Source organism: Geotoga petraea (assembly GCF_900102615.1).
Lineage (GTDB): Bacteria > Thermotogota > Thermotogae > Petrotogales > Petrotogaceae > Geotoga > Geotoga petraea.
In genome coordinates, this window is sequence record NZ_FMYV01000010.1 from 1 (window position 1) to 48,803 (window position 48,803).

Below are 48,803 nucleotides of genomic sequence, written 5' to 3' on the forward strand. Positions count from 1 at the left end.
CATTTCTCCGAGAGTTCCTTTCACTTTTTTACTTGTATATCCATTTCGGTAGTTATCTTTTTCTTCTGTTCTATCGTATTTTTCGTATCCTAGTTCTTCATCTAATTCAGCTTCTAACATTTCTTCTAATATCGTTCCTGATATCTCTTTTAGAAATCTGGTTACATCTGGTATTGTTTTTAATCCTTCTTTTTTGATCAATTCTTTGAAAAATGCTCTTTTTTCTCTTCTTTTCCTTGTTTCTTCTTTCATTTTAAAAAACACCTCCTTTGGTTTTATTTTACTACCAAATTCGGTGTTTTTTTATTTTACACAAAATTTCTTATACTCTCGTTGGAAATAACCCGAGACATTAAAAAAAGAAGAGCTTTAGCTCTTCTTTTTTTTATATTTCTTCAAGACTTTTATCATAATCTTCTACTACCCTATCTTTCCAATTACCAAATTTTATGAACAAGAATGATAAGAGCATCGCTGAAATATTACTAATAATCATAGCATAAAATACGCCTCTGAATCCCCAAGTCTCTGACATAATCAATATCAAAGGAACTCTTATTCCCCAAAGCCTAACCATATCTACGATAGTTGATTGTATAGTATGACCTGTGCCTCTCAATGTACCCATAAATATATCCATCAAAGAAAAAAACGGTAGTGAAAACGAAACCAATTTAAAGAATGTGACTCCAACCTCTATTACTTCTGGATCATTTATAAAGAATTGAGTTATGTATTGCCCATAGAAAAATAGCAATACTGAAATGCCCAAAATTGTGCTAAAAGTTATTATTCCTGCTTTTCTAACTGTTTCTACAGCTTTCTCTTTGTGATCAGCACCAACGAACTGTGCCACCATCGCACCAGTTGCCAAAGACATACCCGTAGCAAACATAACAACCATTGAGTTTATTCTATTTCCAACTCCATAACCACTAATTACAACTGGCCCAAATTGAGAAATAACACTTGTGATAATGGTAAAGCCAAAAGCCGTAACAGCTTGCCCTAAAGAAGCAGGAAGTCCAATAGATAATACTTTTTTTATAAATCTGAAATCTGGTTTAAAATCTTTCAAATGAACTTTGAACCCCAACTTTCCAGAAAATAAAATATAAGCAAAAACACCCGCAAAAGTTCCTCTTGAGATAATTGTAGCTGCCGCAGCACCAATTACCCCCCAATCTATAACAAATATAAAAATAGGGTCTAAAATAATGTTGGTAACAACGGCAAAAAACATCAATTGAAGAGCTATTACAGAATTTCCCCATCCTCTAAATATACCTGCTATTAGTTCCATAGAAAATAAAAACGGCAAACCGAGGAGGATAACTCTTAAGTAAAATACCGCCAATTCATGTATATCTGGTTCTACTTGCATTATTGAAACCATAGAATCAGATAATATCAAACCAACAACCATTATAATTGCAGAAATAAAAAACACAGTTATAATAGTTTGAGCTGCTGATTTTTCGGCATTATGTTTTTCTCCCATGCCAGTATATTGTGCAACCATAGATGAACCAGCATGCGAAAAGCCTGAAGCAAGAGAAATGAAGACAAAAACTATTGGAAAAACTATAGTGGGAACCGAAAATTCCTTTGGCCCTAATTTTCCCAAAAAATATGCATCGGTTATGTTGTATATAGTTTGTAGCAAATTTGTTAATATAATCGGCCAAGCTAACATGAATAGTCCCTTTGTAATAGGGACTTCGAAAACATTGACTTTCTCAGAAATTCTTCTTTCTTTAGGCATTTAATCACCTCTTTTTTGATTAGTTTCCCTAACTATTATAACATAAGATTTTATTTTGTAAATATGGCTAATTAAAATTTAATTACTTTTAATACCTAACTAAATTTGTTATAATTAAAATGATAATCAATTGGAGGTGTTTTATGAAATTACTATTTGATCACATGAAAACAGAATACTGGGATAAAAAATTGAAAGAAATAAAAGATGAAAACGAGGATTTAGAAATACTATTTTTTGATAGTGATGAAGATAAAAGAAAAAAACTAAAAGAAGCAGATGGTTTAATTGGAGGATTCTTAACAGAAGAAGAAATAGACATAGCAAAAAATTTAAAAATCATCTTCGTACCTTTCTCTGGGGTAAACACTCTACCTTCTGAAAAGCTTTTGGAAAGAGATATTATAGTTGCAAATTCAAAAGGGAATGGAAAAGTTGTAGCAGAAAGAGCCGTTAGTCTGACCATGTCATTACTTGGAAAAATCCCACATTTTCACAATGATATGAAAAAAGGAGTTTGGCACGGTTTTTCTGTTGGGGAGAAACCTCATCAATCTTGGGAAAGTATTATAGACAAGAAAGTGACAATACTTGGAACAGGCAGTATTGGAAAAAGTCTTGCTAAATACCTAAAAGCTTTTGATTGTGAAATAACAGGTTATAAAAATAGTTATAATGGCGAAAAAATTGAAAATTTTGATATTTTAACAACGGATTTTGAAAAAGCAATTGAAAAAGCTGAAATTGTATATATAGCCTTACCTTTAACAAATAATACAAGAGACACAATTAATAAAGACAATATTAATTTATTTAAAAACAAATATATAGTAAATGTTGGCAGGGGACCAATTGTTAATGAAGAAGCTTTGTTCATAGGCATAAGAGATAATATATTAAAAGGTGCTGCAATAGATGTTTGGTACGATTATCCAACTAAAGATGCAATGTACAAATTACCTTCCAAATATCCTATACATCTTTATGAAAATGTTATCCTTTCCCCACACGTTGCTGGATTTAACGAAAAAGCGATTCAATACAGTGTTGATTGGTGCATTGATAATGTTAGAAATTATATTCAAAATGGAGAACCAAAAAACAGGGTAAATATGAAATTGAAATATTAAAAAAGAAATCGCAGATTTCTGTTGTTAGATACTGGTTGTTAGTTGTTGGTAAAAACAAAGGCCTTTTAGTTGAAATTCTAATATAGTAAATTAACAATGTAGAAAAAAAGGAAAGCTTTCGCTTTCCTTTTTATAATATCGCAAATATCAAAGCTGCAATTAAAATCAAAAGTTTTAAAATTTCTTTTATATGAAAATATATAGTCTTTCCATCATTTTTGTTTATTTCAAAAGTTGTAATTTCCTCTTGAAAAGGAGCTATTGCTTTTACAACTCTACCGTACTTATCAACATGCCCCGTAAAGCCAGTATTAGATACCTGTACAAAATCTCTTCTGTTTTCAACTGCTCTAAAAATACCTTGGGTAAAATGCTGAGTTAATCCAGTTTTTGTCCCAAACCATCCATCATTAGTAATCGAAATCAACGCTTCAGCACCATTTTTTACCTGACTATTTGATATTTCTGAAAAATATGTTTCAAAACATATTTGAACTCCCAATTTATCTCCATTAACGTCAAAAACTCCTGGTTCGCTTCCTCTTTCATAAAATCTCAGAAGTTTAAAAGAAGCAAAATTATCAAATATAAACTCATAAGGCAAAAATTCTGCAAAAGGGGTTAAACCTATTTTGTTATAGCTGTCCACCAAATTAGCTTGTTCATCAAAATACCATGCAGTATTGTAATATTCTCCAGCTTCGCTTTTTGGAAACCCAAGTATTACATCCTTACCAATATCTTTTACATTTATTTTAAAGGCATCATATACTTCATTTTTTGTTATATCTTCCATAAAAGTAGATTCAGAAAATATCACAAGATCCGAATTTGTTTTTTCTGCTTGCCTTAATTTATCGGAAAAATCAACATAACTCTTCCATGAATTTATGTTGTATTTAATTTCCTGACTTTCATTTGTTTGTACAGCGGTTATTTTTAAGGGGTCTTTTTCTATATTCTCTATTGGAATAAATCTTTCTATGCTAAAATTCAAAATAAACAAAACTGATAAAACTATTGGCAGTTTATAAAACCAGTATTTTGATTTGTCAAATGCCAAAAAACTGTTTACAAAAACAATTAAAAAAGTTAAACCTAAATATCCAAATATGCTTGCAAGCTGAATCAAACCAACATGATCCCAAATAGCATAACCAAGCGATCCTCCAGAAAAAGCAAGATCACCAAAATCTTTTAATATTTCAGCAGAAGTATAGGCAAACGAATAAAATAACACCTTGTTCCAGAAACTCGTTTCCCTAAATTTTCTGTTAAAAATCTCGGTTAACAACCATATCAACAAATAAGGTAAACTAAGTAACAAAATTTCACCTATAAACCCTAAAACACCCATAAAACTTGAATAAGAGCCCAATATATCTGGGATATTTTTGGAAAGCACAGGCAATTGCCACCACAATGTTGTAAAAAGCATACTGAAGGCAAATATAAAGGTGTGCAAAAACCTATCCAAAGTTCTCTTGGAATTGTCCAAATTTTTCAAAAAGAAAATCAATGACCCCCATATCAAAAAAGAGAATAAATTACCTGGCATGGCCAAACCGGTTAACACACCAGACAATAAAGTTAATAAATAAATCAAAGTACGTCCCCCTTAGTCTTCTACACGCATTGATTCTGCTGCCTGAATTTTTGTTGTATTATACAAAGGAATGATTATTGAGGCAATTGAAACTGCATACAAACCTATAGCTATATAAATCAAATTCATCCAAGGTATTATAAAAGGCATAGCCTCACCTATAAACACTGTATATATATTGTACGAACCTATTATTCCAGATAAAAGTCCGGATAATATCGCCAAGAAAATCATTATTGAATATTCAATAAAGAAGCTTTCAAAAACCATTTTATTATTAAAACCAATAGCCTTCAACATCCCTATTGCACTGGTTCTTAAATCTATAGATTTTATAAATGTTATAGCAAGGCCAACAACTCCAACAATTAAACCAAAATACAAGAAAGAATTTATTATAGAAAAAACTCCTTCAGTAGCATTGAGCCCAAAGTTAACAAGATCATCAACTAATACAAAAAAGTATTTGTTTTGTTTAAAAACATTTTCCAATTCTTTTCTAACATAATTTTCTTGCAACGTGAATATTTGACCGTTAAAAGATCCTTGTATAAATTGACTATATCCTTCAAAATTATCTGAAACTATTGGCCCCATTGTTATGGTGTTTATTACCTCTGGAATAATTGCTGCAACAGTGAAAGGTATTTTCATTTCAACGTTTTCTGATAATTCTGGCCTTTCTGTCATACTAAAAGTAGCATTTAATTTGCCTATTTCTATTTCTTGCCCTACTTTTACTTTTTCTTTCAATGAATTGTTTATCGATTCGGGAAAGGCTATATAGTTTGGATTGTTTTTAATCTCTTGCCAAACTTCCCGATCTGACATGTTTTTCATATAATCCATTTTTTCTTTCACTTTTATGTTGTTAACATCAAAGAACTCGTCAGAACCTATCATCAAAGGAAAATATTCATTATCTGCATTGACCAATGTCGAAGGAACATAATAAAAATTAGCAGCTTCCTCAACGTATTTTATTTCTTTTATTTGAGACTTATCAGATTTTGTGGATAATAAAGGAACGGGAATATTAATTACTGCTCCATCAAATCCAGCAAAAAGCTCGTCTCTTGATCTATTCATCTGTGTTCTTTGAATATTCGGGATTATTGTGGAAATAACTATTAAAAACAGAACTATTGAATATAAAATTATTATTAAGGATACATCGCCCTTCTTTTTTGATGGATAAGATGTGGATATATTTACTATCGCTTTATTTATCTTGAAAATATTTAGAAGTTTTTTTATTCCAAGTATTATGAAATCAAAATCGTACAAAAATATCACAACACTGGATATTATCATAACAAAACTTTTCGCTCCTATGAATATATAATCTTCAGATGGAATCAAAATTGTAGATAAAAAAACTGCAAAATAAGCTATGTTAATAAAAATCTTTTTGTCCATCAATTTTTTAAAGATCAAAGGAAGTAAAAGAGCGAATGTGCTAATCAAAAAATATATAACTGAATAATTGAAATTCAAAAGCCAGGAAACCAATAAAGAAATAATCAAATATCCTGCCAGATATGTCTTTGTTCTTGATTTTGATTCTTGTTTTATACCTTTTATTGCATTTACAATATTCATATTTGAAACATTATAAGAGTAAAAATATATAAATATTGTCGGTATTAAAAAGCCGGCTATTCCAGATATTATGAAAGACTCTGGCCTCACAAAAAATTCGTTAATCTGAGGAAAATAAGAGAACAATTCAAAATTAGATAGTGATTCACTAAAACCACTTATCTGTTCAAAGGTAAATCTGGATAACAGATAACCAGATATCAACCCCAATGGAACTGAGAAAAGATTATAAAAAACTCCCTCAAAAAAGATCATTCTTCTTATCTTATCTTTTTTAAAACCAATAGCCCTCAACACACCCATTTCTTTTTTTCTTTGGTTCATTAGCATGGAATAAATACTTATCATGAGAATTCCACCTGCTAAAAAAGAAAATGATGATAGGGCCAAAAATATAGCAGAAATTTCTCCAGAAGATAGCATCTCTCTCTGCCTTTTTTTTGGAAAAACTACACTTAATCCATCTATAGATTCTTCTAAGCTTTCTATCTCGGCAAAAATTTGCTCTTGATTTTCAAAATCATCTAAATTTATCAAATATTGATTTGGCTTTGAACCAGTAGCCCTTAAAAGATTGGCAGCCTTTCTTTCGTTTAAAATGACTGCACCTCGCTGTGATTCTGAATTTCTACCTCTATAGTTCAACAGTCCTTTTGAATTGATTATATCCCTTATCTCGTATTTGTTGGGGAACAATATCGTGGCAACATTTGCTGAATCAAGAATTTGTATAACGTCACCAACTTTAACCTCTAAATTATCCGCCAAATCTTGTGTGATGATTGCCTGATTTGGGCCAAGAGGTTCTGAATATATTTCGTTGTAAAATTCACTATTTTTATATTTTTCGAAAGGGAACCCAAACACTGCTACATTTGTAATATCAGAAAAATTAAGTTGTTGAATTTGTCCTTCTTTTAAAACAGGGTACATCTTATAATAAACAGGCAAGATATTTTCATCATCGACATCTTGCTTTATTTTAGATAAAGCCTCATCTACCTTATCTTGCTCTATCCCATCTACATTTACAACGGCATCTATTTTATAATAAAATTTTTCTATATTTGTGTTGACAAAGTTGTTGTATGTGTCGTTGATACCCATTGCTCCAATTATAAAAGACGTACCAATCATAGTTCCAAGTAAAATAAGAAATGTTTGTGTTTTTTTTCTAAAAATATTTTTAAAGGATATTTTGGTAATGAGCCTGTCTTTCAACAAGAAGAGGAATATCAACAAAACTAAGAATATAAATATATAAGCAACCATTATTGTTTCCTCAACTTTCCGCTTTCCATTAGATATATGGAATTAGAGAACTTAGTCACTTTTGGGTCATGTGTAACTATGATAAAAGACGTTCCCTTTGTTTCATTCAAATTTTTTATCAATTCCAAGATCTCATTACCTGTTTTTTTATCCAAAGCACCTGTTGGCTCATCGGCCCATACTATTTTAGGCTCGTTAATCAGTGCTCTTGCAATGGATACCCTTTGGGCTTCTCCACCACTTAAAGTCGATACATCAACATTCATTTTATCCTCGAGTCCAACTTTGATCAACAATTCTTTAGCTTTTTCTTCGGCCAATTTCTCTTTTTGTTCGTTTATAAGCATTGGTAATTTCACGTTCTCAATTACATTTAACACAGGTATAAGGTTGAAAAATTGGAAAATAAAACCCATATTTTTAGCCCTAAACTCAGTTACTTCATTATCTGATTTGTTGGTAATCTCGTAATCATCTATAAATATTTTCCCATGTGTGGGCCTATCAATACCCGATAAACAGTTTAAAAATGTTGACTTTCCAGAACCAGAAGGGCCAAGTATTGAAATAATTTCACCTTCATTCATTTCTACATTAACATTGTCTAAAGCTCTGACTTCTTTCGCCCTTTCTGTGTATATTTTAGATAAATCTTCAACTTTAATCATATCAATTCACCTCTACTTATATATTGTCTATATACTTTATTACCCCGTTGACACATGCGCCTATCATGCTTGCTGGCACGTAATTAAACTCCGTAACCCTTATATCTACATTATCGTTATTTACATAAGTATATTTCTGAATTCTTTTTTTTAATTCCCTAAATGTAACTGCTGGATAGTTTATTATTTTCCCACCTATTATAACCTTTTCAAGGTTAAGTAGGTTTATAGCATAAGAAATGTTTAACGCAATTGTATCTATTGTTTTTTCATAGTTTCTTTCAAAATCTATAAAGTGTTCGAATTTTACCTTTTCTCCAAAAATGTAATTGTGACCGATTTCCCCTGCAGAAAACGAAAAGCCCCTGTATATCTCGTCATTCAAAAGCAGACCTGAACCAATCCCTTCTTTAATCAAAATAAATATAGCGTTTTTTTTATCTTTCATATCCTCTGATCTTATTTTTTCGGCTAAAATGGATAAGTTCGAGTCATTATCCAATATGATGTCATCATTCTTAATAAGAGAATTGTAGCTAAAATCTTTCCATTTTAAATTTGGAGTGTCTTTTATTCTTTTGCTTCCTATGTCCACAATTCCTGGTATAGAATACGAAATATAAAAAAAGTCTTTATTCAACGATGAAATATAGCTTTTTACTATACTGTTTAATTCGTCAAAAGAATCAGGAGTTGGAATGGTTTTTAACAGATCAACTGTTCCATCAAAATAACCTTCTCCAAACATAGTGGTGTTTACGTCAATATCTACGACAAAAATTCTTAGCTTATTTTTGTTCACCATGAGCATTTCACTTTTTCTTCCATATTTGGACTCATTTATCTTGTTTGATTTAAGAATGAAATCATTAGCCATTAAATAATTTATAACACGCGTAATTGAAGAATTGCTTAAATTAGTATATTCAGATATCTCCTTTCTGGTAGTCTTATTGTTCAAAAAGATAAATTTTAGAGATTTTTTTATATTTTCTATTTTTGTATTTCTAACCTTATCCATTTATACATAGCCCCTTATTCAATAATGTCTTACAAAACTATTTTACCATAAGTTATTTACCCAATTTTTTTAGCCTATCTGGATTCATGTGGTTTAAACAACATCCAGTCTCAAAAAGCCTTATTTCTGAGCCTAATTTTTCTTCATATTCAACTATTTCATCGTGTTTTGAACATTTGTTGTCTTCTGTAAGATATTCACATCGATTCTTCTCATAATTCCATTGACCATAATAACAGGGGTTTTGCTTACAACAATATCCACATTGTAAACATTCAGGGCAAATTTCTTCTTCATTCATTTTTTTCATCAATTCGTCAATATCTTCTATGTTATCTAAATCTTCAAAATACATTTTTTTCACCTCGTAATTATATTAATAAAATTGTATCACTTTTAAATTATAATATTATTTATATTAAAAATAAATTAATATCTATGTATCAATTAATTAAGAAATAAAAATTTTTAGTATGTTAGAATCAAAGTGTAATGAAAAAATTTAATAAGTAACCCTTTCCTATATAACTTCGGAAATATGGTCCGAGAGTCTCTACCAAACAACCGTAAATTGTTTGACTATAGGAAGGGGGTGCGGGTTATTAAAGCAGTCTAAACGACTGTTATAATTTGATTTTTTACAATGGCTATGTAAATAATGATTATAATTACCCCACCTCTCTTCCTATCGAGAGGTGGGGTTAATTCTATTTTTAGGAGGTTTTTACATGGCCAAAGTACTTGTTGTTGCTGGTAGTAAATCCGACGAAACTTTTGTAAAACAAGCACTGGATCTTTTCGATGAATGGAATATCGATTATAACTTTGAAGTTATGAGTGCACACAGAGACCTTGAAAAATTAACAGTTTACATCAAAAATTTAGATGATGATTACAAAGTAATAATAGCTGTTGCGGGTTTGGCCGCCGCCTTACCTGGAGTTATCGCTTCTCTTTCTTCTCTCCCGGTTATTGGTGTCCCAAACGATGTCGGCCCTTTAAAAGGCGTAGATGCACTTCTTTCAATGGTTCAAATGCCCAAAGGAGTCCCCGTTGCTACTATGGGAATTGGAAACCACGGAATGAAAAACGCTGCATACTTCACAAAGAGACTTTTGAAGGAGGGGAAATAATGAATTTATCAGATTTAAAATTCATGTACGAAGGAAAAGCTAAAAAATTATACGAATATGATGAAGATAAAACGCTAATATACTACAAAGACGACGTAACTGCTAATAATGGAGAAATGAAAGACAACATGAAGGGAAAAGGTAATATAAACAAGAAATTTTCAGTTTACTTTTTTAAAATGCTCGAAGAAAAAGGCATAGAAACTCATTTTGTTGAGGATGTTGATGAAAATTCATTTATAGCAGAAAAAGTAGACATAATTCCTTTAGAAGTTATAGTTAGAAACTATGCCGCAGGGAGCTTTTGTAGAAGATACGGTGTTGAAAAAGGTATGAAACTTGAATTTCCTTTAGTTGAATTTTCTTTAAAAGATGACACTCTTGGCGATCCAATGATTTCAAAAGATGCAGCTTTGGCAATAAAGCTAACTGATGAAAAAACCATTAATTATCTTAAAGATCAAGCCCTCAAAATTAACAAAATTTTGAATAATTATTTTTTAGAAAAAAACATAATTTTAGTCGACTATAAATTGGAATTTGGTATTAAGAATGGAAAAATAATTCTCGCTGATGAAATATCCCCGGACACATGTAGATTTTGGGATTCTAAAACAAAAGAATCTTTAGATAAAGATGTATATAGAGAATCAAAAGGCAACTTGGTAGACACTTACAGCTCTCTAACAAGGAGGCTGGGTCTATGAATAAATTCGACTTTGAGGTGAAAATATCTTTAAAAAAAGGTATTTTGGATACACAAGGGATGGCTACAGAAAAAGTTTTAAAAAGAATGGGGTATAACATAAATTCGATAAATTTTGGAAAAGATATAAAATTTAGTCTTGAATCAAAAGATGAAAATAGTGCAAGAAAAATTGCTGAACAAATAGCACACGGGGTTCTTACAAACCCTGTGTTAGAAACTTACGAGTTAAATATAATCAAACCAGAAGGTGAAAATTAATGCCTAAAATAAAAGCTGGTGTAATTGTTTTCCCAGGGTCTAATTGCGATAGAGACGCGGGATTTGCACTTGAAAAAATAGGTTTTGATTACGATTATATTTGGCATGATTTTGAAAAGGTTTTAGATTATGATTTTTTATTTTTGCCTGGTGGGTTTTCTTATGGAGATTATTTAAGAGCTGGGGCATTGGCAAAGTTTTCTCCAGTTATGAAAAATGTTGAAAAATTCATTGAAAACGAAAGAGGTCTTGTGCTTGGTGTTTGTAATGGATTTCAGATACTTACAGAATCAGGAATATTAAAAGGTGCTCTTTCGCAAAATGAAAAGATGAAATTCATTTGTGATGATGTTGATGTTGAAATAAAAAATAGAAAATCTCCATTCACAAAGTATATAGAAAAAGAAACTTTGGAAATACCAATTGCCCATATGGACGGAAATTTCAAAATAGAAGAAAAAGATTACAAAGAACTTAAAAATAATGATCAAATTGTATTTGAATACAAAGATAATCCAAACGGTTCATATAAAAATATTGCTGGAATAATGAACGATAAGAAAAATGTCCTCGGTATGATGCCTCATCCAGAGAGAAATGCTGTCAAACTTCTGGGAAATGGAGATGGAGCTTCTATCTTACTTTCTATTAGGAGGTTTTTAGAAAATGAATAAGACAATAGGCACAACAGAACTGGCTATTGCATTAGGATTATCCGAAGAAGAATTCAATTTGATCAAAGATAAATTAGGCAGAGAACCAAATGAGTTCGAAACATATCTTTTTTCAGCACAATGGTCTGAACACTGTGGTTATAAACATTCAAAGAGTTTACTAAAAAAATTACCAGTTAATATAGAAGATGAAAACGCTGGATATATAAAAATCGATGAAAACGCAATCGTTTTTAAAGTCGAAAGCCATAATCACCCAAGTGCAGTAGAACCTTATCAAGGGGCTGCAACGGGGATTGGTGGTATAGTTAGAGATGTTCTGGCTATGGGGGCAAGGCCTATAGCTCTTTTAGATTCTTTGAGATTTGGTGATCTCAAAGACCCAATATCTAAAAATATTTTCGAAGGTGTTGTCCACGGGATTAGTGGATATGGAAACTCTATAGGTGTTCCAACGGTAGCTGGAGAAACTTACTTCAACAAAACATATTCCACAAATCCTCTGGTTAACGTAATGTGTGTAGGAATAGCTAAAGAATCAGAATTAACTTACTCAAAAGCAAAAGAACACAACAAATACTTTGTTTATTTTGGTGCTAAAACTGGAAGAGACGGAATCCACGGTGCTTCTTTTGCATCAAAAGAATTATCCGGGAAAGATGACAGGCCATCTGTACAGGTTGGGGATCCATTTTCTGAAAAAAATCTAATTGAAGCAACATTAGAAGTTTTAAAAATACCAGGTGTTTTGGCAAGCCAAGATATGGGGGCAGCAGGATTATTAAGTTCTTCATCAGAAATGGCTTACAAAGGTAACCTTGGTTTTGAATTATATTTAGACCAGGTCCCAATTAGAGAAGAAAATATGAAACCCTGGGAAATGATGCTTTCTGAATCACAAGAAAGGATGCTTTTTCTTATAGAACCTGGAACTGAAAAACAGATTAAAAAAATTGCAGATAAATATTTTTTAGAAATGTCCGTAATCGGAAAAACTACTTATGAAAGAAACATGAAAGCATATTTTAATCGAGAAGAACTCTGTAATTTGTCTCTTGAACATTTGGTAAACGCTCCAAATTTAGTCATAAAAGCAGAAACCCCTAACTATTTCTATGTTCACAGAGCAAGAAAAAATCCAAATATAACCAAACACCCTAAAATGATATTCTCAGAACTTTTAAAACATCCAAACATAGCTTCAAAAGAATGGGTTTACAAACAATATGATTACAAAGTTGGAAATAGCACCGTTATAACTCCAGGGAATGCAGACGCTTCTGTAATATGGATTAAAGGTAGCGATAAAGGAATAGCCATGACCATAGATGGAAATGGCCCTATGACGTTCTTAAACCCCTACGAAGGTAGTAGAAATATTGTTTTTGAAGCCGCAAGAAACCTTGTATCTGTTGGAGCTACCCCGAAAGGGGTCACAGATAACATGAATTTTGGAAATCCAGAACAATTAGAAGTGGTTTGGCAATTTGAACAGTCTATAAAAGGTATATCTTCTGCTTGTAGAGAACTGGAAACTCCAGTAACTGGAGGGAATGTTAGTTTTTACAATGAATCAGGAGATTCTGCGATTTACCCCACACCTGTCATTGGTATGGTTGGGGAAGTAAAAAATATAAACAATATAATGACTATGGATTTCAAATTTCCATCAGATTTAGTTTACCTCGTTGGAAAAACAACTATAAACAGAGATTACTTAGGTGGAAGTTTGTACCAAGAAATAGCTGGAGATTTTATCGGTGGAGAAGTAGACAAAGTTAGAACTCTTTTCGAACTCGGGCTTCATAAATCAATATTGAAAATAATAGAAGAAAACATTGCTAATGCCGTACATGATGTTTCAAAAGGTGGAATAGCAATTGCCCTTGCTGAAATGGCTATAAAAGGTCAAAAAGGGTTTAAAGGTTTAGTTGGTGAAAACAACGAAGAATTCTTTGGCGAGAATCAATCGAGATTTATAGTCACAGTTCCAAGTGAAAATAAAGAAGTATTTTTGCAAACTATGTCAAAAATGAAAATGGAATACAAAAAAATTGGTAGAGTTCTTCCAGAAGAATATGGTTTTGATTGTGGTTTTGGAAAAGTGGATATGGAAGAGATGAAAAAATATTATTATGATTCTATTCCAAATGCTATGGAGGATTAACTATGTTGATGGAGGAATGTGGAGTTTTTGGAACTTATTTAAAAGAAGGTAATATAGCTCCTTCATACGTTGTTGAAGGGCTTATGGCTTTGCAACACAGAGGTCAAGAAGCAGCAGGAGTTTCTTATACAAAAGGCGAAAAAATAGAGAGCTTTAAAGAACTTGGAACAGTTGGAGCTATTTTCAATAAAAAAACCCTTTCAAATATGAAAGGGAAAATATCTATAGGGCATGTAAGGTATTCTACAAAAGGTACTCCCGATATCACTGGTGCACAACCATTTACAGCAAATTACGCTAATTCATCTTTCTCAATAGCCCATAACGGTCAGATAGAAAATTCAGAAAAACTGAAAAACGAACTGGAGAAAAAAGGGATCATTTTTTTGACGGACTCCGATACAGAAATTGTTTTGCACTTGTTGGTTTCTAAATTAAGAAAATCTCCAGATAAGTGGACGTTAGAAGAAATTTCAAAAATAATATTCGAAAATATTGGCCCATCATACTCACTAATCATAATGTTTAAAAACAGAATGATAGCAATAAGAGATAAAAAAGGATACAGACCTCTTTCTTTTTATGAAGACGAACACGGATATTATTTTTCTTCAGAAGATTGTGGTTTAAGATTTTTATCTCCAAACATGAAAAAGATAAGAGACGTAAAACCTGGAGAAGCAATCGAAATTACTGAAAAAGGTGTTAAAAATGTACAGTATGAAACGCAAAAATACAGTCATTGTTTTTTCGAACATGTGTATTTTTCAAGACCTGATTCAAATGTTTTCGGAAGAAATGCTCACCAAATGAGAGAAAGAATGGGAGAACAATGTGCGATAGAAAATCCTGTTGATGCAGACATTGTAGTTCCTGTTATGGAATCTGGACTTTCTGCAGCTATGGGATATTCAAAAATGTCTGGAATCCCTGTTGAAATGGGGTTGATCAGGAACAGATATATTGGGAGAACTTTCATACACCCAGAACAAACAGAAAGAAAAATAGGCGTAAAAAGAAAGCTAACCCCAATATACGAAGTGATAAAAAACAAAAGGATAATTTTGGTGGATGACTCAATAGTTAGGGGAACTACAATGACAGAAATAGTAGATTTGCTAAGGCAGTATAGAGCCAGAGAAGTTCATGTTAGAATATCTTCTCCTGCAGTAGTCTCAACATGTAGTTGGGGAGTAAATATTCCAGATAAAAAAGAATTAATAGCCAGTCAAAAGAATGTCAAACAAATTGAAAAACACATAAACGCTGATTCTTTGGGATATCTATCTTTAAAAGGCGTAAGAAAAATACTGAACTTTGATCATGAAAATTATTGTTTACATTGTTTTATAAAAAATAATTTGGAGGAATAAGCATGAATTATTCTGAAAGTGGCGTAAATATAAAAGAAGCAGATGAAATGGTTAATGAAATCAAATCATATATAGGACAAAATATAGGATTATACGGGGGACTATTCCCAATATACAAATATTTAAAAGATTATGAAAAACCTGTTCTTGTTTCTTCGACCGATGGCGTTGGGACTAAAATGATTCTTTTAGAAAAAGAAAATCGAATGGATATCGCAGCACAAGATCTAATAGCTATGAATGTCAACGATTTAGTTTGCATGGGAGCAAAACCTTTGTTTTTTATGGACTACTACGCTACTGGAAAACTAAAAAAAGAGCAGGCGAATATTTTTATAAAATCTTTATCAAAAATCTTAGAAGATATTGATTGCGAGTTACTCGGAGGGGAAACCGCCGAACTACCTGGATTATTCAACAAATCTTCTGTAGATGTTGGTGGATTTGTGGTTGGAATAGTTGAAGAAAATAAAATTTTAAAATTCCAAAATGTAGAAGAAAACGACATTGCCATAGGAATATCTTCTTCCGGAATTCACAGCAATGGTTATTCGTTGGTTAGAAAATTATTGGATGAAGGATTAATAGAGTACAATCCAAAAATAATAGAACCAACAAAATTATACGTAAAACAAACTCTGAAAATAACAGATTATATCCACGGAGCTGCTCATATAACTGGTGGCGGAATAGAAGGGAACTTGTCGAGAATTATTCCTAAAGGATTAGGAACAGAAATAGATTTCAACTGGGAAATGCCAAAAATTTTTGAAGATATTGCAAACTCTGGAGTAAAAATAAAAGAAATGTTCAATACTTTTAACATGGGGATAGGTATGGTCTATATTTTACCAGAGAAAAATTTTAAAAAAGTAGAAGAAATTTTAAACGAATTTGATGAAAAAGTTATGTTTAAATCTAAAATTACAAAATCAGATAAAAAAGTGATGATCAAATATTGAAAAAAATAGTAATTATGGCTTCTGGCAACGGAAGCAATTTTGAAAATATAGTAAAAAAATTGGGAAATCAAGTTGATATAGAACTTTTTAGTGAAAATAAAAATGCTTATGTAATTAAAAGAGCAGAAAAATTAAAGGTGAAAACCCATATTATAGATTTCAAATCTTATTATAGGGATGAATATGATGAAAAATTGTATAACCTTCTAAAAAAACAAACCCCTGAATTGATTGTTTTAGCTGGTTATATGAAATTACTATCTCCCAAAATAGTAGATAAATTTAAAATCATTAATATTCATCCCTCTCTTTTACCCGCTTTTCCAGGTGTCAATTCAATTAAAAAAGCATATAATTATGGAGTAAAAATAACTGGTGTGACAGTTCATTGGGTTGATAATGGAATTGACACTGGGAAAATAATAGAACAAAAATCTTTAAAAATCGATAAAGGTATTTCATTAGAAAAACTCGAGGAAAAAATCCATGAAATAGAACATGAAATTTACCCCTGTGTATTAAAAAAGCTGCTTGGCCTGTAACTCAGCATTTTACGCCTAACGCCTGTTGGAGTGAATGATAAAATCAATTGAGCACACTTGAAAAATCAAGTGTGCTTTTTATTTTGAAAAAATATATAAACAATAGTAGAATATGAATATGTAAAAATTGTTTCACAATTTTTGTTATTGGATGTTGGTTGTTAGTTGTTAAAATCTCCTCTGAATATATCAGAGGAGTGGACCACTTTATTGGTGGGGAGTTTAGGTACTTGGATAAAGACAATGAAGAAATATAAAAACTCCAATACTTTTCTTTTTTATATTTCTTCATTGTTTAATACATTGTTGAAAACTTTTGTGTATGTCATGTCTACTAAACGAAGTGCATGGAGACAACCCATCAATCAATTTTCGAAGAAAATTAGATCCCCTCTAAAATGGTTGTTAGAGGGGACGTGCGCAGCACAGGGGTGTTTTAGAGTTTTTAAAAATGCACTTAACCAACAACCTCCAACCAACAACAATATAAAGGAGTGATTCTTAGTGAAATACCCAAAGGCAAAAAAGGTTGACCAAGTAGATGATTATTTTGGTTATGAAGTTGAAGATCCTTATAGGTGGATGGAAAATGAGGATTCCGAAGACTTAAAAAAATGGATTGAAGAAGAGAATAAATTGACTTTTGATTACCTGAAAAAAATTCCATTTAGAAATAAAATAAAAAAAAGACTAAAAGAGCTAAATTCAGCGACTACTTACGGAGATAGTTTTTTAGCTGGAGATTACCTATTTTTCTATAAAAACGAAGCTGGAGAAAATCAACCAAAAATATATTTTCAAAAAGGCTTAGAAGGTAATGAAGAATTGTTTTTTGATCCAAATGAATTATCAGATGATGGAACAGTTTCTGTAACTATAAGTAGTTTTTCAAAGGATAATAAATACATTACTTTTAATATCTCAGAATCAGGTTCAGATTGGCAAAAGATTAAAGTTATGGATATTGAAAACAAAAAAATGTTGGATGATGAATTGAAAAAAATAAAGATGACGAATGTTTCTTGGTTTAAGAATGGATTTTTTTATTCTGGATTTGATCACAGCGCAGAAACTTTGTCTGAAAAAAATAAAAATTTGAAAGTTTATTACCATATTCTTGGTACGAAACAAGAAGAAGATATGATGATTTATGAAGATGAAATAAATCCAGAAAGATTTGTTTTTGGCAATGTAACTCATAACGAAAAATACATGTTCATCGAAACAACAGAAGGTACTTCTGGAAAAGAAGTTTTCATAAAAGATTTAAAAGAAAATTCTGAAGTTAAATTACTTTTCAAAGGTTTTGATTTTGAATACGATTATATTGGAGATATAGGGGATAGAGTCTTGTTCATGACAAATGAAGAAGCCCCCATGAACAAAATAATTCAAGTCGACCCAAAAACCATGGAAAAAAGTGATTTGATTCAAGAAACCATAAAATTTGATGAAGCCAGAGTTATTAAAAATCATATAGTCGTTAAATATATTGAAGATGTTAAATCAAAAGTTGTTATTTTTGACTACAACGGTGAAAAAGTTGAAGAAGTAATTCTTCCTGACAAAGGGCTGGCCTATCACCTTCAAGGAGATGAAGAATCCGAAGAACTCACTTTTCATTTCACCTCTTTCACTTATCCAGTTTCAATATTCAGTTTTGACACCAAAAACAAAAAACTGAAAAAATTAAAACAATCTGAATCACAAATAAATCCAGAAGACTTTTCAACAGAACAAATTTTCTATAAAAGTAAAGATGGAACAGAAATCCCAATGTTCATAATAAAGAAAAAAGGATTAAAATTAAACGGCGATAACCCAACTCTTTTATACGCTTATGGTGGGTTCAATATATCTTTGCCTCCTTTTTTTGATCCATTCAAAATATGGCTATTAGAAAACAACGGAATATTTGCAATGGCTAATATCCGTGGTGGTGGAGAGTATGGAGAAAAATGGCATAGAGGCGGAATGATGGACAACAAGCAAAATGTTTTCGATGACTTTATCTCAGCCGCAGAATATCTAATAGATAAAGGCTATACTTCAAAAGAAAAGCTTGCAATAGAGGGGAGGTCAAATGGAGGATTGTTGATTGGTGCTGTCATGAATCAAAGACCTGATCTTTTCAAAGTAGCTTTTCCAAGTGTCGGTGTTATGGATATGCTTAGATTCCAACATTTCACAATAGGTTGGGCCTGGAAAGTAGAGTATGGTAGCAGTGATAACAACAAAGAAGAATTTGAAAACTTGTATAGATACTCGCCTCTACACAACATAAGTGAAGAAAAAGATTACCCATCTACCATGGTTATAACAGCAGATCATGATGATAGAGTGGTTCCAGCACATTCTTTTAAATACACAGCTACTTTGCAAGAAAAATATAAAGGAAGTAATCCAATACTTATTAGAATAAACACAAAATCTGGACACGGTGCAGGAAGATCACTCGAAAAAACTATTGAAGAAAAAACAGATTTGTATTCTTTTATGTTTTTTGAAATGGGAGAAGAAATATGATATTTTCAAAAAGGGCGATTAATTAATCGTCCTTTTTTTAATGGTATAATTGAATAAACAACTATTATAGGAGTGACTTAGATGATATTTTTTCTTTTTACTGATTGGAGTGCAATTTGGTATCTACTATATATAGTTTTTTCGACATCTATTCTCATAATGGAAAGAAAAAGGCCTGAAAAAACTATGATTTGGATAGTTATTTTTATAGTTTTTCCACTTGTGGGTTTAACGTTGTACCTTCTTTTTGGGAGAAACTGGAAAAGAGAGAAGAATAGGTTGAACATTCAAACTGACGACTTAACAAAAGAATTATTCAACATATACAACACAAACTTGGAACTTGATAAATATAAACCTCTAACAAGTCTTTTTTCAAACAACAGTTATTCTCCTTTATACGGAAAAAATGAAATTAAAATCTACTATAAAGGTAAACAACTATTTGAAAATATTTTGAAAGATATAGATAAAGCAAAAAATCATATTCATCTTGAATACTATATTTTTAGAGACGATGTCATAGGCGAAAAAATAATAAACAAACTAATAGAAAAATCAAAACAGGGAATAGACGTTAAAATAATCGCTGATAAAATGGGTTCGGTTGAATTGAAAAGAAAAACGATCAAAAAAATGAGAAAAAATGGAATAGATTTCGTTTTTTACAGCTACGTATTTGCACCAATTTTAAGAGTGATAAACACGATGATTAACTACAGAAATCACAGAAAAATAATAGTTATAGATGGAGAGATTGGCTATACTGGTGGTTTCAATATAGGTGATGAGTATATTGAATCAAAAGAATTTGGGGAATGGCAAGACACTCACCTTCGCATTACAGGTGACTTTGTTTACGGACTTCAAGCGACTTTTTTGGATGATTTTAACAGAATTAAAGAAATCATGAAAGATAAATTTTTTGAATTACAGAATCTACAAAGATATTTTCCCGAACATTTGGAAAACTTGCAAGATTTAAAAATGCAGCTTATAAAAAGCGGTCCAGATTCAGATAACCCGGCAATAATGGAAGGTATTATGAAAATGATCAGCATAGCCAAAAAAAATGTATACATCACAACGCCCTATTTTATTCCGACTGATCAAATTTTATCTGCCTTGAAAATAGCGATTTTTTCAGGTGTCGATGTTTCGATTCTAATGCCAAAAAAAATAGACCATAAAGTAGTCAGATGGGCTTCTATGACATATTTAGAAGAAATAATAGATGTGGGTGGAAAAGTTTACTTATACGATGAAAATGTTTTTCTACATTCAAAATCTATAACAATTGATGGTGAAATATGTTCAGTAGGCTCCGCAAACATGGATGTAAGAAGTTATCTATTGAATTACGAATTAAACGCCGTAATATACGACGAAAAGATCACCCAAAATATTGAAAATGACTTTATCAAAAAAGTTGAGAAAAGCGAAATCCTAACAAAGTATTATTTTGAAAGAAGAAGTCTCTTCACAAAATACAAAGAATCCTTGGCAAGAATTTTCTCTAACATAATGTGATTGGGGGATATACAATGTATGATGTTTTAATAATAGGAGCAGGTATAATTGGCGCTTCAATAGCAAGAGAATTGAGCAAGTACAATTTAAAAATAGCATTATTGGAAAAAACAAAAGATGTGAGCAACGGTGCTTCAAAAGCAAATAGTGGGATTGTTCACGGTAAATATGCTGCAAAACATGGAACACTAAAAGCAAAAATGTGTTCTGAAGGTAGAGAATACTTTCCTAAACTGGAAAAAGAACTGAACTTTGGGTATAGAAAAACTGGTGCTTTGGTCCTTGGATTTGAAAAAGAAGATTTAGAGCCCATAAAAGAGTTAAGAAATAATGGAATAAAAAATGGTTCTGACCCTGATTCTTTGAAAATATTAAAAGGTGAAGAAATTCAAAAAATAGAACCAAAAATAAATCCAGAAACAAAATACGCACTATATGATCCCGAAGTGGGGGTATGCTCTCCTTATGAATTGACGATAGCCCTCGCTGAAAATGCAATAAAAAATGGAGTCGAATTATTTTTAGAAAACGATGTTCAAAATATAAAAAAAGACGGAGATTTTTTTATCGTCGAAACCGACAAAGATTCTTTTCAATCAAAAATAGTTGTTAACTGTGCTGGGGTGAATTCAGATAAAATTGCTAAAATGGTTAATGCAGACAACTTCAAAATACAGCCAAGAAAAGGGCAATATATAATATTTGAAAAAAATTCTGGTAAAAAGGTTAAAAACGTGGTTTTTCAGTTGCCAACAAAAAAAGGAAAAGGCGTTTTGGTAACTTCAACATACCACGGAAACTTGATGATTGGCCCAGATTCACAAGAAATCTTCAGTAGAGAAGACAAAGGAACAGACATTGAATCGTTGAAATACATTGTGGATACCGCTAAAAAATCTGTCCCAGATATTTTAGATAACAAGATGATTAGGTCTTTTTCTGGATTAAGGGCAACTCCTGATACCGGTGATTTTATAATAGAAGAAAGCAACGTGGAGAATTTTATAAATGTTGGGGGAATTGAATCTCCAGGCCTGACTTCTTCACCAGCAATTGCAAAAAAAGTTAAGGACCTAATCAAAAATAAAATAAAATTGACTAAAAATAAAAACTTTGACCCCCAGAGAAAGCCAATAATCATAAAAAAGAATTTGAGTAATGACGAAGTAAAAAAAAGACTCTTTATTGACTCATCTCCAGAAAAGATAATATGCAGATGTGAGCAAGTTACAGAAGGGGAAATTGTAGACGCTTTAAACAGAAATATCTTCATATCAACTTTAGATGGAGTAAAAAGAAGAACAAGAGCCGGAATGGGTTATTGTCAAGGGAATTTTTGTGGACCAAGAGTAAAAGAATTAATTGCCAGAGAGAACAACATTCCAAAAGATAAGATAACAAAAAGCGATGGTTCTGCTGGCGATTTTGAAAGGTTCAAAAAGTTCCACGAATTAAAATAAATTGGGGTGAAAAAAGTGGCAAAATATTATGCAGTGAGAAAGGGTAGAAATCCTGGAATATATAACAATTGGTCTGATTGTGAGAAACAAGTTAAAGGATTCAAAGAGGCAGAATACAAGAGTTTTAAAACTAAAAAAGAAGCAGAAAATTACCTCAATAATATAAAAAATGAGAAAAACATCTCATTAAAAGATGGTTTAACAGCCTATATTGACGGTTCCTATAACCACGAAAACAAAGAATACGGTTCTGGAATATACTTTGTAAAAAATGACCAAGAATATTTCTATTATTTCAAGGGGAATGATGAAAGATTCATCAAAAGCAGAAATGTCGCCGGCGAACTCATGGCAGCTATCTGGATAATGAAATATTGCATAGATAAAAATATTAAAAAATTGAACTTATTCTATGATTATGCTGGAATAGAAAAATGGGCAATTGGTGAGTGGAAAACCAACAAAGAACTAACAAAACTATACAAACAACTTTATGATTCTATAAAAGATAAATTAGAAATAGATTTTTTTAAAGTTGAGGCTCATTCTGGAGATGAAAAAAACGACATAGCAGATAACCTCGCCAAAAAATCTCTACAAGAAAATAAAATTGAAAATCTCGCAATTGATACTATTAAGCTATGACAGAAAATATAAATAATTCAAACAAAGGGATGATAAAAATGATATTATTGAAAGAAATAAACGAAGAAAACTTTTCCAAAATAGTCAAAATGCAAAAACAAGAATATGTTTCACCAAATGTTCTTTCTATTGCACAAGCTTATTTATTTCCAAAAGCAAAACCAAGAGCAATATATAACGAAAAAAATGAACTGGTTGGTTTTGTTATGTACGGCCCTGAACCAGACCAAAACAATCAAATATGGATTTGGAGATTATCTATCGATATCCCGTTTCAAGGAAAAGGATATGGAAGAGCTACTGTTAAAAAAGTCATAGAAAATGTTTTAGAAGAATATCCAGAAGAAAAACAACTTTGGCTTAGTACAAATCCAAATAACGAAAGAGCTATTAACCTATATACCAGTTTAGGATTTAAAGATACTGGAAAAATAGTTTACGACAATGAAAGTGTTTTCTTATATAACTTGAAATAGCCGAGTTTAAAAACTCAGCTATTTTTTTCTTCGTGTCTCACTCCCATGCTTATTGTAAATAAACCTATTAAAAATATTAAAGTTTCTCCATATCCCCCTAAATTACTATTATCATCAACCAATATAAAACCCCCTATTAAAATTATTCCCAATCCCAACAAACATAATTTTATTCCTTTCATGATCTCACCTCCGTATAAATTATAACTTAAACATAAAGTTAAATACCATACTAAAGTAATGTTTTTAACAATAAAGTTTAACTAATTATTATCTGCGATTGATAAAGATATTTATATATAATCCCTTTTTATTGTAAGCATAACTAATCAGCTACATATATCGACATTTTCAACAACAAAATCTTTTTGGTATAATAGTTGTCCTAAGCTAAACCTTTTCTTAAGGTTTAATAAAAAATAAAGGGGGAAAAATTATGTTCAGAAAGAAACTTTTGACTGTTTTTATCGGTATTCTTCTGATAACAAGTTTAGTTTTTGCTGCAAATATTTCAAATCACAAACTTGCTATTTTTGGAACTACTGATTTACATCAGTACATTATGCCATATGACTATATGGGGGATCAACCAGATGAAGAAATTGGAATATCAAAACTTTATACATTGATAGAAGATGCAAGAAAAACCTACAATAACTCTTTATTATTGAGTACAGGGGATATAATCCAAGGAAGTTTGGTTGGAGACTTTGAAGCAGAAGTGGAGCCTTTAAAAGGATTTGAATTTCAATCTGTAATCAAAGCTTTAAACGAAATGGATTTTGATGCAATTACAATTGGTAACCATGAAACAACAGACTTCGGAATAGAATTTTTTGAAAGAGCTAAAAACAATTCTACATTCCCATGGATTTCAGCAAATATAAAAAAGGTTTATGCTCCAAAAGAATATTTTGTTGAACCATATGTTATCGTTGAAAAATCTATTGATGGAATACCAATTAAAATAGCTATTATAGGTTTTACTCCACCACAGATAACTTCTTGGGGAAGAAGACATCTTGAAGGAGTTTTATATACAGAAGAAATAGTAGAACAAGCCAAAGCTTTTATTCCTTATCTTGAAGACAAAGTAGATCTTATAATAGCAAACGCCCATACAGGGATATCAACAGAATCTATCGATTCTTATGACGCAAGAGAGAATGCTGCTTATTATTTATCTCAAATAGATGGTATTGATGCTATGGTATTGGGCCATCAACATGAGGTATTCCCCGGTGGATTTGAAGGTATTGAAGGTATAGACAATGAAAAGGGGACTATTAATGGAGTTCCAGCTGTAATGCCAGGTTCATGGGGATCTCATTTAGGTACAATTGAACTTGATTTATCTTACAATTGGGACACAGGAGAATGGAAAGTGGAAAATAGCAAATCCATGCTAACTGCTGTTGATGAATCAGTGGAATCACATCCATTAATAGAAAAAATAGTAAAAGATAAACACGAAAAAACAATAGAATATGTCAGAACTCCAATTGGTGAAACAAAAATTGAAATAAACTCTTATCTTTCAAGAGTTATGGACAACCCTGTTACTCAAATAATAAATAACGCACAAATTTGGTGGGCAGAAAGAGAGTTCAAAGGTACAGAATATGAAGACTTACCAATATTAAGTGCTGCTGCTCCATTTATAGCTGGTAGAGAAGGACCTGGATACTTCACCTCAGTTAAAAAAGATATAACTATAGGTTCTGTAACAGATATATACATTTATCCTAATACTATATATGTTGGTAAATTAAATGGAGAACAAATCATTGATTGGTTAGAAAATGCTGGAAAAAATTTCAATCAAATTGACCTCAACACTAACCAAGTTCAACATATAGTGAACTACGATTTCAGAGCATATAACTTCGATGTTATTGAAGGTATTGAATATGTTTATGACATTTCAAAACCTGTTGGCGAAAGAGTAGTAGAAGCTACTTATAATGGAAAACCATTAACAAAAGATATGGAATTCATAATCGTTACTAATAATTATAGAGGAAGCGGTGGTGGAGGATTCCCTCATATCGCTGAAAATATAATTCTTGAAACTACAGAAATAAATAGAGAAGTTATCATAGAATATATTCAAAAGCAAGGAGTCGTTAACCCAGTTCCTACATACAACTGGTATTTAAAACCTCTAAATACAAGAGGAAATTTAATCTTCAGAACTTCTCCTGACGCAAAAGAATATTTATCAGAAAAGGATATAGACGGATTAGATTTTGATATGATTAATTCTGATGGTTGGGGAATTATAGAAGTTGAATTAGACGATTTAGAAGATTACTCATTAGAAAACCAAATGGAAGCTGTAAAATAAAACATAAATAATCAAAGGGGCCTATAAGGGTCCCTTTTTCTCTATTTTATTATTGTTCTATATTTTTGTTTTGGACTACTTGGTTTATTTGAAATCGTTCTTTATTTGTATAAACTCTTGAATCTCTTTTAACAATAGTTCCGTTTATATCAAAAAATACTGCTACATTTTTCAATTTCTTCACCTCCAAAATCATTTATTTTATTATAACATTAAAAAACGTCTGGTTCCCCAGACGTTTAAATATTTAATTTTTGTTTTGATTCATTTCTTCTTCAAATTTTTTGATTTGTTCTATAGAAATTCCCATGGCTTTCGAAATTGTTTTTTTCTGCTTTTACCAACAACGATTTTTCTGAAAGAAAAATCTTAACAACTATCAACAAACAACAGAAATAGCATCAGCTATTTCTAATTTCAATTCCCTTTTTAATCAACTCTTTTTTTAATCCTTTTGGTGTGAACTTCCCATAATGAAAAATTGACGCTGCCAGTGCTGCATCTGCTCCAGCTTCAAAAGCATCAACAAAATGCTGAACTTCACCTGCTCCCCCAGAAGCTATAACAGGAATATTGACAACAGAAGAAATAATTCTTATAAGTTCTAAGTCATACCCAGTTTGAACGCCGTCTGTATTCATCGAAGTTAAAAGAATCTCTCCAGCACCAAGATCTTCACATTTTTTTGCCCAATCAACTGCTTTCAAATCTGTCTTTATTTTTCCGCCGTCTATAAAAACAAAATAATCACCATCAATTTTCTTTGCGTCTATAGCTATAACAAGATTAGCACTCCCCAACAAATCGGAAGCTTCTTTAATAACATTTGGATTGTTTACCGCAGCTGAATTGAGAAACACTTTATCCGCACCTGATTTTATTATTTCAACAATATCTTTTGTCGACTTGATGCCGCCTCCCACTGTAAAAGGTATAAAAATATTCTCTCCTATCTCTTTTGCAAGTTCTTTTAAAGTAGCCCTCTTTTCATTAGTCGCAGTTATATCCAAAAAGACAATCTCATCTATTCCATTTTTCTCGTATTCTCTCGCCTTTTCTATGGGGTCTCCAGCATCTTTTAAGTTTTTGAAATTTACACCTTTTACAACTCTATTATCCTTAATATCCAGTGCAGCGATTATTCTTTTAGATAGCATCAAAATCACTTCCAAAAAGCTCTTTTGAATTTTCATAAAGGGCTTTCCCAGTTACAGCCCCATAAACCCCCCATTCACTCAAAAGGTCTAAATCCCTTTTATCTTTTATCCCACCAGCATAAATAACTCTTTCATCACCCCAAAATCTATCTATCTTTTCTATCCCAGAAAGAGTTCCATCTTTAGAAGTATCAGTAATAATGAATCTGTCTGTAAATTCTTTAAATTTATCAAAAGACTCTTTCAGTGTGTATTCTGATTTTTCGAGCCAACCTTTAGTCATAATGTTTTTACCAGAAAAATCAAGACTAATAGTTATTCCATCAAAATCATTGGTAACTCTTTTCAAAAAGTCTATGTCATAAGCAGCAGTGGAAATAATCACGTTATCAACACCAATCTCATAAGCTTTTTTAACGCTATCATAATCTCTGTAACCACCGCCAGTTTGAATTTTAATCCCCACATTTTTTTTGATATCTTTCAAAACATCCAAAATCTGAGGTGAACCCTCAAATGCCCCGTCAAGGTCTATAACATGCAGATAATCAAAATGTTTTGACAACTTTTTTGCTATATCAACTGGTTCTCCGTATATCTTGTAATCATCTTTTTTACCCTTTAAAAGTCTGACAACCTTTCCATTCATAATATCTATAGCGGGAAATATTTTCATATCACAACCTCCTAAAATTATCTAATAACTTTAAACCATTTTTCGAAGATTTTTCTGGATGAAATTGAACCCCAAAAACATTGTCTTTTTGAACAGCAGAGACAAAATCATATTCTCCATAATTTGTTTTTGAAATGGCGTAATTCGATTTATTCAAAAAATAAGAATGAACAAAATAAAAATATGATTCATCTTCTATTCCTTTAAAAAGCCTATTATCCCTTTCAACAAAAACCTTGTTCCACCCCATATGAGGTGTTTTTATATTTTCGAATCTCTCTATTTTCTCTTTTATAACAGACAACCCTTCTTCTTTTCCCTCTTCACTACTTGAAAACAGGATTTGAAATCCAAGACATATCCCCAAAAAAGGCTTTCCCTTGTCTATGTGTTCGAAAATATAACTTTTTATACCAGACAATTCTTTCATGGCTTTATCAAAAGAGCCCACACCGGGGAAGATAATCTTATCTGCCTTTTTAATATCTTCCAATTTAGAGCTTACAATTCCTCCAACAGCTTTTTGTACATTGGAAACATTCGCTATTGGAGGATCTATAATAACAATATTTTGCATTTAAATCATCCCTTTTGTACTAACTATCTTTTCTGATTGTCCTGTAGCTTCTTTGAGTGCCATCCCCAGTGATTTAAAACCACCTTCTATGATGTGGTGGGCATTTATACCAGATAATTGTTTAATGTGTATTGTTGCTGGTAGATTTGAGGACAATGCATTTATAAACTCTCTGAAATTACCTATTTCAAAACCCTTTTCCTCTTCTTTTATATCAAGCTCTATTGTAGAATAAGCCCTCGAAATATCAACAGCTGCCAAAATCAAAGCATCATCCATCGGAACTATCTTTGTTGAAAATCTGTTGATTTTTTTGTCAGATATTTTTTCTCTCAAAAATTGTGCTGTAGTGATAGCTGAATCTTCCCATAAATGGTGAATCAAGTCAAAATCAGCTTTAAAACTAACATTTAACCCCATATAATAAAATAATGTCTTCATCATGTGAGAAAAGATCTTGTCTTCACACTGTATAATCAATTCATCATTTTCTATAATTTCTATATCAGTTTCAAGGGTTTTCCTTCTCATTTTCTCACCTCCATAGACTTTCTATGTTGTGGCATATTCTCAATCTCTGCAAGCCTAATACCAAGCTTTCTGTTATTCATATAATCCTCTTTATCCATCTTTGCAACGCTCATAACTCTCATAAAATCAAAAACAGATAAAACAGATCCAAACCTTGCTGAATTTCCAGTTGGTAAAACATGGTTTGTCCCTATAAAATAATCCGCCGAAGGAACAGGAGTATAGTCGCCAAGATAAACAGCCCCAGCGTTGTAAACCAAACTCAACAAATATTCGGGATCTTCCGTCATGATTTCCAAATGCTCAGGTGCTATTTCATTTGCTCTATCCGCACATTTTTCCAAATCATCTTCCAAATATTTGACAACATCATCTGATTCTATAGAATCATATATTTTTTTAGAATTGGTAACCAACCAAGCTTTTGAATCCTCACCATGCTCTTTTTGAGACAACAAATCGTTCAAAATATACTCTGGGTTGGCATTCTCGTCTGCAATAACGCATATTTCCGAAGGCCCAGCAAGAGAGTCAATCCCAACATCTCCAAAAACCTGTCTTTTAGCCTCGTTGACAAACTTGTTCCCAGGGCCAAAAATCTTATCCACTTTTTCCATCCCAATTCCATAAGTCATTGTAGCTATAGCCTGAATACCACCGACTTTGTAAATTTCTTTAATTCCAAGTTTTTTGGCAATATACAAAATATATTCGTTGATCTTTCCATCTTTTGGCGGGCTTACAAGGACTATCTCTTTCACCCCAGCTATAATAGCTGGAATAGCAGTCATCATAACTGTAGAAGGCAAAGGCTTACCACCAGGTATATACAGTCCAACTCTTCTTATAGGTCTCTTAACAAGACCAAACAAAGAGTTGTTGTCCTTATACATCATGTCTTTCAAAACTTCTTTTTCATGGTATCTCTTAATCCTTTCAATCGTTTCATCTATTATTTTTTTGTCTTCATCTGGTATAGAATTTATGGTTTCGTACTCGTCTTCACTAACCAAAATATCTCCTTCATAATCGTCAAATTCTTTGGAGTATTTCTTCAAGGCTTCCATTTTATTTTCTTTCAAATCATCCAATATTTCAGATACATATTTTTGTAAATTCATATAGAAACCTCCTTCAAATTTTTTATAATCTCTTTGATCTCTTTGTTCTTTCTCTTCATAGAAATTCTGTTGACTATCAACACAGAGCTAATATCCTTAATATTTTCGATCTCTTTCAATCCATTTTCTTTCAGTGTTCGTCCTGTATCCACAATATCCACTATGGCATCAGCAACTCCCGTTTTAACAGCCAGCTCTATAGCCCCGTGCAGTTTAATGGTTTTCACTTTCACGCCTATAGAATCAAAAAACTTTTGGGTGATATTCGGAAATTTCGTTGCAATTGTGTAGCCTTCCATCTTTGAAACGTCTAAATCCTTCTCTTTTTCAACTATCACACTCATCCTACACTCCCCAAAAGGGAGCTTCAAAGGAATATAAACATCGTTATTTCTCTCGAGAACTACATCCAAACCACAAATGCCTATATCAATTCCATTTTCAACATACACTGGAACATCAAAAACTCTGGAATAAAAAAAGCTGTAATCATCGTTTATATTTGTGAGTTTTCTTCCCTCTGGTTCTTTTATTTCTATACCACTTTTAATGAAATACTCTTTAGATTTATTCAAAAGTCTTCCAGATGGAAGAACTATATTCAAACTCATTTCTCTCTCCTCCTTAAAATCTCTTCAATCAAATTCAAGTCTATGGCCATCCCACAAGATTTTTCATTGTTTATAAAATAATTCCCACCATTAACTATCGCATAACCCAACTCATCTGTGTAAAGTTCAAAAACCAAATCATCATAATAATTCATATATTTCAAAGTCCCATAATCCACAAAAATGTTGTCTTTATCGAATTTTTTCAAAATTTCATTTATAGGTTCATAATTTGTCTTATTCTCTCTGTAGTTTATAATTTCATCTATCTTCACTTTTACTTCGTCAGAAACTTTCAAATTATCAAAATACTCAATATCCCTTTTTTCCAAAGCCTTAAAAAACTCTTTCTTATCCAATTCGTTCTCATTTATTATCTTTTCAAACTTTTTTATAGAACTAAGATCGATATAGAAATTCTCAATCCCCAAAAGGTTCATAAAATCATAAAGCAAATTCAAAATTAACTCTTCAGGGTTCTCTATTCCTATTATTTCTATACCCAGTTTCAATTTAGAATTTATCCCATCATTCTCTTTTGTTATGTAGAAAAACTTTTCTTCTATACTGGCTTTTTGTTCGCTGATAATCCAAGAAGTCACATCTGGGTTCAAAAGATAAAAATCTTTCCCGTCTGAAAATTTTAATCCACTTTCAATGTTCTCATTGTACTTAACAATAGAATCAGGAAAAAATTCCCAAAAACCAACGCTGATAAGATGATTTCTCAACACACTCAATATATTAAAAATTTTCTTTGATCTGCTAAAAATATCCTTTTCCATAATTACACCTCCCAATTGATATAAAAAAAACCGGTCACGTAAAAAAACGCGACCGGCATCATTATTGATTAAATCAGTACACCAAAAATTGGCGTGCTGAGATGCGGCCACGCCATGTATGATGCATATTATTTATTTTTAAAATCATTCTATTAAACATACCTATCATTCCTTTTACTTTTTATTCCCCTCTGAAATGATCGTTAGAGGGGTGTCAGTGAAACTGACGGGGTGTTTTAGAGTTTCTGAATTTAATTCTCCTCTTAATGTGTAAGAGGGGTGCTGCTCTTTGCAGGGAGTTTAGACTTTAGCTTTTTTATTCTCCTCTAAATGTTTTAGAGGAGTCCCTGTGAAACAGGGGAGGAGTTTAGGCCTTTTGTTTTTGTTTTTTAATCCCCTCTGAAATGACCATTAGAGGGGTGTCAGTGAAACTGACAGGGTGTTTTAGAGTTTCTGAATTTATATTTTTCCAACAACAAACAACAAACAACCAACAACAAAAATTGTGAAACAATTTTTATAATGTCATTCTGAGCGACGATTTTTGGAGTCGAAGAATCTCAGGTTTTAATGTTTTTCCTCCAACAGCAAATTTTAATACTGTCATCTCGACCTTGCTTTTGTCACTCTGAGCCTGTCGAAGAGTCTATTTTATAACTAAGTAAAATTTGCTTCTCTTCTAACAACCAAAAACAAACAACCAACAACAAAAATTGTGAAACAATTTTTATAATGTCATTCTGAGCGACGATTTTTGGAGCCGAAGAATCTCAGGTTTTTGCCTTTGATCTTTCCAACAACAAAAAACTATTAACAAACAACCGAGAAATTGCAACAACAATTTCTCTTAAATAATACCTCAAATAATTCGCCTTGTCGATCATTTCATCTTTTCAAATTCATAATTATCTGTCATAATTTTACCTTTAGTTCTTGCAAGCAGCTCAAAATCATCATATTCTTTCAATCCATAACTTTTTAAAATTTCTTGTATATCGGGTCTTTTTTCATCTGGAAGTCTACTTTTAAAAAAAGCAAACATTTTATTATTTATAAATTTATTTCCCTTTGATTTTGCAAAGAAAATCTTTTTATTATTCTTTAAATAATTTTCATCATACTCAAACACATACCCTTCTGGGATTTTTTTTAAATACCCAACTGTTATTTTCTCTTTTTTTCCATTATGAACAACTCTTAATTCATTCATTATCAATCACCTCAATTAACTTATTTCTTCTATTAATTATTAATGTTTTTAAAAATTTTTTATAAAATTCATCAATTATTTCTTTAGGTATATTATCCAGTATTTTTTCAATATTCTTATCATAAAGACTTTCTTTTAAATTATAACTGAAATTCATTAAAATATCTTTATAATGATTCTTAAGATATTTTACAATATCAAAATGTCTTCTTATATTTCTATCATTTAATTTTAATAATGATTTTGAATTACTAGATAAAACTGAATTTTGATATCTTTTATCTTTATAAAATTGTTTAATTTTTTTATCTGTTAAGTTGAAACCTAGGGAGGGACTATGATCATATAAAGGAGCAAAAAAATATTCTCCTTCTTTGTTATATAACCCCCAATTACTATGATGTCTATCACTATTACCTATTAAAGCATCAAATAATATCATACTGATATAGTCTTCTATTAAATCTTCTCCATTCAAGTGTTCAAGTATTTCTAAACACAATTCAAAAGAATAATCCTTACCATTATTTTCATTTTTCATTGTATTAAAATCATAATTTGGGTATTCATCCATAATAAATTTTACTATTTCAAAATACTCTATATTGGACTCTTTATCTTTAAAATTATAGCTTATTGATCCTACACTATCATTTAAATTAGCGAAATCATATTTAGCTACAGAAATATTTAATAACTCACCAATTTCATAGGCTATTTTTTCAGATACATGTTCCCTAGTATTAGGTTTTATAAACTTAAACAGAACTTCTTCTTTATTATTTCTAAACCAATATTTTTTATTTCTACCAGATGTAATTAGCCCTTTATCCAAATTCCATTCTTTATCATTTAAATTTATTATTTTATACAATTTAATCACCTTTTATTTTTTATATTTTAATTATAGCATCTTTTTTAAAAAATAAATTACAATAATTCGCCTTGTCAACTGAAAGGTTCCCTTCTTATTTCTATGAAATTGAAACCGTTAATAATTAAATGTTCTACAGCATCTTTTGTTTTTACCGACTCTATTTTCAAGTTAGGATATAATTATATTAGATAGAAAATAATTCAAGAATGAAAGGAGGTGAATTTTATGTATAGTTTATTAAAAAAGGTTTCAGAATATCCTAAAGCTAAAAATACTATTATCGGTTATCAAAAAAATAAATATATTAATTCCATATGGAAATTAATCTCTGAAAGCCGTCTAAAAAAGGAAGTTAAAGAAGATAAACCATATTTTACTAAAGATACTAAACATAACATAGCTAAAATATACAATGATAAAAATAATAACTTGAGAACAACTCCAGATGAATCATTAAATAATAATCTCCAAAAAATAAAGCAACATAAAACTAATTATAGATTCAATTTATTTAAATGATTACTAAAAAAATAACCTACCAAAAGGTAGGTTATTTTTAATATTATAAGTTCATAATATATTTCAAATGATAACTCAATCTTGTTTTTTCAAGATCTCTTTTGAACTTGGATTTTTTAAGATTCATGATAAAAATCTATATTTTTTCTAAGCTATAGTTAATTATAAAATATTTGATTCCGAGAGATGTTAAAATTTTTGATGTGAAAAAACTAAGAATAAGTTCTTTCAAATTCAATATCTTTATTGATTTGTCTTTGATCATATTCTACAGAAAAGTTTTCAATATAATTGAAATAATCAATAGAATTAAACTGCTCTAAGGATTTAACTACAAAACCTAAAATATTCCTTCTATTAAAAAATCCTAAAAATAAGTAGAAAGAGCTGGAGAAATTAATCTCCAAGCTCTTTCTATAACACAATTTATTAAAAAAGTTAAATTACTCTTCAAATACTATCTTAATAAAGAAAGTACGTTTTGTGGTAATTGGTTAGCTTGTGCTAGCATAGCGTTTGAAGATTGTAATAAAATTTGATCTCTTGTGAAGCTCATCATTTCTTTAGCCATGTCAACATCTCTGATTCTTGATTCTGCAGCTGTCAAATTTTCACTTGATACGCTTAAATTATTAATTGTATGTTCTAATCTGTTTTGAGTAGCCCCTAATGATGATCTTTCTGAAGAAACTTTTTCAATCGCTGACTGTATGGTTGTTATAGCCTTATTAGCTCCATCTTGAGTTGTAAGATCTATACTATTTACCCCAAGAGCCGAAGCGTTCATGTTATCTATAGACAATTTAGTATTTTGATCTTGATTTGCTCCTATGTGGAATGTAGCTGCATTATTTGTTAATGTGAGAGTATTAGTAGTACTATCAGCACCGTGATTAGTTTTTAAATCAAAATTAAACCCTCCAATGCTTACTTCTCCATTTGTAGCAGCTAATCCAGAGCCTATAACACCAGTAGCTGTTGTGGATGCATCTGGTCTTGTTACAGTAATATTAGCTGTAGTATTATCTACTGTTAACTTTAAAGAACCTTCAGCATCAATATTATGAGTACTAAAATTCAAGTTAAATCCACCAAAATCAGTTAAATTTGCATTTAAAGCAACTCCATCTTGAGCTTCTATTAATGAGCCATCAGGATTATATATTTCAAGTGTAGCATCAGTACCTGTAACATTTTTTGCAACAACCGTATATTCACCATAACTAATTTCAGCACCTGCGGTTAGTGTATAATCTCCAACTCCACCTGAAGAAGCTATGCTGTTTCCTCCCATTGCAATAGTATCCGTACCTGATGTTGTCATTGTTATAGTATATCCACCATCTTCCATATTTTCGCCAGTAGCGGATAAATTATATAGCTTAGCTGTATTTGCAGTTGAATTTATTTTATTTCCCATATCGCCATTTAATAGTTTCTTTGTATTAAATTCAGTAGTATCGGCAATACGTGTAATTTCAGATTTCAATTGGTCAATTTCATCTTGCATAGCTCCTCTATCAATACTTACATTTGTATCATTTGCTGATTGAACTGCAAGCTCTCTCATTCTTTGTAAAATAGAATGTGTTTCTGTTAAAGCACCTTCAGCAGTTTGAATTAAAGATATACCATCTTGAGCATTTCTTGTAGCTTGATCTAATCCTCTGATTTGTCCTCTCATTTTTTCTGAAATAGCTAAACCAGCAGCATCGTCTCCAGCTCTGTTAATTCTTAAACCTGAAGATAATTTTTCTAATGATTTACCCATTGATGTGTTTGCACTACCTAAATTTCTCCATGCATTTAATGCATTCAAATTATGATTAATTCTCATAACTACACCTCCGTGTTTTTGTATTTTGCCATTCCTTTGGCTTTTTATTTTTAATTTTTTGCCCTTGGCAAAGGGTTTCATAAATATTATCGTTCTATTTTTTTATAACTTTAGAAAAATCTATAAATTAATTTATCCGCCTAATCTGCTCATCATAAAAGACATTTGAGAATTCATATTACTAATCGCCTTTTCCATCGCTGAAAACTGTTGTACATATCTTAGTTCTTTTCTTTGCAGCTGATCCAGTAAATCGGTTAATCTTCCAGCGGTATCCCTCATTTGGATACCTATAGTACCATTTGTACCAGCTATGTTGTCTATATATCCTCCAAATTTAGTGTATTCATATGATGTGTCTTTTAAATCAGTTATGATTCCCTTGTTATATCTAGTTTTACCTCCGATTTCATAAGAAGTATTATTTGCGAATAATTTATATACGTCTTCAAAATTATTTGAAAGGGCATCCTTTAATTTGTTTTCATCTATAGAAAGAAGACCTTTTATAGTATTATCATAATTATCTCCAACATCTCCAGAAGATATACCAACCTGACCTAAAGAAGTGTATTCCGGCATTGTGTCATCTGAATTTGTTGTATCCCAATCTAATGTTTTATAAGCTATAGATCTCATCTGATAAAATATTCTTTCTAAATTTCTATCTCCTTTTAATGTTCCTTGCATTTTTTGTTCATCTGTCATTTCTTCTTCTGGTATGTCAGTTAATTTTTCCTCATGTAATTTTTCGTATATGTACTCCATAGTTTCGTTATATTTATCCACAAACCCCTGTATATTTTCAACTGCCTTATCTGTATCTTGGGTTACTTCTACAGCTATTTTTTCTGTAGAGGTGTTGTTAACGTTAATACCAGTGTTATTATAATCAAAACTATTATCCCAAGATGTCAGAGTTGTAATAGGAGTGGTATCAGAAGAACTATTATATATTTCTATTTCTGCTTTTTGTCCTTGATTTATCGTTTCAGAGCCACTCATTCCTAATTTGTTCAATAAATTTGTAGTGGTATCATCTGTTACATTTAAACCAACTGGGCCTGTTTCAATGTTTCTTATTGATATATTTTTTGAATTGTTATCAAAAGAAGCAAAAACTCCAGCTTCTGAATTGTTGACCTGGCTAATGAACCCACTCAAAGTTGTGTCTTGATTAACTGTAATATCTGTTCCATTTATATTTATGGTACTCTCTGCTGTGATATCTATTAAATTAGATAATTTCATTGAAGAATAGTCTATTACATCTGAAGAACTCTCAAAGGTACTTGTACCTGTGTCATATGTTGAAAAAGCCATATCAAAAACTTCCGCAAAGTTGGAAGTATCAGAAGCATTTCCCAAAGAAATGTCTTGTATAGCGTTTGTACCCGTGTTGTCTGAAATAGATAATTTCCCATCTACTAAATCTGCCTTTAATTCATTTCCTGAATCACTATCAATTTGATCAATTATATCTTGAATTGTCGTTGTGTCATCTATATTTAATACAAATGATTGATCAGCTCCATCATTATAGTTTATTGTGTATGTTCCAGTTTCTGGAGTTATATTTTGATCCATATCTATAAATTTTGTATTATTTGCGATTTTAGAATAATCAAAACCAACAGAGTTTTGAAAAGTCATGTTGGATGAAGATGCTGTTTGATTTACTTTTACGTAAAAGTTTGAATCCAGAGATGTTGGATTGGCTGTAGTTTTTAGTACATTTTCATTTGATGATGTCGCTGTTTTTGGATTTAGATTTGATTGAAATCTCATTTTTAGAGCTTCGTCCCAAAATTCTTCTAATTTATCGTCAACTTCCATCCAAGATTTTTGTTGTAAAGCTAAATCATTATATTTTTCTTCAACTCGTGTTAATGGCTGTCTTTCAGCTTTCATCAAAGCATCTATCATAGCTCCTGTGTCCATGCCAGATGAGATACCGAGCATTTGGAAATTACCTAAATAACTGTTATCCATTTCATTCACCTCCGTGTGAATTTTCTTTTCATTATTTTATCGTCTCATTACTATTATACTTTATTTATAAGTAAAAATCCCCAACTAAAGTTGAGGATTAAATGGTTTTTCCATTTTTTTCTAATTCCAGTATTAGTTTTATTATGAATCTTTCAATATTTTCGTATTTTCTGTAGTTATCTGGCAGGTGATCACGAATGACTTTTTCAATAAATCTTAGTTTTTTATTTTTTCTTGGAATATTATATTTTTCAGCAAACCAGTTTATGAATCTAAGAACTTCATATTTATCGTATCTTTTTAGTAATACATCTCCATATTTTTCTCTATTTTCTAAATAAGAGAATGTATAGTCTTTGAATATCAAATCTCTTTGAGTATATTTTTTAAAATCCATATTATCATATCCTTTATTTTATTTTTCTAGAAATTTCTTTCAAACTGTCGCTAATTTCAAATAAAGGGTCTTTTGAATGAATTCTTATATCTTTAAATTCATTAGTATCTAATAAAAATTCTGATTCATACTCTTTACCAATAATGTCTTTATATTCTACATTTACTTTGAACTTAATAAAGTTTGGTTTAAAAATATTCTTAAATAAAAATTCTCTTTTTTCATTTGGCATAAAATTTTTAACACCATTTCTGAAAAATTCTAAGTCATTCAATAAGTCATTTTTATTATCGAAAATAGGTATTTTTTTTGATAAAATCACCTTTAGATCATAAGCAACACCTTTACCTTTGTTTTCAACAACTATAGCAAATGGTCCTTGTCTTTGTTTATCATAATCTAAATATACCAAAATATTTGGTTTTATTTCATTTTCTATGATTTTTTGGTTTAAATCTATTAGCTTTTTATTATCTTTTCTTTGTAAGTGCGTAATGATTAGTAAAATTACAGTGGCAAAAAATGCTGCCCAAGAAGACAAGTTCCCAAAAATATCCCAAAACCCTTTATCAATATTTAGTTTTATCGTATCTCCAATTAAAATAGAATTAGATCTGAAGTTCTCTAAAAATTTGAAAAACCTATCTATTATTGTATTAAATGAATTTATAACAATAAATATAACCCTCCCCCCTCAATATTTTATTTTGACAATATTTTTTCTAAAATATCCATTTCTTTTATTTCAAATTTTTTGTAGTCTTTATTTTCAAGCCATATTTGTCCATCTTTGTCTTTTTTTATATTTCTTTTGATGTTTTGAAAATTCTTTTTAGAAATTATCGAGAATTTTGAATTTTCATTTATGTTATATATAACTATTAAAAAATCATAATTAATGACTTCATTATATATTTTGTTGATTTGAACAGCTGTATTTTCTCTTACCGCTCTAACAAATAATTTTTTATTTTTTGTATTTTTCTTTTCAATAATAATGACATTATCTTCATTTTCTCCATAAAAAGTAATTTTTTCAACGTCTTTTAAATATTTAGAATTATTTATTTTACCTATTAATTCCTTCAGCCCTTGATTTCTTGTTTTAACCTTTGTTTTTACCTTTTTACTCATTTTAAGAAAGATTGAAATAAGATCTTGAAATACTAAATCTAAATTATAACTCAATACTTTTTTGCTGTATTTTTCCCTACTTATAGAATGTGCGTAAAAATTTCTTATAAATGAAAAATAATTTTCTAACTTGTTTTTTCCTTCTAAAGGATAAAAAGTAATTGGATAATTCAAATTTTTATTAAAAGAATATATATTTTCTAAAATTAAATCACTAATTATTTGTTTTTGATTAATAAAATCCATTATGCTATAGATTTTTTCTATAGTATTTCTTTTCTCACCAATTATTTTAGACAAAGCACTTGTATAAGTATTATCTTGTTTAAAAAAATTTTTTAATTCTTCATTATCAAAATGCATTTTCATTTGAGTTAGATTACTGGCATACTTTTTCATTATTTAGCTTATACTCTACAAGCTCATAATCATAATTTGTTATATTATATTCTTTAATGAAATATCCCATTATTTCAATCAAGATCTCTTCTGATTTATTAATTAATATATCTAATAATGCCCCTCCATAATCTCTTTTAAATACATCTTCTTTTATTATAAAAAGAATTTCATTTATAGATTTACTACTATAAATACATTCAATAAAATCATTATCAATTGATATATTTAATAAATCGTTTAAATAAAAAGAATGATTATAAATTTTATATTTTAAATAACATCTTTCCTGTGCTGTATTTACAAAGTCTTTTTTGGGGTTAATCTTCATACTTAACCCCCTTTCATTTTTTCTTTTTTCATATTATTTTCATTAAAATATTCATTATTATATAACTCATAAATTTCTAAATAAGCTATGATTCTTTATTATTAAATATGTTACTTGTGTAAAATCAATATTTATAGATCGATCTTTTTACTGATTTAAAAATACCCTTTTTATTTTTAACCTTAATATCTTTTGGGCAGAGGTAATATCTAACATTATTTTTTCTATTGATTATTACTTTTTTCCCCATCGATAAGAAATCATATATTAGTACTTCATCACTATAAGGAATAACCCACCATTTTCTCAAATAAAAAAGATTTTTATTATCAAAATTATAATACATTTTATTATCTTTTGATAAATACATTATATTCAGATAGTCTAAAGCTTTTCTAATAAATATTTTTTGAGATGGTGAGTTTTCTGTAACATTGTAAAAATTATTATTCTCATTTAGTGATTTAGCAATTGATTCGTCTGGATGATTTTTGTAATTTGTGCCAGAAGAAACTATAAAATTCATATTTTTCTCTTCAGAAAATTCATAATTATAATTATTTTTTGAGCCATGGTGAGGTATTTGAATGATATATATATTCTTCCAATATCTTTTGTATATATTTTGAATATTTAAATTTTCTTTTTTTATATTTCCATCACCAGTATATAGACACCCATGTTTTCCATTATTAGGCTCTAATTTTTTAATTCTTTTATGGAGGAAGTATAATCTTTCATTTTGATTTAAGTATTTCAATGTTTTAAAGTTTTTAACTTTGCTTTTATACTTCTTCTCATTTAAAATAAGTCTATCAAAACAAATTGTGATTTTTCTGATATTTATTTTTTCTTTTCCAGAATATAAAAACATAGATGAATCATTCAAATTTTTAAAAAATTCTTTATACACATCTATTATTTTTTCAATATTTTCTTTGTAATTTTCTGGGATCAATATATCTATGTCTTTTTCCTTTAATCTACTGCTGATTTTACTATAATATTCTTTACATTTATGATTATAAAGACTATAAACCCATAAATTAGAATTTTTTGAAGATTCACTAATGTTTTGACTAATATTAATTTTTAAAAACTTTTTATCATATACTTCAATTTTATTTTTATACTCTGATAATAAATTAGAAAAATCAATCCCTTCTTCAAAAAAAGGTTCTTTGCGATTTTCCTCATAATAATCAGGGTGTTTTTTTATTATTGTTATGTTATTTAATTTTTCAATTGTTTCTTCATTAAAATTGTAATTTTGTAAATATTTATAATTTTTTAGTTGATCATAATAACTATAATTTAAAAACTTGACTGATTCATAGTTACTATGAATCAAACTATTTGATACTTCTATTATGACTTCTTTCTTTAACAAATACGGAATTATAATCATTTTTATTTCTGATTTTTGTAATAATTTTTCTATACCACTAATATGGTCATTATGAAAATGCGATATAAAAAGAATATCTATTGTTTTTGAATTGAAATTATTTATGCTTTTTTCTAATGCTTTTTTGTTATTAGAACCACAATCATAAACAATGTTGAATTCTTTTCCATCATCAAATTTCAGTTTTTCACTGTAAAATGCTCCTTGCCCAACTGGCCAAAAAATCCTTTCCACTGATTTTATATATTTCATTTCCCATCCTCCCTGCTTGTTATATTTTTATTTTATATTATTTTCAATTTTCAATCAAATTATATGTTAATTATTTAATTAATTTTTGTTGTATTTCTGTTATTGTTTGTTTAGATAGATATCTAAATATTTTCATTTTAAAATTAAAAACATAACTACAAAAGAAATCATATTTTTGGTTGACTATTATTTTTTAAGTTTTTTATTCTTGAATCTGCTATAAGGTTTCAAATGGTTTTTCAATTAATAACAATACTGTAGAAGAAGAATGGCTATATCATAGACCAAAAGGAAGAGAAGCAAGAATTTTTGAAAGAAGTAACGGAGAATTTATTAGAGGTAAAGATTTCAGTGAAGGGAAAGATGTTGAAGATAAAACTAAACCTAATACCCTTTTTTTATCTTCTTTATCTCAGTGGAACAGTAAAACCGCTAAAAGAATTTTAGAAAGCATTAAAAATATTAACATTTTAAATACTTCTACAGCTATAGGACCTTTTATTACTATTGATTTAATAGAAAAAGGTGAAATTACAAAAGATGATGTTTTAGATTTTTTAAAACTATCGGACTTTGGTATTAATGATTTTAGCATTGAAAATAAAGAACTTGATTTCTCAAAATTACCTAAAGGTATCCAAGAGTTAATAAAAAATTCTAATCCTGATGAATTTAAAATACCTGATAAATATTATTCCACAAAGATAAATCCAGTTCATTTTTCTTATGATAAAAATGAAAAATCGAGTGTAGTTTTAGATTTTGAAAAAGAAGAATCTGAAGGTACTAAAAGAGGTTGAGTTTTATTAATAGATGAGTTAGATACAAGTATTCATCCTTTATTATTAGATAAAATTATAGATCTTTTTAATTCAGAATATAATAAAAATAAAGCTCAGTTAATTTTTTCTACTCATAACACAAGAATTTTAAAAAATCAAACTTTGAACAAAGATAATATATGGTTCGCTACAAAAAATAAATATGGAGTGTCAGAACTTTTTTCATTATTAGAAATCAAGAATGTTAGAAGATCTGGTAACTTTGAAAATGAATACTTATCTGGAAGATATGGGGCTATACCTTATATTAATGATATTTTAGACAGAGTTGATGTTGATGAATAAACGAAAAGCTATGATTTTTTATAATCATAGCTTTTTTATATTTTTATTGATATTTTTAAAATTTTTCTATTCTTAGGTATTTCTATTTATTTAATTATCTATCTAAATAAAAAATTTAATCCTTATCTTTTTTCTATTATATCTTCTGGATTCAATATTTTTAAATATTGCAAAAGATCACCTTTTTTATATTCTTTGTCTATAAAAATATAATTATGCTTTTCATAAAAATTTCTTAAATATGGTATATTTTTGCATTCAACTAGAATGCCTCTTCCGGCTATTTTTTCTTGCCCTTCTTTTATTTTAAAATGTGCTTTTTCAATTAGTTCATCTCCAGATATTTTAGATCTAAATTTGTCATTCTTACCTAATTGCCCTATTAAAAAAACTGGTATATTTTTTTCTCTTGGATTTGAAAAACCTGTTAGTTTTTTAATTTTGGTTTTGCTAATACCTTTATCTATATTTAATGTTTTTTGAGATAAAGTAAAATATCCTAAGATTTTTATTTCTGAAATATGATCAAAAGTTTTATCTTCAATTACAAAATAAGTCCTAGCCAATCCTTGAATTTCATATCTTATCGCTTGCTTTTTTAAAAAATAATCAATATCTTGTTTTTTTTCACATAAAAAATTAGAGATAAGTGAGCTTGTTAAATCTTCACTTATCTCTAGTGCTTCTTTAAGTAGGAGAATTGTTTTCTGAATCTCTTTATACCTTCCTCGTATTTTTCTTTTTTGATAACATTTGGATCGGTTTTTAATGATTTTGGATTCTCAAAAGCTTTCTCTAAAGAATTCAATTCTCTCTCTGTTTTTATTCTAAAATCTTTATAAAAAGAAGATGTAGCCATAATAATACCCCCTTTAAGTAGCTAAATTTTTAAGTATTTCACATATAACTACATTGAAATTATACATCGGTTATATTTCTTATACGTTAATTTTATATAAAACTGATAATAAAATCTCTATCTAGTGTTGATGCCAAGCGAAAAGTTTACCACTAAGGTAAAAAATAAAGATTTTTAAATATATAAGGCTATACCTTATTTATTGCATGCACATATCCTTTTTTTGTACTAGGTCTTTTTGGTAATTTATATTTTTCTGAGTATTCTTTTTCTTCTATTTCTTGAATACTTTTTTCTGAATTATTTTTTTATTCTATTATGTAAATATCATGGCTTGTATAATTTTTTATTTTTAGAGATATAATTTAATTAGGTTTTTGTTAAAAAACTCCGCACTTATTTTTATATGCGAATGTTTCTAACAAGCAGGGGTTATATGAAATATATAGAAGCATCTTTCAGAGTAAAAACTTTTAATATATCAATGGAAGAATAACTTAGTTTTACCTTCTCAACATGTTCAAGGTAACCTTAGCCTCTGTTATTCTAAAAAAGCCCCCTTTTTAAAAGGAGGCTGTTGATTAATTTTTCTTTTCTTTCATTTCTTCTTCAATTTTTTTGATTTGTTCTATAGAAATTCCCATAGCTTTCGAAATTACTTTTTTATCAACTTTTTCTTTCAATAAATCTTTAGCTGCTTCTAATTTACCTTGTTGAATACCTTGTTGTATCCCCTGCCTTATGGCTTCTTCTTTTTCTTTAATATATTTCTTTGCAAAACTTTCATACATTTCTTGCACCTCCTCATAGTGCTTTATCTCTTCTTCTATATCCGTGTCTGTTTTTTCTGATAATATTTTTATAAATCCATAAAAATGACTTCTGAATTTTTCTTTTTCTGTTTCTTCAAATTGTTCAAATATTTCTCTTGATTTTTCTAATACTTCCAATATATCTTTGTTTTCTATCTTTTTGTCTAAATATAACAATGTTCCCATCGCATTTTTTAATCCTAATAATTTTTCTTCTTCTATTTCGTTTAGTTCTATTTTATGGTATTTGAAGTTCGGTATCAGTTCTTTGAAATTTTCTGATTCTTTTATTTTTTGTTTTAGTTCTATTGGTGGTGTCCATTTCTTTTCTCCATCATAGAATAGTATCGGTATTTTATTAAGAATTATTTTAAAAAAAATAATTCTGTTGTTGGTTGGAGGATGGAGGTTGTTAGTCATAAAATGCTCCGCATTTTTGTTGTTGGTTTATTGTTGTTTGTTTTTGGTTTACTATATTTTTTTAAAATGTTTTTTTCTAACAACTAACAACCAGCATCTAAAAACAGAAATCTTTGATTTCTTCTCTTCCAACCATAAACCTTCAACAGAAATCATTTTATGATTTCTACCCTTTTGATCTAGCGAAGAGTTCTATTTATTATTTAGACATAAAATAATGAAGAAATATAAAAATGAAAAGTATTGGAGTTTTACTGAGTGAGACAATATAAAAATTGATGTTGAAAAACACGGATGTTTTTCATGCGAATTTATCCATGGATGGATAATATGAGCTGTACATCAATTTTATTGTTGAACGAAGGTTAAAAAACGACCTACTTTGAATTTTTATATTTCGTAATTGTTTTTTCTAATAAATTTTCTTTGAAAATTAACTGAAGAGACCCTTACGACTCACTTTGTTCGCTCAGGGTGACATATTTTATAGTTTTAACGTTTTATTAACTAACAACCAACAACAATAAACAAGCAGCTGAGAAATTGTAAAACAATTTCTACTAAGAACCTTTGACAAGCTCAGGGTGACATTATGTTTAACCTATAAAGAGACTTGATGAAAATAATCCCTAAAATATTTATTACTTTTTTTACAGGCTTTATTTTTATAATTTTTCGGTTATGTAATTTGTAATATTTCTTTTGGTTGTATCGATTTCTATACCTATTATCGTAATTGATTTTTTGTATTTTTCTGAGTATTCTTTTTGTTTTATTTGTTGAATGCTTTTTTCTGGCTTATCTTTTTTTAATTCTATTATGTATATATCATTTTCAAATTCTAATTCTATATCACTTTTTCCAAGATTACCTGGAACTTCAGCTTTTGCTTTTAATCCACAAGCCCAGAATATTGTTAGTATTATACTGTGATACCAGCTTTCTTTTTCTTGAAATAGATTGTAGGGGATTTTATTGAATATTGTTTTTATTTCTTCGATTACTTTTTCAATATTTTTGTTTTGGAGTGATATTATTATATTTTGTTTTAGATTTTCTTCAGAAATATTGAATGTTTCTTCTAATAACAATTCTGACATACTCTCTTTTACTTCTCTATTTGGATAGTCTACTAAAAAACCTAAGTATTCTTTTTTATCTTTAAACGTTAAATACCCAGATTGAATAAGGTATATTATTGGTGGAGCATTTTCTATTTCATAAGTTGTAAGTTTTGATTCATCTATGTATTTATTAGTTATATCTTCTAATTGAATTTTATGTTTTTTGATGTATTCAGACAAATATTGAGGAGTTCCAGTTTCTATCCAATAATTTTTGAATTCTTTGTCTTGGAAAAAATGTAATATTGAGAATGGATTATACACAAAATTTTTTCCATCAAAAGAAAATCCATTATAATTTTCTTTAATTTTTTCGAGTAATTTTTCATTATCTATGTTTAATTCTTTTGATGTTTCGGATATAAAATCTTGAAAATAATATTCAAGTTCATTTTGTGTTACCCCCATCATTTGGGAATAGTTTTTATTTGTTGTAATATCTCTCAAATTATTTAATGTTGAAAAAATACCTGTTTTTGTTAATTTTGTTATTCCTGTCATGAAAGCAAATTTTATATATTGATCAGCTTCTTTTATTATTACGTAGAATTCTTTTAGTATATTTCTTATAGATTCAGCTTTTCCATCATTTATATGATTCAATATAGGTCTATCATACTCATCTATTAAAATTACTACATCTTTTTTAGAAGACAGTTTTTTTATTAATGTCCAAAAAAGCATTTTTAGGTTTTCTGTATCTGGTTCTATATTATTCTCTTCATAAATAGAAAGTATTTGATACTTAAGAGTTTCTTTTATTGTTTCTTCATTTGTTATATCTATTTGTGCCATACTTAATCTTATAATTGGATATTTTTCCCATTCCCATTTGTCATAAATATATGTGTTTTTAAATAGCTCTTTTTCTCCAGAGAAAAGATAAAATAAAGTTGATACTGTCAGGCTCTTTCCAAATCTTCTGGGCCTTGATATGAATATAGGTACTCCATTTTTTGCAAGTTCGTATATATATTTTGTTTTGTCTATGTATACATAATTATTTTCTATTATGTTTTTGAAGTCCTGTTTACCAATTGGAAATTTTTTCATATTATCACCTTATTCATTTCGAAAGTCGGGGTTCAAATCCCCTGGGTGTTACCAAAAATTAAAATCAATAAAATTATATCATAGATTTCTGTTGTTAGTTGTTAGTGAGAAATTGTTTCACAATTTCAGATGGAAGTTGGAAGAGAAAACATTAAAACCTGAGATTCTCAACTTCAAAAACCGTTGATCAGAATGACAGAATAAATAAAACTTTTATAAATGTAGTAAATATATTATTTATAAAATTATTTTTTATGAAATATATTTATAAAATTTGATTTTTTATGTTTTTAGTTATACAATTTAAATATAATTAAGTATTGCGGTGAAGCGGTGATCCCTACCAATACCAAAACGGGAAGTATAGCACGCGGTGATCCCTACCAACACCAAAACGGGAAGTATAGTACGTGGTGATCCCTACCAACACCAAAACGGGAAGTATAGATAGTAGCCGTAATACTTATTTTTATTTTAAAATTTATAAAATGTGGAGGTTATTAAATTAATCTCCATTTTTTTTGAGGTGTTTTATGGTAAGCAATCATTTGAAAATATAGATAATTAATGATGATTATTTTTTGTACTTATCAAAATTTGATAGTAGAATATATCATAATAAGAATGGGAAAAGACCTTATTTGGGAATTTTTATTGATTTAAAAGATATCAAATATTTTGTTCCTATGGTATCTCCAAAAGAAAAACATAAAAAAATGAAAAATAATATTGATTTTCATAAAATTGATGGAGGTAAATATGGGGCATTAAATTTTAATGCAATGATACCAGTTGGAAATAATGATTACAATCTAATGGATTTTTCTTCTTTAGCGGCACATAGAGTTAACCAAATGAATGATCAATTAAAATGGTTCCAACTAAATAAAGATAAAATTATTAAAAAAGCAAATAATATTAGAAACAGATTTTTAAATAACTCATTACCTAAAACAATAAAAGAAAGATGCCTTAACTTTATTATTTTAGAAGATAAATTAAAAGAATGGATAAACCTCCCTAGAAATAATTATTAATATTTTAATTTCAGTTTTAATCTTGTTAGATTCCTGTTGATGATTTGAAGATACACGAACCAAAACCTTATAATAGGTACTTCTATAAAATTTTAAGACTTTGTATATAAGTTTTTACGGTATATTCTGATTTGCATAATTTTTTGGATTTAGCATATAATTATATTAGCATTTTTGTTAAAAATCTCCGCATATAATTTTATGTGCGGATGTTTCTACCAAATATTTTTCACAAATTATCAGTTGTTAGTTGTTAGTTGTTGGTTGTTGGTTGTTGGTTATTAGTTGTTAGTTGTTGGTTGTTGGTTGTTTGTTGTTAGTTGTTGGTTGTTGGTAAAAAAGCTGAAAGCCTACTTGCTAAAAGCTAAAACCCTAAACACCCCGCAAAAAGCAGCACCCCTCATTAAGAGGGCCCCAGTTTACTAACAACGATTTTTCTGAAAGAAAAATCTTAACAACTATCAACAAACAACAAAAAAGAGTCAACCTTGTGGGTTGACTCTTGAAGTATTGAAGGGGCGAAACCTACTCTTGCACACAATAAGTGTACTACCATCGGCATGAGTTGGCTTAACGGCCAGGTTCGGAATGGATCTGGGTGTGTCCCATCTCATTATCCTCACCCCTAATAACTAACTCACTAGTGCATAATTGTCCAAAGCCTCGGGCTATTAGTATCGCTCAGCTCAAT

General features: G+C 29.7%; 49 protein-coding genes, 1 rRNA gene, 2 pseudogenes and 1 riboswitch. Of the genes and pseudogenes, 20 read left to right on the top strand and 32 right to left on the bottom strand.

Going from position 1 to position 48,803, the window contains the following annotated elements; genetic code table 11:
* A partial coding sequence (locus tag BLS00_RS10860) for a transposase (protein ID WP_176759792.1) occupies window positions 1-252 on the bottom strand: 252 nt, incomplete at its 3' end.
* 133 nt (window positions 253-385) lie between these two features.
* Window positions 386-1,765 (bottom strand): MATE family efflux transporter, encoded by a 1,380-nt coding sequence (locus tag BLS00_RS09555; RefSeq protein WP_091405384.1) that lies wholly within the window; start codon window positions 1,763-1,765, stop codon window positions 386-388.
* A 143-nt stretch (window positions 1,766-1,908) separates the two neighbouring features.
* On the opposite strand from BLS00_RS09555, the gene BLS00_RS09560 reads away from it, so the two are divergent.
* The gene (locus BLS00_RS09560; protein ID WP_167849042.1) at window positions 1,909-2,895 is read left to right on the top strand and encodes a 2-hydroxyacid dehydrogenase; all 987 of its coding nucleotides are present in this window, start codon (window positions 1,909-1,911) and stop codon (window positions 2,893-2,895) included.
* A gap of 130 nt (window positions 2,896-3,025) precedes the next feature.
* Here the strand turns inward: BLS00_RS09560 and lnt are convergent, their stop codons facing one another.
* From lnt to BLS00_RS09585, 5 genes are read right to left on the bottom strand one after another with little or no spacing between them, the layout of a single operon-like run.
* Complete coding sequence (gene lnt, locus BLS00_RS09565) at window positions 3,026-4,501, bottom strand: apolipoprotein N-acyltransferase (RefSeq protein ID WP_091405390.1); 1,476 nt, start codon at window positions 4,499-4,501, stop codon at window positions 3,026-3,028.
* Window positions 4,502-4,513: 12 nt separating this feature from the next.
* Complete coding sequence (locus BLS00_RS09570; RefSeq protein WP_091405392.1) at window positions 4,514-7,375, bottom strand: ABC transporter permease; 2,862 nt, start codon at window positions 7,373-7,375, stop codon at window positions 4,514-4,516.
* Window positions 7,375-8,043 carry an ABC transporter ATP-binding protein gene (locus tag BLS00_RS09575; RefSeq protein ID WP_091405395.1) on the bottom strand — a complete coding sequence of 223 codons (669 nt, stop codon included), beginning with the start codon at window positions 8,041-8,043 and terminating at the stop codon, window positions 7,375-7,377. The genes BLS00_RS09570 and BLS00_RS09575 overlap by 1 nt, the downstream gene beginning before the upstream one ends.
* Window positions 8,044-8,059: 16 nt before the next feature.
* Entirely contained in the window at window positions 8,060-9,064 is a 1,005-nt protein-coding gene (locus tag BLS00_RS09580; protein ID WP_091405399.1) for an ROK family protein, read from the bottom strand.
* Window positions 9,065-9,116: 52 nt separating this feature from the next.
* Window positions 9,117-9,419, bottom strand: coding sequence for a hypothetical protein (locus tag BLS00_RS09585; RefSeq protein WP_091405402.1), 303 nt, complete (start codon window positions 9,417-9,419; stop codon window positions 9,117-9,119).
* A gap of 145 nt (window positions 9,420-9,564) precedes the next feature.
* A riboswitch (purine riboswitch) is annotated at window positions 9,565-9,666 on the top strand.
* Window positions 9,667-9,792: 126 nt separating this feature from the next.
* On the opposite strand from BLS00_RS09585, the gene BLS00_RS09590 reads away from it, so the two are divergent.
* The 13 genes from BLS00_RS09590 (at window position 9,793) to BLS00_RS09655 (ending at window position 23,519) form a co-directional block, all read left to right on the top strand.
* On the top strand, window positions 9,793-10,197 hold the full coding sequence (locus BLS00_RS09590) for a 5-(carboxyamino)imidazole ribonucleotide mutase (RefSeq protein ID WP_091405405.1): 405 nt from the start codon (window positions 9,793-9,795) through the stop codon (window positions 10,195-10,197).
* Window positions 10,197-10,904, top strand: a complete 708-nt coding sequence (purC, locus tag BLS00_RS09595) for a phosphoribosylaminoimidazolesuccinocarboxamide synthase (RefSeq protein ID WP_091405407.1) — start codon at window positions 10,197-10,199, stop codon at window positions 10,902-10,904. Before BLS00_RS09590 ends, purC begins: the two co-directional genes overlap by 1 nt.
* Window positions 10,901-11,164: a phosphoribosylformylglycinamidine synthase subunit PurS gene (gene purS / locus BLS00_RS09600; RefSeq protein WP_091405410.1), complete on the top strand. Its 264-nt coding sequence runs from the start codon at window positions 10,901-10,903 to the stop codon at window positions 11,162-11,164. The genes purC and purS overlap by 4 nt, the downstream gene beginning before the upstream one ends.
* Before the next feature lie 8 nt (window positions 11,165-11,172).
* On the top strand, window positions 11,173-11,838 hold the full coding sequence (gene purQ / locus BLS00_RS09605; RefSeq protein WP_091405494.1) for a phosphoribosylformylglycinamidine synthase subunit PurQ: 666 nt from the start codon (window positions 11,173-11,175) through the stop codon (window positions 11,836-11,838).
* Window positions 11,831-14,005, top strand: a complete 2,175-nt coding sequence (gene purL, locus BLS00_RS09610) for a phosphoribosylformylglycinamidine synthase subunit PurL (RefSeq protein WP_167849041.1) — start codon at window positions 11,831-11,833, stop codon at window positions 14,003-14,005. The genes purQ and purL overlap by 8 nt, the downstream gene beginning before the upstream one ends.
* 2 nt (window positions 14,006-14,007) lie before the next feature.
* On the top strand, window positions 14,008-15,378 hold the full coding sequence (purF, locus tag BLS00_RS09615; RefSeq protein WP_091405412.1) for an amidophosphoribosyltransferase: 1,371 nt from the start codon (window positions 14,008-14,010) through the stop codon (window positions 15,376-15,378).
* Window positions 15,379-15,380: 2 nt separating this feature from the next.
* The gene (purM, locus tag BLS00_RS09620; RefSeq protein WP_091405415.1) at window positions 15,381-16,340 is read left to right on the top strand and encodes a phosphoribosylformylglycinamidine cyclo-ligase; all 960 of its coding nucleotides are present in this window, start codon (window positions 15,381-15,383) and stop codon (window positions 16,338-16,340) included.
* A complete protein-coding gene (gene purN / locus BLS00_RS09625; protein WP_244885752.1) occupies window positions 16,337-16,882 on the top strand; it encodes a phosphoribosylglycinamide formyltransferase in 546 nt (181 codons plus the stop codon). Before purM ends, purN begins: the two co-directional genes overlap by 4 nt.
* 504 nt (window positions 16,883-17,386) lie before the next feature.
* Complete coding sequence (locus BLS00_RS09635; RefSeq protein WP_218119813.1) at window positions 17,387-19,408, top strand: prolyl oligopeptidase family serine peptidase; 2,022 nt, start codon at window positions 17,387-17,389, stop codon at window positions 19,406-19,408.
* Window positions 19,409-19,489: 81 nt separating this feature from the next.
* The gene (gene cls, locus BLS00_RS09640; RefSeq protein WP_091405420.1) at window positions 19,490-20,938 is read left to right on the top strand and encodes a cardiolipin synthase; all 1,449 of its coding nucleotides are present in this window, start codon (window positions 19,490-19,492) and stop codon (window positions 20,936-20,938) included.
* Between the two features lie 14 nt (window positions 20,939-20,952).
* A complete protein-coding gene (locus BLS00_RS09645) occupies window positions 20,953-22,398 on the top strand; it encodes an NAD(P)/FAD-dependent oxidoreductase (protein WP_091405423.1) in 1,446 nt (481 codons plus the stop codon).
* A gap of 15 nt (window positions 22,399-22,413) precedes the next feature.
* Window positions 22,414-23,043, top strand: a complete 630-nt coding sequence (locus BLS00_RS09650) for a ribonuclease H1 domain-containing protein (protein ID WP_091405426.1) — start codon at window positions 22,414-22,416, stop codon at window positions 23,041-23,043.
* On the top strand, window positions 23,040-23,519 hold the full coding sequence (locus tag BLS00_RS09655; RefSeq protein WP_091405428.1) for a GNAT family N-acetyltransferase: 480 nt from the start codon (window positions 23,040-23,042) through the stop codon (window positions 23,517-23,519). The genes BLS00_RS09650 and BLS00_RS09655 overlap by 4 nt, the downstream gene beginning before the upstream one ends.
* 14 nt (window positions 23,520-23,533) lie before the next feature.
* On the opposite strand, the gene BLS00_RS10655 is transcribed toward BLS00_RS09655, so the two are convergent.
* Window positions 23,534-23,701: a hypothetical protein gene (locus BLS00_RS10655; RefSeq protein ID WP_091405431.1), complete on the bottom strand. Its 168-nt coding sequence runs from the start codon at window positions 23,699-23,701 to the stop codon at window positions 23,534-23,536.
* A 254-nt stretch (window positions 23,702-23,955) separates the two neighbouring features.
* On the opposite strand from BLS00_RS10655, the gene BLS00_RS09665 reads away from it, so the two are divergent.
* A complete protein-coding gene (locus BLS00_RS09665) occupies window positions 23,956-25,866 on the top strand; it encodes a bifunctional 2',3'-cyclic-nucleotide 2'-phosphodiesterase/3'-nucleotidase (protein ID WP_091405433.1) in 1,911 nt (636 codons plus the stop codon).
* A 49-nt stretch (window positions 25,867-25,915) separates the two neighbouring features.
* Here the strand turns inward: BLS00_RS09665 and BLS00_RS10865 are convergent, their stop codons facing one another.
* The 10 genes from BLS00_RS10865 to BLS00_RS09710 all read right to left on the bottom strand — a co-directional run bounded on the left by BLS00_RS10865 (window position 25,916) and on the right by BLS00_RS09710 (window position 33,408).
* Window positions 25,916-26,041, bottom strand: coding sequence for a hypothetical protein (locus BLS00_RS10865; protein WP_259700020.1), 126 nt, complete (start codon window positions 26,039-26,041; stop codon window positions 25,916-25,918).
* Between the two features lie 226 nt (window positions 26,042-26,267).
* A complete protein-coding gene (gene hisF / locus BLS00_RS09670; RefSeq protein WP_091405504.1) occupies window positions 26,268-27,023 on the bottom strand; it encodes an imidazole glycerol phosphate synthase subunit HisF in 756 nt (251 codons plus the stop codon).
* On the bottom strand, window positions 27,013-27,699 hold the full coding sequence (gene hisA / locus BLS00_RS09675; RefSeq protein WP_091405435.1) for a 1-(5-phosphoribosyl)-5-((5-phosphoribosylamino)methylideneamino)imidazole-4-carboxamide isomerase: 687 nt from the start codon (window positions 27,697-27,699) through the stop codon (window positions 27,013-27,015). Before hisA ends, hisF begins: the two co-directional genes overlap by 11 nt.
* Before the next feature lies 1 nt (window position 27,700).
* A complete protein-coding gene (gene hisH / locus BLS00_RS09680; protein WP_091405438.1) occupies window positions 27,701-28,276 on the bottom strand; it encodes an imidazole glycerol phosphate synthase subunit HisH in 576 nt (191 codons plus the stop codon).
* Window positions 28,277-28,807 carry an imidazoleglycerol-phosphate dehydratase gene (locus BLS00_RS09685; protein ID WP_091405441.1) on the bottom strand — a complete coding sequence of 177 codons (531 nt, stop codon included), beginning with the start codon at window positions 28,805-28,807 and terminating at the stop codon, window positions 28,277-28,279.
* A complete protein-coding gene (gene hisD, locus BLS00_RS09690; protein WP_091405444.1) occupies window positions 28,804-29,928 on the bottom strand; it encodes a histidinol dehydrogenase in 1,125 nt (374 codons plus the stop codon). The genes BLS00_RS09685 and hisD overlap by 4 nt, the downstream gene beginning before the upstream one ends.
* Complete coding sequence (gene hisG, locus BLS00_RS09695) at window positions 29,925-30,533, bottom strand: ATP phosphoribosyltransferase (protein ID WP_375338215.1); 609 nt, start codon at window positions 30,531-30,533, stop codon at window positions 29,925-29,927. Before hisG ends, hisD begins: the two co-directional genes overlap by 4 nt.
* 2 nt (window positions 30,534-30,535) lie before the next feature.
* Window positions 30,536-31,324 carry an ATP phosphoribosyltransferase regulatory subunit gene (locus tag BLS00_RS09700; RefSeq protein ID WP_091405453.1) on the bottom strand — a complete coding sequence of 263 codons (789 nt, stop codon included), beginning with the start codon at window positions 31,322-31,324 and terminating at the stop codon, window positions 30,536-30,538.
* A gap of 880 nt (window positions 31,325-32,204) precedes the next feature.
* Window positions 32,205-32,534: a HipA N-terminal domain-containing protein gene (locus BLS00_RS09705; RefSeq protein WP_091405456.1), complete on the bottom strand. Its 330-nt coding sequence runs from the start codon at window positions 32,532-32,534 to the stop codon at window positions 32,205-32,207.
* Window positions 32,527-33,408, bottom strand: a complete 882-nt coding sequence (locus tag BLS00_RS09710) for a HipA domain-containing protein (RefSeq protein WP_091405459.1) — start codon at window positions 33,406-33,408, stop codon at window positions 32,527-32,529. Before BLS00_RS09710 ends, BLS00_RS09705 begins: the two co-directional genes overlap by 8 nt.
* Before the next feature lie 228 nt (window positions 33,409-33,636).
* Between BLS00_RS09710 and BLS00_RS09715 the strand changes: the two genes are divergently transcribed.
* Entirely contained in the window at window positions 33,637-33,930 is a 294-nt protein-coding gene (locus tag BLS00_RS09715; RefSeq protein WP_091405461.1) for a hypothetical protein, read from the top strand.
* A 212-nt stretch (window positions 33,931-34,142) separates the two neighbouring features.
* Here BLS00_RS09715 and BLS00_RS10660 read toward each other — a convergent pair whose 3' ends face one another.
* From BLS00_RS10660 to BLS00_RS10665, 9 genes are all read right to left on the bottom strand, one after another.
* Window positions 34,143-34,355 (bottom strand): hypothetical protein, encoded by a 213-nt coding sequence (locus tag BLS00_RS10660; RefSeq protein WP_176759897.1) that lies wholly within the window; start codon window positions 34,353-34,355, stop codon window positions 34,143-34,145.
* A gap of 32 nt (window positions 34,356-34,387) precedes the next feature.
* Window positions 34,388-35,767, bottom strand: coding sequence for a flagellin N-terminal helical domain-containing protein (locus BLS00_RS10870; protein WP_091405464.1), 1,380 nt, complete (start codon window positions 35,765-35,767; stop codon window positions 34,388-34,390).
* A gap of 132 nt (window positions 35,768-35,899) precedes the next feature.
* Complete coding sequence (fliD, locus tag BLS00_RS09725; protein WP_091405466.1) at window positions 35,900-37,759, bottom strand: flagellar filament capping protein FliD; 1,860 nt, start codon at window positions 37,757-37,759, stop codon at window positions 35,900-35,902.
* Between the two features lie 97 nt (window positions 37,760-37,856).
* Window positions 37,857-38,156: a hypothetical protein gene (locus tag BLS00_RS09730; RefSeq protein ID WP_091405467.1), complete on the bottom strand. Its 300-nt coding sequence runs from the start codon at window positions 38,154-38,156 to the stop codon at window positions 37,857-37,859.
* A 13-nt stretch (window positions 38,157-38,169) separates the two neighbouring features.
* Window positions 38,170-38,697: a COG1361 family protein gene (locus tag BLS00_RS09735; RefSeq protein WP_091405469.1), complete on the bottom strand. Its 528-nt coding sequence runs from the start codon at window positions 38,695-38,697 to the stop codon at window positions 38,170-38,172.
* A 161-nt stretch (window positions 38,698-38,858) separates the two neighbouring features.
* Window positions 38,859-39,689 (bottom strand): hypothetical protein, encoded by an 831-nt coding sequence (locus BLS00_RS09740; RefSeq protein ID WP_091405472.1) that lies wholly within the window; start codon window positions 39,687-39,689, stop codon window positions 38,859-38,861.
* Window positions 39,670-40,020, bottom strand: a complete 351-nt coding sequence (locus BLS00_RS09745) for a hypothetical protein (protein ID WP_091405474.1) — start codon at window positions 40,018-40,020, stop codon at window positions 39,670-39,672. The genes BLS00_RS09740 and BLS00_RS09745 overlap by 20 nt, the downstream gene beginning before the upstream one ends.
* 124 nt (window positions 40,021-40,144) lie before the next feature.
* Complete coding sequence (locus tag BLS00_RS09750) at window positions 40,145-41,680, bottom strand: MBL fold metallo-hydrolase (RefSeq protein WP_091405476.1); 1,536 nt, start codon at window positions 41,678-41,680, stop codon at window positions 40,145-40,147.
* 412 nt (window positions 41,681-42,092) lie between these two features.
* Entirely contained in the window at window positions 42,093-42,275 is a 183-nt protein-coding gene (locus BLS00_RS10665) for a hypothetical protein (RefSeq protein WP_176759898.1), read from the bottom strand.
* 214 nt (window positions 42,276-42,489) lie between these two features.
* Here BLS00_RS10665 and BLS00_RS10925 point away from each other — a divergent pair.
* Window positions 42,490-42,600 (top strand): annotated as a pseudogene (locus BLS00_RS10925) (AAA family ATPase); the annotation flags it as partial.
* A 69-nt stretch (window positions 42,601-42,669) separates the two neighbouring features.
* On the top strand, window positions 42,670-42,807 hold the full coding sequence (locus BLS00_RS10795; RefSeq protein ID WP_244885754.1) for a hypothetical protein: 138 nt from the start codon (window positions 42,670-42,672) through the stop codon (window positions 42,805-42,807).
* A gap of 122 nt (window positions 42,808-42,929) precedes the next feature.
* Here BLS00_RS10795 and BLS00_RS09760 read toward each other — a convergent pair whose 3' ends face one another.
* From BLS00_RS09760 to BLS00_RS09775, 4 genes are all read right to left on the bottom strand, one after another.
* Window positions 42,930-43,373, bottom strand: coding sequence for a hypothetical protein (locus tag BLS00_RS09760; RefSeq protein WP_091405478.1), 444 nt, complete (start codon window positions 43,371-43,373; stop codon window positions 42,930-42,932).
* A gap of 110 nt (window positions 43,374-43,483) precedes the next feature.
* Window positions 43,484-43,666 (bottom strand): hypothetical protein, encoded by a 183-nt coding sequence (locus BLS00_RS09765; RefSeq protein WP_091405480.1) that lies wholly within the window; start codon window positions 43,664-43,666, stop codon window positions 43,484-43,486.
* A gap of 581 nt (window positions 43,667-44,247) precedes the next feature.
* Window positions 44,248-44,898 carry an Rpn family recombination-promoting nuclease/putative transposase gene (locus tag BLS00_RS09770; RefSeq protein WP_091405484.1) on the bottom strand — a complete coding sequence of 217 codons (651 nt, stop codon included), beginning with the start codon at window positions 44,896-44,898 and terminating at the stop codon, window positions 44,248-44,250.
* A gap of 665 nt (window positions 44,899-45,563) precedes the next feature.
* The gene (locus tag BLS00_RS09775; protein ID WP_091405488.1) at window positions 45,564-47,075 is read right to left on the bottom strand and encodes an ATP-binding protein; all 1,512 of its coding nucleotides are present in this window, start codon (window positions 47,073-47,075) and stop codon (window positions 45,564-45,566) included.
* A gap of 563 nt (window positions 47,076-47,638) precedes the next feature.
* On the opposite strand from BLS00_RS09775, the gene BLS00_RS09780 reads away from it, so the two are divergent.
* Together BLS00_RS09780 and BLS00_RS10930 are read left to right on the top strand one after the other, a co-directional pair.
* Window positions 47,639-48,112, top strand: a complete 474-nt coding sequence (locus BLS00_RS09780; RefSeq protein WP_259700026.1) for a type III toxin-antitoxin system ToxN/AbiQ family toxin — start codon at window positions 47,639-47,641, stop codon at window positions 48,110-48,112.
* A 201-nt stretch (window positions 48,113-48,313) separates the two neighbouring features.
* Window positions 48,314-48,538 (top strand): annotated as a pseudogene (locus BLS00_RS10930) (hypothetical protein).
* 87 nt (window positions 48,539-48,625) lie between these two features.
* Here BLS00_RS10930 and rrf read toward each other — a convergent pair.
* Window positions 48,626-48,739, bottom strand: a 5S ribosomal RNA gene (gene rrf / locus BLS00_RS09785).
* Window positions 48,740-48,803: the final 64 nt, after the last annotated feature.

Excerpts from the sequence above, each read along its gene's own strand:
- BLS00_RS09555 (WP_091405384.1), bottom strand. The coding sequence starts at position 1,765 with ATGCCTAAAGAAAGAAGAATTTCTGAGAAAGTCAATGTTTTCGAAGTC.
- BLS00_RS09560 (WP_167849042.1), top strand. The coding sequence starts at position 1,909 with ATGAAATTACTATTTGATCACATGAAAACAGAATACTGGGATAAAAAA.
- BLS00_RS09570 (WP_091405392.1), bottom strand. The coding sequence starts at position 7,375 with ATGGTTGCTTATATATTTATATTCTTAGTTTTGTTGATATTCCTCTTC.
- BLS00_RS09575 (WP_091405395.1), bottom strand. The coding sequence starts at position 8,043 with ATGATTAAAGTTGAAGATTTATCTAAAATATACACAGAAAGGGCGAAA.
- BLS00_RS09580 (WP_091405399.1), bottom strand. The coding sequence starts at position 9,064 with ATGGATAAGGTTAGAAATACAAAAATAGAAAATATAAAAAAATCTCTA.
- BLS00_RS09585 (WP_091405402.1), bottom strand. The coding sequence starts at position 9,419 with ATGTATTTTGAAGATTTAGATAACATAGAAGATATTGACGAATTGATG.
- BLS00_RS09590 (WP_091405405.1), top strand. The coding sequence starts at position 9,793 with ATGGCCAAAGTACTTGTTGTTGCTGGTAGTAAATCCGACGAAACTTTT.
- purC (WP_091405407.1), top strand. The coding sequence starts at position 10,197 with ATGAATTTATCAGATTTAAAATTCATGTACGAAGGAAAAGCTAAAAAA.
- purS (WP_091405410.1), top strand. The coding sequence starts at position 10,901 with ATGAATAAATTCGACTTTGAGGTGAAAATATCTTTAAAAAAAGGTATT.
- purL (WP_167849041.1), top strand. The coding sequence starts at position 11,831 with ATGAATAAGACAATAGGCACAACAGAACTGGCTATTGCATTAGGATTA.
- purF (WP_091405412.1), top strand. The coding sequence starts at position 14,008 with ATGTTGATGGAGGAATGTGGAGTTTTTGGAACTTATTTAAAAGAAGGT.
- purM (WP_091405415.1), top strand. The coding sequence starts at position 15,381 with ATGAATTATTCTGAAAGTGGCGTAAATATAAAAGAAGCAGATGAAATG.
- cls (WP_091405420.1), top strand. The coding sequence starts at position 19,490 with ATGATATTTTTTCTTTTTACTGATTGGAGTGCAATTTGGTATCTACTA.
- BLS00_RS09645 (WP_091405423.1), top strand. The coding sequence starts at position 20,953 with ATGTATGATGTTTTAATAATAGGAGCAGGTATAATTGGCGCTTCAATA.
- BLS00_RS09655 (WP_091405428.1), top strand. The coding sequence starts at position 23,040 with ATGACAGAAAATATAAATAATTCAAACAAAGGGATGATAAAAATGATA.
- BLS00_RS10655 (WP_091405431.1), bottom strand. The coding sequence starts at position 23,701 with ATGAAAGGAATAAAATTATGTTTGTTGGGATTGGGAATAATTTTAATA.
- BLS00_RS09665 (WP_091405433.1), top strand. The coding sequence starts at position 23,956 with ATGTTCAGAAAGAAACTTTTGACTGTTTTTATCGGTATTCTTCTGATA.
- hisF (WP_091405504.1), bottom strand. The coding sequence starts at position 27,023 with ATGCTATCTAAAAGAATAATCGCTGCACTGGATATTAAGGATAATAGA.
- hisA (WP_091405435.1), bottom strand. The coding sequence starts at position 27,699 with ATGAAAATATTTCCCGCTATAGATATTATGAATGGAAAGGTTGTCAGA.
- hisH (WP_091405438.1), bottom strand. The coding sequence starts at position 28,276 with ATGCAAAATATTGTTATTATAGATCCTCCAATAGCGAATGTTTCCAAT.
- BLS00_RS09685 (WP_091405441.1), bottom strand. The coding sequence starts at position 28,807 with ATGAGAAGGAAAACCCTTGAAACTGATATAGAAATTATAGAAAATGAT.
- hisD (WP_091405444.1), bottom strand. The coding sequence starts at position 29,928 with ATGAATTTACAAAAATATGTATCTGAAATATTGGATGATTTGAAAGAA.
- BLS00_RS09700 (WP_091405453.1), bottom strand. The coding sequence starts at position 31,324 with ATGGAAAAGGATATTTTTAGCAGATCAAAGAAAATTTTTAATATATTG.
- BLS00_RS09705 (WP_091405456.1), bottom strand. The coding sequence starts at position 32,534 with ATGAATGAATTAAGAGTTGTTCATAATGGAAAAAAAGAGAAAATAACA.
- BLS00_RS09715 (WP_091405461.1), top strand. The coding sequence starts at position 33,637 with ATGTATAGTTTATTAAAAAAGGTTTCAGAATATCCTAAAGCTAAAAAT.
- BLS00_RS10870 (WP_091405464.1), bottom strand. The coding sequence starts at position 35,767 with ATGAGAATTAATCATAATTTGAATGCATTAAATGCATGGAGAAATTTA.
- fliD (WP_091405466.1), bottom strand. The coding sequence starts at position 37,759 with ATGGATAACAGTTATTTAGGTAATTTCCAAATGCTCGGTATCTCATCT.
- BLS00_RS09730 (WP_091405467.1), bottom strand. The coding sequence starts at position 38,156 with ATGGATTTTAAAAAATATACTCAAAGAGATTTGATATTCAAAGACTAT.
- BLS00_RS09740 (WP_091405472.1), bottom strand. The coding sequence starts at position 39,689 with ATGAAAAAGTATGCCAGTAATCTAACTCAAATGAAAATGCATTTTGAT.
- BLS00_RS09745 (WP_091405474.1), bottom strand. The coding sequence starts at position 40,020 with ATGAAGATTAACCCCAAAAAAGACTTTGTAAATACAGCACAGGAAAGA.
- BLS00_RS09750 (WP_091405476.1), bottom strand. The coding sequence starts at position 41,680 with ATGAAATATATAAAATCAGTGGAAAGGATTTTTTGGCCAGTTGGGCAA.
- BLS00_RS10665 (WP_176759898.1), bottom strand. The coding sequence starts at position 42,275 with ATGCTAAAATCATTAATACCAAAGTCCGATAGTTTTAAAAAATCTAAA.
- BLS00_RS09765 (WP_091405480.1), bottom strand. The coding sequence starts at position 43,666 with ATGGCTACATCTTCTTTTTATAAAGATTTTAGAATAAAAACAGAGAGA.
- BLS00_RS09770 (WP_091405484.1), bottom strand. The coding sequence starts at position 44,898 with ATGACTAACAACCTCCATCCTCCAACCAACAACAGAATTATTTTTTTT.
- BLS00_RS09775 (WP_091405488.1), bottom strand. The coding sequence starts at position 47,075 with ATGAAAAAATTTCCAATTGGTAAACAGGACTTCAAAAACATAATAGAA.